The organism is Marinactinospora rubrisoli (assembly GCF_042664915.1).
In the GTDB taxonomy this organism is placed as follows: domain Bacteria; phylum Actinomycetota; class Actinomycetes; order Streptosporangiales; family Streptosporangiaceae; genus Marinitenerispora; species Marinitenerispora rubrisoli.
On sequence record NZ_JBHTBH010000001.1, the window covers coordinates 338,284 to 393,381 of the forward strand.

Annotated in this window: 52 protein-coding genes, 1 tRNA gene and 1 riboswitch (1 of these 54 only partly in view); of the genes, 30 read left to right on the plus strand and 23 right to left on the minus strand. The window is 72.6% G+C overall.

Going from position 1 to position 55,098, the window contains the following annotated elements:
• The 3 genes from ACFQRF_RS01580 to ACFQRF_RS01590 form a co-directional block, all read left to right on the plus strand.
• On the plus strand, positions 1-42 hold the 3' portion of the coding sequence (locus tag ACFQRF_RS01580; protein WP_379868183.1) for a neutral zinc metallopeptidase. Its footprint begins 804 nt before the window's first position; only the last 42 of its 846 coding nucleotides appear in the window; the start codon falls outside the window, past its left edge; its stop codon occupies positions 40-42.
• Between the two features lie 42 nt (positions 43-84).
• Positions 85-1,053, plus strand: coding sequence for a neutral zinc metallopeptidase (locus tag ACFQRF_RS01585; RefSeq protein ID WP_379868184.1), 969 nt, complete (start codon positions 85-87; stop codon positions 1,051-1,053).
• Positions 1,054-1,165: 112 nt separating this feature from the next.
• On the plus strand, positions 1,166-3,529 hold the full coding sequence (locus ACFQRF_RS01590) for a hypothetical protein (RefSeq protein WP_379868185.1): 2,364 nt from the start codon (positions 1,166-1,168) through the stop codon (positions 3,527-3,529).
• 12 nt (positions 3,530-3,541) lie between these two features.
• On the opposite strand, the gene ACFQRF_RS01595 is transcribed toward ACFQRF_RS01590, so the two are convergent.
• The 3 genes from ACFQRF_RS01595 to ACFQRF_RS01605 form a co-directional block, all read right to left on the minus strand.
• Positions 3,542-3,853 (minus strand): DUF2516 family protein, encoded by a 312-nt coding sequence (locus tag ACFQRF_RS01595; protein ID WP_379868994.1) that lies wholly within the window; start codon positions 3,851-3,853, stop codon positions 3,542-3,544.
• 474 nt (positions 3,854-4,327) lie between these two features.
• Positions 4,328-5,278: a M56 family metallopeptidase gene (locus ACFQRF_RS01600; protein ID WP_379868186.1), complete on the minus strand. Its 951-nt coding sequence runs from the start codon at positions 5,276-5,278 to the stop codon at positions 4,328-4,330.
• Positions 5,279-5,282: 4 nt separating this feature from the next.
• Entirely contained in the window at positions 5,283-5,645 is a 363-nt protein-coding gene (locus ACFQRF_RS01605) for a BlaI/MecI/CopY family transcriptional regulator (protein ID WP_379868187.1), read from the minus strand.
• A 185-nt stretch (positions 5,646-5,830) separates the two neighbouring features.
• On the opposite strand from ACFQRF_RS01605, the gene ACFQRF_RS01610 reads away from it, so the two are divergent.
• The 5 genes from ACFQRF_RS01610 (at position 5,831) to ACFQRF_RS01630 (ending at position 10,296) form a co-directional block, all read left to right on the plus strand.
• The gene (locus ACFQRF_RS01610; protein ID WP_379868188.1) at positions 5,831-6,361 is read left to right on the plus strand and encodes an O-acetyl-ADP-ribose deacetylase; all 531 of its coding nucleotides are present in this window, start codon (positions 5,831-5,833) and stop codon (positions 6,359-6,361) included.
• 16 nt (positions 6,362-6,377) lie between these two features.
• Entirely contained in the window at positions 6,378-7,376 is a 999-nt protein-coding gene (locus ACFQRF_RS01615) for an alpha/beta hydrolase (RefSeq protein ID WP_379868189.1), read from the plus strand.
• A gap of 186 nt (positions 7,377-7,562) precedes the next feature.
• The gene (gene mshA / locus ACFQRF_RS01620; RefSeq protein WP_379868190.1) at positions 7,563-8,882 is read left to right on the plus strand and encodes a D-inositol-3-phosphate glycosyltransferase; all 1,320 of its coding nucleotides are present in this window, start codon (positions 7,563-7,565) and stop codon (positions 8,880-8,882) included.
• Between the two features lie 62 nt (positions 8,883-8,944).
• Positions 8,945-9,466: a type III secretion system chaperone family protein gene (locus ACFQRF_RS01625; protein ID WP_379868191.1), complete on the plus strand. Its 522-nt coding sequence runs from the start codon at positions 8,945-8,947 to the stop codon at positions 9,464-9,466.
• An 83-nt stretch (positions 9,467-9,549) separates the two neighbouring features.
• The gene (locus ACFQRF_RS01630; RefSeq protein ID WP_379868192.1) at positions 9,550-10,296 is read left to right on the plus strand and encodes a phosphoglyceromutase; all 747 of its coding nucleotides are present in this window, start codon (positions 9,550-9,552) and stop codon (positions 10,294-10,296) included.
• Between the two features lie 144 nt (positions 10,297-10,440).
• Here ACFQRF_RS01630 and ACFQRF_RS01635 read toward each other — a convergent pair whose 3' ends face one another.
• From ACFQRF_RS01635 to ACFQRF_RS01655, 5 genes are all read right to left on the minus strand, one after another.
• On the minus strand, positions 10,441-10,755 hold the full coding sequence (locus tag ACFQRF_RS01635; RefSeq protein ID WP_379868193.1) for a VOC family protein: 315 nt from the start codon (positions 10,753-10,755) through the stop codon (positions 10,441-10,443).
• A gap of 124 nt (positions 10,756-10,879) precedes the next feature.
• Complete coding sequence (locus ACFQRF_RS01640) at positions 10,880-11,527, minus strand: hypothetical protein (protein WP_379868194.1); 648 nt, start codon at positions 11,525-11,527, stop codon at positions 10,880-10,882.
• A gap of 79 nt (positions 11,528-11,606) precedes the next feature.
• The gene (locus tag ACFQRF_RS01645) at positions 11,607-12,443 is read right to left on the minus strand and encodes a hypothetical protein (protein ID WP_379868195.1); all 837 of its coding nucleotides are present in this window, start codon (positions 12,441-12,443) and stop codon (positions 11,607-11,609) included.
• 115 nt (positions 12,444-12,558) lie between these two features.
• Complete coding sequence (locus ACFQRF_RS01650; protein ID WP_379868196.1) at positions 12,559-13,128, minus strand: hypothetical protein; 570 nt, start codon at positions 13,126-13,128, stop codon at positions 12,559-12,561.
• A 255-nt stretch (positions 13,129-13,383) separates the two neighbouring features.
• Positions 13,384-14,067, minus strand: coding sequence for a hypothetical protein (locus tag ACFQRF_RS01655; protein ID WP_379868198.1), 684 nt, complete (start codon positions 14,065-14,067; stop codon positions 13,384-13,386).
• Positions 14,068-14,157: 90 nt separating this feature from the next.
• On the opposite strand from ACFQRF_RS01655, the gene ACFQRF_RS01660 reads away from it, so the two are divergent.
• On the plus strand, positions 14,158-14,889 hold the full coding sequence (locus ACFQRF_RS01660; protein WP_379868199.1) for a type IV secretory system conjugative DNA transfer family protein: 732 nt from the start codon (positions 14,158-14,160) through the stop codon (positions 14,887-14,889).
• 96 nt (positions 14,890-14,985) lie between these two features.
• Here ACFQRF_RS01660 and ACFQRF_RS01665 read toward each other — a convergent pair whose 3' ends face one another.
• Positions 14,986-15,672, minus strand: coding sequence for a winged helix-turn-helix domain-containing protein (locus ACFQRF_RS01665; protein ID WP_379868200.1), 687 nt, complete (start codon positions 15,670-15,672; stop codon positions 14,986-14,988).
• Positions 15,669-16,847, minus strand: a complete 1,179-nt coding sequence (locus ACFQRF_RS01670; protein WP_379868202.1) for a sensor histidine kinase — start codon at positions 16,845-16,847, stop codon at positions 15,669-15,671. Before ACFQRF_RS01670 ends, ACFQRF_RS01665 begins: the two co-directional genes overlap by 4 nt.
• A gap of 123 nt (positions 16,848-16,970) precedes the next feature.
• Here ACFQRF_RS01670 and phoU point away from each other — a divergent pair, with 123 nt between their 5' ends.
• From phoU to ispF, 3 genes are all read left to right on the plus strand, one after another.
• Positions 16,971-17,633 (plus strand): phosphate signaling complex protein PhoU, encoded by a 663-nt coding sequence (gene phoU / locus ACFQRF_RS01675; RefSeq protein WP_379868996.1) that lies wholly within the window; start codon positions 16,971-16,973, stop codon positions 17,631-17,633.
• A gap of 396 nt (positions 17,634-18,029) precedes the next feature.
• On the plus strand, positions 18,030-18,512 hold the full coding sequence (locus ACFQRF_RS01680; protein ID WP_114396914.1) for a CarD family transcriptional regulator: 483 nt from the start codon (positions 18,030-18,032) through the stop codon (positions 18,510-18,512).
• A 24-nt stretch (positions 18,513-18,536) separates the two neighbouring features.
• Complete coding sequence (gene ispF, locus ACFQRF_RS01685) at positions 18,537-19,013, plus strand: 2-C-methyl-D-erythritol 2,4-cyclodiphosphate synthase (protein WP_379868997.1); 477 nt, start codon at positions 18,537-18,539, stop codon at positions 19,011-19,013.
• A gap of 73 nt (positions 19,014-19,086) precedes the next feature.
• Here ispF and ACFQRF_RS01690 read toward each other — a convergent pair whose 3' ends face one another.
• Positions 19,087-20,301 carry a DUF2637 domain-containing protein gene (locus ACFQRF_RS01690; protein WP_379868203.1) on the minus strand — a complete coding sequence of 405 codons (1,215 nt, stop codon included), beginning with the start codon at positions 20,299-20,301 and terminating at the stop codon, positions 19,087-19,089.
• A 211-nt stretch (positions 20,302-20,512) separates the two neighbouring features.
• Between ACFQRF_RS01690 and cysS the strand changes: the two genes are divergently transcribed.
• The 4 genes from cysS (at position 20,513) to ACFQRF_RS01710 (ending at position 24,891) form a co-directional block, all read left to right on the plus strand.
• Positions 20,513-21,919: a cysteine--tRNA ligase gene (gene cysS, locus ACFQRF_RS01695; protein WP_379868204.1), complete on the plus strand. Its 1,407-nt coding sequence runs from the start codon at positions 20,513-20,515 to the stop codon at positions 21,917-21,919.
• Positions 21,920-22,017: 98 nt separating this feature from the next.
• On the plus strand, positions 22,018-22,986 hold the full coding sequence (rlmB, locus tag ACFQRF_RS01700) for a 23S rRNA (guanosine(2251)-2'-O)-methyltransferase RlmB (protein WP_379868206.1): 969 nt from the start codon (positions 22,018-22,020) through the stop codon (positions 22,984-22,986).
• 32 nt (positions 22,987-23,018) lie between these two features.
• Positions 23,019-23,094 (plus strand) — tRNA-Thr (locus ACFQRF_RS01705).
• A 774-nt stretch (positions 23,095-23,868) separates the two neighbouring features.
• Entirely contained in the window at positions 23,869-24,891 is a 1,023-nt protein-coding gene (locus ACFQRF_RS01710; RefSeq protein WP_379868207.1) for a serine hydrolase domain-containing protein, read from the plus strand.
• 31 nt (positions 24,892-24,922) lie between these two features.
• Here the strand turns inward: ACFQRF_RS01710 and ACFQRF_RS01715 are convergent, their stop codons facing one another.
• Entirely contained in the window at positions 24,923-26,161 is a 1,239-nt protein-coding gene (locus ACFQRF_RS01715; protein ID WP_379868209.1) for a S8 family serine peptidase, read from the minus strand.
• A 389-nt stretch (positions 26,162-26,550) separates the two neighbouring features.
• On the opposite strand from ACFQRF_RS01715, the gene ACFQRF_RS01720 reads away from it, so the two are divergent.
• Positions 26,551-26,886, plus strand: a complete 336-nt coding sequence (locus ACFQRF_RS01720) for a DUF3263 domain-containing protein (protein ID WP_379868210.1) — start codon at positions 26,551-26,553, stop codon at positions 26,884-26,886.
• Between the two features lie 84 nt (positions 26,887-26,970).
• On the plus strand, positions 26,971-27,798 hold the full coding sequence (otsB, locus tag ACFQRF_RS01725) for a trehalose-phosphatase (protein ID WP_379868211.1): 828 nt from the start codon (positions 26,971-26,973) through the stop codon (positions 27,796-27,798).
• A gap of 99 nt (positions 27,799-27,897) precedes the next feature.
• Here the strand turns inward: otsB and ACFQRF_RS01730 are convergent, their stop codons facing one another.
• Positions 27,898-29,337 (minus strand): alpha,alpha-trehalose-phosphate synthase (UDP-forming), encoded by a 1,440-nt coding sequence (locus ACFQRF_RS01730; RefSeq protein ID WP_379868999.1) that lies wholly within the window; start codon positions 29,335-29,337, stop codon positions 27,898-27,900.
• Positions 29,338-29,612: 275 nt separating this feature from the next.
• Positions 29,613-29,752: riboswitch (SAM riboswitch) on the plus strand.
• Between the two features lie 12 nt (positions 29,753-29,764).
• On the opposite strand from ACFQRF_RS01730, the gene thrC reads away from it, so the two are divergent.
• The 3 genes from thrC (at position 29,765) to groL (ending at position 33,294) form a co-directional block, all read left to right on the plus strand.
• Complete coding sequence (gene thrC, locus ACFQRF_RS01735; RefSeq protein WP_379868213.1) at positions 29,765-31,030, plus strand: threonine synthase; 1,266 nt, start codon at positions 29,765-29,767, stop codon at positions 31,028-31,030.
• Positions 31,031-31,080: 50 nt separating this feature from the next.
• Entirely contained in the window at positions 31,081-31,359 is a 279-nt protein-coding gene (locus ACFQRF_RS01740; protein ID WP_379868214.1) for a MoaD/ThiS family protein, read from the plus strand.
• Positions 31,360-31,665: 306 nt separating this feature from the next.
• Positions 31,666-33,294 (plus strand): chaperonin GroEL, encoded by a 1,629-nt coding sequence (gene groL, locus ACFQRF_RS01745; RefSeq protein ID WP_379868215.1) that lies wholly within the window; start codon positions 31,666-31,668, stop codon positions 33,292-33,294.
• Positions 33,295-33,399: 105 nt separating this feature from the next.
• On the opposite strand, the gene ACFQRF_RS01750 is transcribed toward groL, so the two are convergent.
• The gene (locus ACFQRF_RS01750; RefSeq protein ID WP_379868216.1) at positions 33,400-33,855 is read right to left on the minus strand and encodes an NUDIX hydrolase; all 456 of its coding nucleotides are present in this window, start codon (positions 33,853-33,855) and stop codon (positions 33,400-33,402) included.
• 110 nt (positions 33,856-33,965) lie between these two features.
• Here ACFQRF_RS01750 and ACFQRF_RS01755 point away from each other — a divergent pair, with 110 nt between their 5' ends.
• Complete coding sequence (locus ACFQRF_RS01755) at positions 33,966-34,556, plus strand: LURP-one-related/scramblase family protein (protein ID WP_379868217.1); 591 nt, start codon at positions 33,966-33,968, stop codon at positions 34,554-34,556.
• A 13-nt stretch (positions 34,557-34,569) separates the two neighbouring features.
• Here ACFQRF_RS01755 and ACFQRF_RS01760 read toward each other — a convergent pair whose 3' ends face one another.
• Positions 34,570-35,565, minus strand: coding sequence for a R2-like ligand-binding oxidase (locus ACFQRF_RS01760; protein ID WP_379868219.1), 996 nt, complete (start codon positions 35,563-35,565; stop codon positions 34,570-34,572).
• A 176-nt stretch (positions 35,566-35,741) separates the two neighbouring features.
• Between ACFQRF_RS01760 and ACFQRF_RS01765 the strand changes: the two genes are divergently transcribed.
• Complete coding sequence (locus ACFQRF_RS01765; protein ID WP_379868220.1) at positions 35,742-36,107, plus strand: hypothetical protein; 366 nt, start codon at positions 35,742-35,744, stop codon at positions 36,105-36,107.
• A gap of 15 nt (positions 36,108-36,122) precedes the next feature.
• Here the strand turns inward: ACFQRF_RS01765 and ACFQRF_RS01770 are convergent, their stop codons facing one another.
• The 3 genes from ACFQRF_RS01770 to ACFQRF_RS01780 all read right to left on the minus strand — a co-directional run bounded on the left by ACFQRF_RS01770 (position 36,123) and on the right by ACFQRF_RS01780 (position 38,914).
• Positions 36,123-37,769, minus strand: a complete 1,647-nt coding sequence (locus ACFQRF_RS01770; RefSeq protein ID WP_379868221.1) for a DNA repair helicase XPB — start codon at positions 37,767-37,769, stop codon at positions 36,123-36,125.
• A 208-nt stretch (positions 37,770-37,977) separates the two neighbouring features.
• Positions 37,978-38,349, minus strand: a complete 372-nt coding sequence (locus ACFQRF_RS01775) for a hypothetical protein (RefSeq protein ID WP_379868223.1) — start codon at positions 38,347-38,349, stop codon at positions 37,978-37,980.
• A 136-nt stretch (positions 38,350-38,485) separates the two neighbouring features.
• Complete coding sequence (locus ACFQRF_RS01780; RefSeq protein WP_379868225.1) at positions 38,486-38,914, minus strand: CD225/dispanin family protein; 429 nt, start codon at positions 38,912-38,914, stop codon at positions 38,486-38,488.
• A gap of 172 nt (positions 38,915-39,086) precedes the next feature.
• On the opposite strand from ACFQRF_RS01780, the gene ACFQRF_RS01785 reads away from it, so the two are divergent.
• Positions 39,087-39,698 carry a class I SAM-dependent methyltransferase gene (locus ACFQRF_RS01785; RefSeq protein ID WP_379868226.1) on the plus strand — a complete coding sequence of 204 codons (612 nt, stop codon included), beginning with the start codon at positions 39,087-39,089 and terminating at the stop codon, positions 39,696-39,698.
• A 52-nt stretch (positions 39,699-39,750) separates the two neighbouring features.
• Here the strand turns inward: ACFQRF_RS01785 and ACFQRF_RS01790 are convergent, their stop codons facing one another.
• Together ACFQRF_RS01790 and ACFQRF_RS01795 are read right to left on the minus strand one after the other, a co-directional pair.
• Positions 39,751-42,246: a helicase-associated domain-containing protein gene (locus tag ACFQRF_RS01790; protein WP_379868228.1), complete on the minus strand. Its 2,496-nt coding sequence runs from the start codon at positions 42,244-42,246 to the stop codon at positions 39,751-39,753.
• 80 nt (positions 42,247-42,326) lie between these two features.
• The gene (locus tag ACFQRF_RS01795) at positions 42,327-42,650 is read right to left on the minus strand and encodes a hypothetical protein (protein ID WP_379868229.1); all 324 of its coding nucleotides are present in this window, start codon (positions 42,648-42,650) and stop codon (positions 42,327-42,329) included.
• Between the two features lie 815 nt (positions 42,651-43,465).
• Here ACFQRF_RS01795 and ACFQRF_RS01800 point away from each other — a divergent pair.
• Together ACFQRF_RS01800 and ACFQRF_RS01805 are read left to right on the plus strand one after the other, a co-directional pair.
• On the plus strand, positions 43,466-43,849 hold the full coding sequence (locus ACFQRF_RS01800; RefSeq protein ID WP_379868231.1) for a cold-shock protein: 384 nt from the start codon (positions 43,466-43,468) through the stop codon (positions 43,847-43,849).
• A 306-nt stretch (positions 43,850-44,155) separates the two neighbouring features.
• A complete protein-coding gene (locus ACFQRF_RS01805; protein WP_379868233.1) occupies positions 44,156-44,920 on the plus strand; it encodes a DUF3027 domain-containing protein in 765 nt (254 codons plus the stop codon).
• Between the two features lie 76 nt (positions 44,921-44,996).
• Here ACFQRF_RS01805 and ACFQRF_RS01810 read toward each other — a convergent pair whose 3' ends face one another.
• From ACFQRF_RS01810 to ACFQRF_RS01820, 3 genes are all read right to left on the minus strand, one after another.
• On the minus strand, positions 44,997-48,098 hold the full coding sequence (locus tag ACFQRF_RS01810; RefSeq protein WP_379868235.1) for a sacsin N-terminal ATP-binding-like domain-containing protein: 3,102 nt from the start codon (positions 48,096-48,098) through the stop codon (positions 44,997-44,999).
• A gap of 256 nt (positions 48,099-48,354) precedes the next feature.
• Positions 48,355-49,851 (minus strand): DUF7059 domain-containing protein, encoded by a 1,497-nt coding sequence (locus ACFQRF_RS01815; RefSeq protein WP_379868236.1) that lies wholly within the window; start codon positions 49,849-49,851, stop codon positions 48,355-48,357.
• A 36-nt stretch (positions 49,852-49,887) separates the two neighbouring features.
• Positions 49,888-50,226 carry a DUF2530 domain-containing protein gene (locus tag ACFQRF_RS01820; RefSeq protein ID WP_379868237.1) on the minus strand — a complete coding sequence of 113 codons (339 nt, stop codon included), beginning with the start codon at positions 50,224-50,226 and terminating at the stop codon, positions 49,888-49,890.
• A 185-nt stretch (positions 50,227-50,411) separates the two neighbouring features.
• Here ACFQRF_RS01820 and ACFQRF_RS01825 point away from each other — a divergent pair, with 185 nt between their 5' ends.
• The 4 genes from ACFQRF_RS01825 to thpR all read left to right on the plus strand — a co-directional run bounded on the left by ACFQRF_RS01825 (position 50,412) and on the right by thpR (position 54,654).
• A complete protein-coding gene (locus tag ACFQRF_RS01825; protein ID WP_379868239.1) occupies positions 50,412-51,923 on the plus strand; it encodes an NCS2 family permease in 1,512 nt (503 codons plus the stop codon).
• Between the two features lie 203 nt (positions 51,924-52,126).
• The gene (locus ACFQRF_RS01830) at positions 52,127-52,582 is read left to right on the plus strand and encodes a MarR family winged helix-turn-helix transcriptional regulator (RefSeq protein WP_379868240.1); all 456 of its coding nucleotides are present in this window, start codon (positions 52,127-52,129) and stop codon (positions 52,580-52,582) included.
• Between the two features lie 188 nt (positions 52,583-52,770).
• Complete coding sequence (locus ACFQRF_RS01835; protein ID WP_379869000.1) at positions 52,771-54,033, plus strand: MFS transporter; 1,263 nt, start codon at positions 52,771-52,773, stop codon at positions 54,031-54,033.
• A 66-nt stretch (positions 54,034-54,099) separates the two neighbouring features.
• Positions 54,100-54,654, plus strand: coding sequence for an RNA 2',3'-cyclic phosphodiesterase (gene thpR, locus ACFQRF_RS01840; RefSeq protein ID WP_379868241.1), 555 nt, complete (start codon positions 54,100-54,102; stop codon positions 54,652-54,654).
• Positions 54,655-55,098 lie beyond the last annotated feature (444 nt).

The following is a 55,098-nucleotide window of genomic DNA, read 5'->3' on the forward strand; positions in this document are numbered from 1 at the left end:
GCGTGCAACACCTGGCAGGCGCGGGAACACCTGGTGGAGTGACGGCCGTCCGGAGGCTGACCGAGGGGGATCTGGCGGGGAGCGGTGGGATCGGGCTACGGCGAATGCGAGCGGCGGGGCGGACTGCGCCCCGCGTCCCGCCGCGCGCGCCGCGGCCCCGGCGCGCTCTACTGGGCGATCGGGGCGGCCGCGCTCGCGCTGGCCGTCCTGGTCTGGAGCGTTCGTGCGGCCGACGAGGAGGAGTCCGGGGTCTCCGGGGTCGCCGCGCACTCCACCAGCGCGCCGGACCCGACCGCGTCCGGCGCCGACGCCGACGAGGCGCCGGTCCGTCCCTCAGGCGAGCACGCGCTGCTCGCCAACCCCCTCTACGAGACCGGGCGGCTCGCGCCGCTGCCGTGCCCGGCGCCCGAGCTGACGGCGAGCGACCCGGCGTCCATGGAGCGCTTCCTCAGCACCGTCGCCGACTGCCTGGACGAGGCGTGGCAGACCCAGTTCGACCGGGCCGGGATCCCCTTCGACCCGCCCAACCGGGTGTTCTGGTCCGAACCGGGCAGTAGCCCCTGCCGCGACTACCCGTCGACGGCCGGCGCCTTCTACTGCCGGGCCAGCAAGAGCATCTACATCGGCACCAGTGACGTGGTCGACAAGTGGAACGGCGCCGAGGACAGCGTCGTCTACGCCTCGCTGCTCGCCCATGAGTACGCGCACCACGTTCAGGGGGAGTCCGGCCTGCTGGACTACTACCACGACCAGCGCCGCCGCGAGCCGGACGTCCCCGCGCAGAACGCCTGGACCCGCCGGAGCGAGCTCCAGGCCAACTGCCTGGCCGGGGCGTTCCTCGGCGCGGTCGCCGTCAGCTACCCCGTCACCGAGTCCGACCGCCGGACCGTGCGGGAGGACGCGGCCGCCACCGCCGACCGCGAGGACAGCACCGACGCCGAGCGCACCCACGGCTCGGCGGCCAACAGCGTGCTGTGGATCGAGCACGGCATGGAGCGGCAGGACCCGGGGGCGTGCAACACGTGGGGCGCCGACGCCGAGCTCGTGCAGTGACCCGCGCGGCCGATCGCCGGGCTTTCGCCGCGGTTCCAAACCGGGGTTACGGTTCCGTACCGATGCGTCACCCTGGGTGTTCCGTCCGGCGGTGGCGGGGAGATCCCCCCACATGCCGGACGAGCGCCTTGTCGAGTTGCGGATCCACGGGGTGAACGGTGGGGCGGCGGACGAACTGCTCGACGTCGAGACGTGCGCCCGCGTCTCGGGCGATGATCTCGCCGGGTTCTTCCGCTGGCGCACCCAGCGGCACACCGAGACCGTGCCGGGCGTACCGCGCGAGGTCTTCGCGTGGGGAAACCTGACATCGGGCCAGTCGTCCCGGGCCCTGTGGCTGCTCCTGCTCCCGTTCATGCTGGTGAACGTCGCCTTCTGGATGCGGCCGCGACGCCCGACCGAGCCGGTCACGCGCGGGCAGCGGATCGCCGACCACTCCTACGGCATGCTGGTCCGGCTGCTCGCGCTGAGCCTCACCGCGCTGCTGACCATGGCGGCGGCCGGAATCGGCATGGACCTGATCGGCTGGCAGTGCGCGGGCTACGGCGCCGCCTGCGCCGAACTCCGGCCCTGGCTGGGTTTCCTGTCCGCTCCGGACGCGCCGCTGTCCACACCGGGCCGCGCCATCGCCATCGGCGCGCTGCTGCCGCTCGCCGTGGTGGCCATCCTGTGGCGGCTGTCCCGGCGCACCGGCATCGAGTACGTCGTCACCGCCAAGTCCGACGCCCGGCGCGGGGCGACCGCGCCGCTCAGCGATCCGGCCTTCTGGCGCAACGGCGTCGTCATGGGGCGGCTGCGCTCGGTCCACGTGGCCATCGCCGTCTCGGTGGTCACCGCGCTGCTGCTGCTCCCCCCGCTGCTGCGCGACCGTGACACCGGCGCCCCGCTTCCCGGCGCCGTGCTCGCCGGACTGCTCGCGCTCGTGGTGGTGCTCGGTGTCGTCGGCGCGCTGGTCCCCGACGAGAACCCGCACCGGAACGTGCGCACCGCGCACGTCTGCCGTGTGCTGCGCGATGCCGCGCTGCTGCTGTTCGTCCTCACCCTCGGCTACGCGCTGTGGCCGCGGCCCGGCTGGATCCCCACCGGGTCGCTGCCCGGGTACGCGGTCGGGCTCAACGCGCTGTTCGCCGTCCAGTGCGGGCTGGCCCTGCTGCTGGTGGCGGTGGCCGTGGTGCAGTACCGCGGCGGCCACGCCCACGCCGGCACCGCGATGGGCGGCATGGCGGGCCCGGCCACGGCGGCCATCGGCGTGCTGCTGGGCGGGGTGTTCTCGGCCGCCATCGTCTACCAGGTCGCGGGCCTGCTGGGCGGGTGCTACTACCCGGGCGCGGAGCGCGCCGGCTGTCTCAACCTGGACCCGCCGAGCGCCTACGCCTGGCTGCAGCTGGCGTTCACCCTGGAGGCCGCCATCGCCCTCGTCGGCGCCGGCGCGCTCTGGGTGGCGGCGCAGCACCGCAGCCGGGCCGCGGTTCCCCAGGTCGCCGCGGAGTACGACGCCGCCCCTGACGCGCGCCGGACCCGGGAGATCGCCAAGGCCCGCGCGCTCGGCTCCATGACCGAGTACCTGCCGGCCTTCCTCACGCTGCTGCTGCTCCCGGCGCTGGCGCTGGTGGCCCTGGTGCTGTACTCGCTGATGACCGACGGCGTGGCCGCCGCGGACGTCGGCGCCTCCGGCGTCGGGATCAGCCTGACGGTGATGACCGGGGCACCCACCACCTGGATGCAGAACGCCGTCTCGGTGATGGTGACGGTCGGCTCCTGGCTCGGCGGCACCCTGCTGGTGGTGCTCGTCTGGCTGGGCCGCAACGCCTATCGCAACCAGCCGACCCGCAAGGCGGTCGGGGTGCTGTGGGACGTCGGCACGTTCTGGCCGCGGGCGGCGCACCCGCTGGCTCCGCCCTGCTACGCCGAGCGCGCGGTGCCGCAACTGGCCGCGCGGGTCGGGGCGCTCACCGGGCACGGCCATGGCGTGGTGCTGTCCGGGCACTCCCAGGGCTCGGTGCTGGCGGCGGCGACCGTGTGGCAGCTGCCGAACCGATGCCGCGAACGCGTGGTGCTGCTCACCCACGGTTCACCGCTGTACCGGCTGTACGCACGGTACTTTCCCGCCTACTTCGGGACCGCCGCGCTCAGCGAGCTGCGGCGGCGGGTGACCGGCTGGTGCAACCTGTGGCGGGCCACCGACGCCATCGGCGGCCCTGTGCACCTGCCCAGCGGGACGGTGGCCCGCGCCGAGCCACTGCCCGACCCCCGGTACTACGACCACCAGGAGGGCGAGGCGCTCTACCCCGAGATCATGGGGCACAGCAGTTACACCGCCGACCCGGCCTACGCCGCGGCCGTCGCGGCGGCCACGGCGCAGCTCACCGCGGCGCTGGAGGAGGCGGCCGCCCGGGAGCGCACCGCCGAGGCGGCCGGCGGCGTGCCGCCGCAGGCGGATCCGGACGCGGATGGCATGGAACGCGACGCCCGGACCTGACCGGCCGGCGGACTACCAGGGGCCGTACGGGCCGTCGCCGGGCCGCCCGATGCCGCGCACGGCCGGGCGCACGTCCAGCAGGAAGATCAGCGCGGCGATGAGCGACAGGATGGTGAAGAACGCGAAGTACCCGAAGACCGCGCCCAGCGAGAGCACCGCGCCGACGCCGAGGATGCCCACCCACAGGCCCTTGGTCTGCTTGTCCATGGCCGGGAACGCCTGCGCGGGGGTGCGCGCGGCTTCCACGAGGGCGTACAGCGTCGTCACGAAGATCGCCAGGTAGATGGCTTTCCACAGCAGGGAGAAGAACGACAGGGCGACCACGACACGCACCGAACCTTTTACCTAGACGACCGGGCGGCGAACTGCGTACCGCCCCTGTGGACAAGAACGCGGCACCGCCGCGAATCGTGCCCGCCGCACGGCGCCGTCACACCTGTCGCGCCCGGTCCCACATCCGCACGGCGTGCGGAAAGGGGTTCTCTGGTCGCGCTCGCCGTCTCGTTTTCCTTCGCCGTGGACGCGGGTGGCCTTCGGCGGGGGGCGTCGACGGCTACGGGCACTCGGCGGCTCGCCGCTCTGTGCTTCTGGTCGCGCTCGCCGTCTCGTTTTCCTTCTCGTTTTCCTTCGCCGTCGATGCGGGGGCCTTCGGCGGGGGGCGTCGACGGCTACGGGCACTCGGCGGCTCGCCGCTCTGTGCTTCTGGTCGCGCTCGCCCCCTCGCTTTCCTTCGCCGTCGATGCGGGAGCCTTCGGCGGGGGGCGTCGACGGCTACGGGCACTCGGCGGCTCGCCGCTTTTATATCGGCAGGTGCCACAAAGCCAGTGTGGTGGTCATCAGCATGACCGCCGACACCAGGATCGTGGCGGTGAAGGGCCGGGACAGCTCCGCCACCGGGTTGAGCAGACGGGACACCCGGGTCACCACGTCGGGCTGGTCGACGTCGGCGGCGGCCGCGGCGAGGGCGCCCGCCGGCACCGGGGCGGACCCGGCGGTGCCGAACCGCAGCAGCGCCATGGCCAACTCGCGCGCCGAGCGTGCGCGGCTGGCCTGGTCGTCGGCGCACATCTCGATGAGCAGTGCCACCGCCCGGTAGCTGGTCTCGATGACTCCCAGGCGGGGGAACGCCCGCTTCAGGGAGGAGAAGGGGAGCAGCACGAGGTCGTGCCGCTGGCGCAGGTGGGCGTGCTCGTGGGCGAGGACCGCCGAGAGCTCGTGCCGGTCCAGCACCTGCAGCGCCCCCGCGCTGATGACGATCTGTGAGCGCAGCACACCCGGGAGGCAGTACGCGGCTGCGGCGGGGTGGTCGAGCACCCGCGCCCCGGGCACGTCCGGGTCGTCGCGGGCGACCAAGCGGAGCAGCTCGCGGTGCCGCCGGCGGGTCCGCAGCACGTGGAGGAAGGAGGTCGCCAGACCCCACAGCAGCAGGGAGAAGAGCATGACCGCGCCGACGATGGCGGCCACGCGGGTCGCGCCGAGCGGGGCGTCGCCCAGCGCCGAGAGGTAGAAGCCGTGCGCCAGCGCGTCATCGACCAGTGAGAGCAGGCCGCCGAACACGCCCTCGCCGTAGGGGGCGAGGCCGAACGCCAGCAGCGCGCCGATGGTGGAGATGCCCCACGCCAGGCCGAGCGCCTGCCAGGCGATGACGGCGACGTGCGGTCCCCGGATGGGCCAGTAGGCGCGACGCAGCCGTGCCGCCGCGAAAAGACAGCACACGGAGATCGTGGCGAGCAGTGCGGCACTGACCATACGGCTACGTCCTTGGCTGGTCGATTTCCGCGAGTGCGCGGCGAAGCGCTTCAGCCTCCATTCCGCTCATCGAACGGACGAAGGCGGCCAGCGCGGCGTCGCGGTCGCCCGTCTGGCCCAGCGCGTCGAACATCAGCTCGGAGACGTACTTCTCCCGGCTGGCGGCCGGGCGGTAACGCCACGCGCGGCCCTCACGGGTGCGGACCACGACCCCCTTCTTGGCTAGCCGGTCGAGAACCGTCATGACGGTCGTGTGCGCGAGATCGCGCTCGGCGAGCGCCTTTCCCACCTCACGAACCGTTAACGGCTCGACTCGTTCCCACAGTACATCCATCACCGCGCGTTCCAGATCCCCGAGCCGATTCATACCGGCTAGTCTACTTGCGGTAGTACTACACGGCGTCGCACCCCCGCCCGATGTCGCGCGGACTCGCCGGGCCCGGCCGTCCGGCCCCGCGCTGCGCCCGTGACCTCCCCGGGCGGTCGTCGCCCGTTCCACGGACCGCGGTGCGCGGCCGGTGCCGGCGCGGCGGTGGAGACGGGAGTGACGTCATGGGGATTCGGCTCGTGCTGGGGGACATCACCGAGCAGCACGTCGACGCGATCGTGAACGCGGCGAACTCCTCGCTGCTCGGCGGTGGCGGGGTGGACGGCGCGATCCACCGCCGCGGAGGCCCGGAGATCCTCGCCGAGTGCCGGGCGCTGCGCGCCGCGCGGTACGGGCGGGGGCTGCCCACCGGCCAGGCCGTGGCCACCACCGCCGGCCGGCTTCCGGCGCGCTGGGTGATCCACACCGTGGGGCCGGTGTACAGCGCCGCGCAGGACCGGCGGGACCTGCTCGCGTCCTGCTACCGGGAGTCGCTGCGGGTGGCCGATGAGCTGGGCGCGCGCTCTGTCGCGTTCCCGGCGGTGTCGACCGGGATCTACCGCTGGCCGGTGGACGACGCCGCGCGTGTCGCTGTCCGTACTGTCCGAGGTGTGGCGACTACAGTAAGTGACATCTGTTTTGTCCTGTTCAGTGAGGCGGTGTACGCGGCGTTCGCCCGTGCCGTCGCCGAGCCCCGGCCCGGGGAGCGGCCCTGATCCTGGAGGACCTGGGGTGTTCACGTCGTTTACCCGCCGGACCACCGCGGCCGCGCTCGCCTCACTCACCGTGGCGGTCGCGGCGGCGCTCGCCGCGCTGCGGACCGAGGACGGTGAGACCGGGACGGCCGACCCGGGGCAGGACGGCCGGCCGGTCGGTGCCGCGTCCGCCATGCTCGGCGCCGAGCGGCCGGGCGTCCTGCCCCGCCCGGGCGAGGTGGCCGTGTGCCGCCGGCCCGGCCGGGAGGAGATCATCCGCGTCCCCGACCCCGGCGCTCCCGAGGGCGGGCGGCCCATCTGGGTGCGGCGGCCGCCCGGGCCGGACAGCGCCGACCTGCCGGTCCTGTATCTGCTGCACGGCTCGACCGGCACCCACGAGTCGATCACCTCGGCCGGTGCCGGCCCGCTGCTCGACCGCGAGATGTGCCGAACCGGCGTGGAGTTCGTGGTCGCCGCACCCTACGGCCAGGAGGTCGGCGGCAGCGACACCGAGTGGGGCGACGCCGCCGACGGCGACTTCCGGATCGAGACGTTCGTCATCGAGAAGGCCGTGCGCGCCGTCGAAGGCGACCATCCCCGCCCCCGGCACCTGCGGGCGATCGGCGGGTTCTCCATGGGCGGCTACGGGGCGGCGGCGCTGTCGCTGCGCCACCCCGACCTGTACCGGCAGGCGATCAGCTGGGCCGGTTACTTCCGGGTGGACGATCCCAGCGGCACGTTCGGCGACGATCCGGATTCCCACGCGCCCGACCGGCTGCTCGACGACCCCGCCGTCCGCGACATCCGGTTCCTGCTGATCGAGGGCACCGAGGACCACACCCCGCTGCAGGTGGGCAGCATCCACGGTGAGGCCAAGCGGTTCGCCGCCCTGCTCGCCGAGCGCGACATGGCCGTCCAGACCCACTTCCCGCCCGGCGGCCACACCTACGACGTGTGGACGCCCACCTTCCCGGAGGCCGTCGACTTCCTGGTGGCCGGGTGGCGGCAGCCGGTGGCGGGCGTCGACCAGCGCTGATCCGACCGGTCGGCGGGCGCGCTCCGCGGCGCGCCCGCCCGCACCCCGTACCCGCGCCCGGAACCCAACTCCCACCCCGGTTCCCGCCCGTCCGTGGACCCCTGTCCATGATGGGAACAGCACGCTCCCCGGGACTGTTCACCGAAGGGGCGGCGGCACGTGGACACCGGGAAGGGGACGACAGCCGTGGTGCGAAACGCTCCGGGGCCGCGGGGCGCGGTGGCCGGGCGGGCGAGGCGGCCCGTTCCCCGTCGTGTCGCGACCATCAGCCTGCACACCTCCCCGCTCGAACAGCCGGGCAGCGGCGACGCCGGCGGCATGAACGTCTACATCGTCGAGGTCGCGAAGCGGCTGGCCGAGCGCGGTGTCGCCGTCGACGTCTTCACCCGGGCCACCCGGGTCGACCAGCCGCCCGAGGTGGAGATGGCGCCCGGCGTGACCGTGCGGCACATCGCGGCGGGGCCGTTCGGCGCTCTGGACAAGAACGCCCTGGCCCGCCACCTCTGCCCGTTCGTCTTCGGCGTCCTGCAGACCGAGGCCCGCCACGAGCCCGGCCACTACGACCTCGTGCACGGCCACTACTGGCTCTCCGGGCGGGCCGGCATGGCCGCGGCACAGCGGTGGGGCGTGCCGCTCGTGCAATCCATGCACACGCTCGCCCGAGTGAAGAACGCGGCGCTGGCGCAGGGCGACGTCCCCGAACCCGAAGCCCGGGTGCGCGGCGAGGACCAGCTGGTGCGCGCCGCCGATCACCTCGTCGCCAACACCGCGGAGGAGGCCCGCCAGCTCGTCCGCCACTACGACGCCGACCCCGGCCGGGTCAGCACCGTGCCGCCCGGAGTCGACCTGGACGTCTTCACCCCGGGGTCCCGGGCGGCGGCGCTGCGCCGGATCGGCCTGGCCGCCGACACCGAACTGCTGCTCTTCGTGGGACGGGTACAGCGGCTGAAGGCGCCCGACGTGCTGCTCCGCGCGACCGCCGCGCTGCTCCGCCGCGATCCGGAGCTGCGCGGCCGGCTCGCCGTCGCGGTGGTGGGCGGGCTGTCCGGCGGCGACGTGGCCGAGCCGCGCCGGCTGGCCGACCTCGCCCGCTCCCTGGGGATCGCCGACCTGGTCCGAATGGAGCCGCCCCGGTCGCGCGCCGAGCTGGCGTACTACTACCGGGCCGCCGCGGCGACGGTCGTGCCCTCGCACTCGGAGTCGTTCGGCCTGGTCGCGGTGGAGTCGCAGGCGTGCGGCACGCCCGTCGTCGCCGCGCGGGTCGGCGGGCTGCCCACCGCGGTCGCCGACGGAACCTCCGGCGTGCTGATCGACGGCCACGACCCCGAGGACTACGCGCGGGTCCTGCACCGGATGATCCGGCACCGGTCCTGGCGGGAGGCCCTGGGCGCCGCGGGGGTGCGGCACGCGGCCGGCCTCAGCTGGTCGGCCACCGTCGACGGGTTGCTGGACGTCTACCATGGGACCCTGTCCGGGCCGCGGCTGCCCATCGCCGCGAGCCAGTGACCCCGCCACCCGCCAAGGCCCCCACTCCGCCCCGGCCGCGCCGACCCTGGGAGACCGCCACCATGCCCGCCACCTCGGAGCAGCAGGCGAACGCGATCGCCGCGATCCGGACCGCACTGCGCGAGGCGGACCTCGAACACGAGCAGCCGCACCCCGAGGCGTTCCTCGTCACCCTGCCGGGCCGGCGCAAGCTGCGCACCCTCGTCCTGCTGCACGTCGGCCCGCACAGCCTGCTGGTGAAGACCTTCTTCTGCCGCCGCCCGGACGAGAACCACGCCGGGTTCTACCAGTGGCTGCTGCGCAAGAACACCGACATGTACGGCGTCGCCTTCACCACCGACGACGTCGGCGACGTCTACCTGACCGGCCGCACCGCCCTGGCGGGCGTCACCCCCGACGAGGTGGACCGGCTGCTCGGCTGCGTCCTCAGCTACTCCGACGACAACTTCAACGGCGCGCTGGAGCGCGGATTCGCCTCGGCCATCCGCCGCGAGTGGGAGTGGCGGACCGAGCGCGGCGAGAGCGTCCGCAACCTGGAAGCGTTCCGCCACCTGATCGGCCACCCGGCGGGCGACGCGGACTGAGCCCGCACCGCCCCGCGATTGGCGTAGACCAGTCGCGGGGACCGCCGCCGACCGCCCGGTCATGAGTCGCTAGGCTGGGCCCCATGGGGACTCTGGTTCTGCTGCGACACGGCGAAAGCGTCTGGAACGCCGAAGGACTGTTCACCGGCTGGGTGGACGTCGACCTCTCCGAGAAGGGCGAACAGGAGGCACGCCGCGGCGGTGAACTCCTGCTCGGCGCCGACCTGCGGCCCGACATCGTCCACACCTCCGTCCTGAAGCGCGCGATCCGCACCGCGAACATCGCGCTGGAGACCGCCGACCTGCACTGGCTGCCGGTCGAACGCTCCTGGCGCCTCAACGAACGCCACTACGGCGCCCTCCAGGGCAAGAACAAGGCCCAGACCCGCGCCGAGTTCGGCGACGAGCAGTTCATGGTCTGGCGCCGCTCCTACGACACCCCGCCGCCCCCGCTGCCCGACGACGACGAGTACTCCCAGGCCGACGACCGCCGCTACGCCGGCCTGCCCCCCGAACTCCTCCCCCGCACCGAGTGCCTGGCCGACGTCGTCGACCGCCTGCTGCCCTACTGGTACGACGCCATCGTCCCGGACCTGGCCGCCGGCCGGACGGTCCTGGTCGCCGCCCACGGCAACTCCCTGCGCGCCCTGGTCAAGCACCTGGACGGCATCGACGACGAGACCATCGCGGGCCTCAACATCCCGACCGGCATCCCGCTGGTGTACGACCTCAACGACGACTTCACCCCCCGCAAGACCGGCGGCGAGTACCTCGACCCGGAGGCGGCGAAGGAGGCCATCGAGGCCGTGAAGAACCAGGGGAAGAAGTAGCGGGCGTTCGTTCGCCGCACGATTCCCGAACACGGCCGGGTCCGGGGCTCGCCGAGCCCCGGACCCGGCCGTGTTGCCGTCGAGTGATCCGGCGGGCTGGGGATGCGCGTCGAGGACGAAAAGCCAGGGTCCGTCAGGCCGTCATCAGGCCGCGTGGACCTCGACCGCTCGGCCATCCGGATCGGTCAACACGTGCCGACCGGGTTTCAGCGGCGGCTGAACGGCCACGCCATCAACGGCGAACCCGAGCCTGAGCGCGCTGCTCGGCCGTCGCTCGGTGGCCGGATAGATCTCGAAGACCGTACCGTCGGAAAGCACCGCCGCGTGGTGCAGCGGGCCGTGCCGATGCTGCTCCACCACGAACTCAAGTCCCAGCCCGCGGTAGAACGCCACGCATTCCACCATCCGTTCGGTGTAGATGACCAGGAGCGCGACGCGGGTGCTCATCGTGGCCGGCATGGTGGGCCTCCTCAGCGGGGAACGGCGTGCGCGGAACAGCACGATGTTCGACCTTCAGAGGCGAGATCGCGACACCATGGCCGGTACCGGACCGGACAGTCGGAGAGATGCCGGCTCCGGCGGCTCACTTCCATGCCAGAGACCGGGTGGCGCCGGGCGGACCGTACCGTCCGGTCGCCGGGTCGTACACGGTGTCGTCCCGGAAGCAGTAGTAGAGGCGGTTCCAGGCGTGCCAGGCCCGGGCCCGGGCTGGGCGCCGGATGAGGAGCCAGATCCGCTGCGCGACGGTGACCACCAGCGTGGCCCAGCCGACCACGAACGCGACACCGCTCAGCCAGTCCGCCATGTCGGACAGGTCCACCCCTCGGACGAATACCGCCATCCAGAGGGTCAGTAGAACGCCCGTTCCCATGGCGATGCATCCGCCGCGGCCACGCCGTCCGAGGAGCCAGGATCCGAGCATGGCTCCACAGAAGAGACCGGCGATGGCGCCCAGGAATCCGCCGGCATCGCCGAAGTTCAGGACGAAGAACCCGAGCACCGCGTAGAGCCAGGGGATCGGCACATGGTCCGGGAAGGACAACGCTGATGCCAAGTGGTTCCGCGAAAACCCGCTGAAGGAATGCCGCGCCCTCATCGGTATGAAATAGCGGCCGGTGAAGGCCCAGCCCGAGGTCCGGCCGTGCGTTTGTGTGGTGTGGCTGCCATGCGCGACGATTGCGGATACCTTCTGCACCTGGTCGCGGGCACGGCAGATCGGGCAGATTTCCATGAAAGCCTGTTATCCAGAGAGTAAATGTCAAGGGTCGGCGACCGACCCGGGCCGCTCACGGTCTCGATCCGCCGTGTGGTCAGGAGTGGCTGCTCGACCCCGGCCGGTGAGTGTTATCAGACTGATGACTGCGGAGATGGCCGGGTGACTCAGCGTCCGCGTGGGCGTCCTTCGGGGCCACCTCCTTGCCGGGGGGCGTGGTGCCGCTGGCAGCGAGGAAGCCGGGGCGCCGGATCGGACTGCTCGTCCGTGCCTTCGTCTCCCGCGCATCGGTGGACCGACTGGCAGCCCGCAGGTGGGCCGTGGCGGCAGCGTATTCCTGCAGGTCGTCGGCCCGGCTGATCCGTGCGTTGTGCTTCTGGAGTGCCTCGCGGTCGGCACCAGGGCGGTGAATGATCCAGTCGGAGTCCTGGAAATGGGAAGAGAGTTGCCGGCCGATGAGGGTCGCGTCGAACGGTCCGCTCGATTCGAAGACGCCCAGGGACAGCGGCCGTCCCAAGTCCCGCTCCCAGTCCTTCGCCCACTCGGCCAAGCCTGGAAAAGCGCTCATCACCGTCTGCTTGTCGAGATACCCGTGTCCCCCCATGAAGTCGCCCGAGTAGCGGTCGGAGTGGTGCTCCTTCCAGTGCGCGCGTGCGGACCGGACAAGGGCGGTGCTGTTGATGTCCAGGTCCACGTCGCTCGGCTCCCGCTCCAGACCGAGGCGCCACATCGCGTCGTACGGACGCCGCAGTGGTCGTTCCTGTCTGTCGCCGAACCACTCGCGTAGGCGCCGTGCCGCCTCCGGATTCCCCGTCAGCTCCTCTTCGCGCGGCAGCCTCTTGTGGAGTCCACCGAAGAACTTGGAGCCGGTCCCCTTGAGTCTGACGTCCACCTCGGACGGTTCCACACCGTCGTGCCGAATCGCCTCCACCATTTCCGTGCCGAACCGCCGGTAGAACCAACCGGTCTGGGGGACAGGGGATCGGTGATCACCGCGCTGGTCTGATCCTCGCATCGGAGAGCGGCGCGACCAGGCCGCGACGGACGGGTCAGGTCCGGGTGAGAAATTCCTCGGCTTGGCGCTGGAGGGAGGGGTGAGCTTGGGCCCAAGAGGGATAGCTCATCACCTCACGCAGCTTGACCGCCTTCACCTTTCGCGGGGCGTCCTTGCGCAGGCGAAGGTGTAGCCACAAGTCGTCCAGGTCGACAAGGTCTGGATACGGCCAGTACGCGTCCATTGGCGATTCGGCATCGTCGGGCTGCGGGGGCATGACGGAGACCTCGTCGCCGGTCGCAGCGGGTTCGACTTGGATGAGAGTCAGTTCGAGCCGGTCAATAACGTCGCGGAACATCCTCCGGTGATGCTCAACAATGTTCTTTGACGGCGGTTCCCCGTCAAAGAACAGCCCGAGCGCCCAGATGTCATCGCCGATACGGGCGACGTCCACGACGAGACGGGTGCCCGAGTCACCGGCGAACGAGCGGTGCGCGATGCTGCCAGCCGCGCCTGGTCCCTCAGCGCGGGGCGTGTCTTCGAGTTGGAGCGTGGTCAGCAGCAACCGAGTCTGGTCGGGTGTCAATTCTCCATGGGAGTGCGCCACGAGCGCGGGCCAGAGCATGCCGAATGTTCCCTTCTTAGGGCCGTGGGCGCGGATTGGTTACGCGCTTGACGTGGCTGCCGCAATTCAGAGCTGCGAACGCCCAGGCGAGCTAATTGATTTCTCAGGAGTCAGAATTTCGGGCGAGCGTCGACCGGCGCTACTGGTCAGCCATGTGTACCGGAATCGATTCCGCCCCCACTGTGCGACAGTCGTACGCGTGATGTCGATGCCCGTGGCCCGATAGGCGGTCTCCGCCGCCGTACCGGTGCGGGTTCATCCGCCCACCGGCCGAGCGTGGGAGCGGATAGCGGCGTCGGTGTCATACAGCTCCAGCTCGATCGGGGTGAGCTGCAACTGCACCGGCACGCCTACTCGTTGTCCGAGCTTCACGAGGTACTTGCCGCGGCCAGGGTGGATGGACGTACCATCGGCGCCGGCGGTCGCCGGTGAGGACCAGGCCGCTACCAGTCCGCGCTCGCCGTCGGTCAGCGGGCGCTGGCGGGAAACGAGTTGCAGCTCGGAGTGCGGCATCGCCGCCAGGATGAGGGTGTCGCAGCGTTCCATGAGCCCGGCCGCCTTGGCCCGGTCCTCCTCGGTAGGGAGCGCTTCCAAGTCACGCAGCGAGTGCGTCACCATCATGGACACCTCCCCCTTGCTGCGGTTGAGACGGGTGATGGCGTCCAAAGCGTCGACCATGCCGGGGCCGGCGCGCAACGCCCGCCACAGCTCGTCGAGCGGCAGGATCAACGGCCGAGATGCATGCCCGAACGCGCGCGCGGTGTCCACGGCGGCGTAGGAGTAGGCCCAGGTGGCCAGCAGACCGGCCGCCACCACCGAGTCCTCCGCCGACAGCAGCGAGCGAAGGTCCACTGCGACCGCGGGGGCGTCCAGGTCGAGAGGTGTGGTGGTCGGCCCGTCGAAGAGCCCGGCCAGCGGCCCGTCGCACAGGTTCTCCAATGCCGCTCCTGCTCGCCGGGCGGCAGCGTGTGCAGCCGTCGGCCGAGCGGCCCAGAGTCCAGGGGGTTGATCCGGTCCAGGCCGCGGCCGGTGTCCTGCCTGCTTGATCCGGAGGTCCTCGCCTGGGTGACTCCGGACCCGGACGCGCTGGAGTTCCGGCCGGCCGAGTTCGTGCGCTCCTCCGACACCCTCTACCTTTTGTCCAAGGACGGTGGTGGCGGAGCGGCGGGAGTCATCGCGGCCGTCACCGACGCATGCCTGCGAGCCGGCGTTGCCGTCGCCGAAGCCAGCCCGGGCGGTCGGCTGGACCCGCCGATGGAGGCGATCCTGGACGAGGCGTGCAACGTCTGCAAGATCGAGGACCTGCCGGACCTCTACTCCCACCTGGGGTCGCGCGGCATCCTGCCGGTGACGGTGATGCAGTCCTACGAGCAGGGCGTACGCGTCTGGGGCAAGACCGGAATGGACGCGCTGTGGTCCGCCGCCACCATCAAATTGCTGGGATCAGGGTTGGACGATTCCGCGTTCGCCGACCGGATCTCCCGGCTGGTCGGTTCGCACTACGTCACTGAGGCGTCGGTCTCCGATGGCGGAGGGGGCCGGAGCGTCAGCCGCTCCCGCCGCCGTGAGCTGATCCTGGACGTCTCCGACGTCCGCGAGATCCGCAAGGGCACGGCGCTGCTCTTCGCCACCTCGACCCGGCCGGCGCTGCTCCGGCTCAAGCCGTGGTATCGCACCGGCGACGCCAGCAGGATCGCCACCGAGCAGCAGGCCGAGGAGGCGGCCATCGCCGACCGCGCCGCCCGGCGGCTCACATTGTGAGCCGCGCGGCGTTCCCGTGCACGTACCGAAGGCATGCGGCGGCGGGGCGTGCAGGCATGATCGCCGGCCCGGCTCTGCACCGGCGGACCGTCCCTGTCACCCCGCCGGCTCGAACTTGTACCCCAGCCCCCGCACCGTCACGATGTAGCGCGGGTTGCCCGGGTCCTCCTCGATCTTGGCGCGGAGGCGTTTGACGTGGACGTCCAGGGTCTTGGTGTCGCCCACGTAGTCGGCGCCCCACACGCGGTCGATGAGTTGCATCCGGGTCAGGACCCGGCCGGCGTTGCGGAGGAGGACCTCCAGGAGTTCGAACTCCTTCAGCGGGAGCTGCACGTTGTCGCCGCGGACGGTGACCACGTGGCGTTCGACGTCCATGCGGACCGGGCCGGCTTCCAAGGTGGTGGGGAGGAGGGCCTCGTCCTCGCCGCGGCGGCGGAGGACGGCGCGGATGCGGGCCACGAGTTCGCGGGAGGAGAAGGGCTTGGTGACGTAGTCGTCGGCGCCGAGTTCCAGGCCGACGACCTTGTCGATCTCGCTGTCCTTGGCGGTCAGCATGATCACGGGGACGTTGGACTTCTGGCGCAGGGTGCGGCAGACCTCGGTTCCGGACAGGCCCGGGAGCATCAGGTCCAGCAGGACCAGGTCCGCGCCGGTTCGGTCGAACGTCTCCAATGCCACCGTGCCGGTGGGCGCGACCGCGACCTCGAAGCCTTCCTTGCGCAGCAGGTAGGACAGGGCGTCGCTGTAGGACTCCTCGTCCTCCACGACGAGTACACGCGTCACTGTGGTGCCTCCCGATGGGTGATGTCAGCGGAACGCTTCCGCTCCGGCCGCTCCGGTCGGGGCAGACGCAGTGTGAACGTCGAGCCCGAACCTTCCTTGCTCCACACCGTCACTTCGCCACGGTGGTGGGTCATGATGTGCTTGACGATCGCCAGGCCGAGCCCCGTGCCGCCGGTGGCTCGGCTGCGCGCGGCGTCGACGCGGTAGAACCTCTCGAAGATGCGCTCCAGGTCCTGCTGGGGTATCCCGATACCCTGATCCGCGATGCTGATGTCAACGGTCCGTTCCGTCGCCTCGACGGTGACCGAGACCCGCGTGCGCTCGGGGCTGTAGGACACGGCGTTGGCGACCAGGTTGCGCATCGCGGTGACCAGCATGCCCTCGTCGCCCAGCACGACCGTGCCGGCCGCCCCGTCGGAGACGAGTTCGATCTCCTTGGCGTCCGCGGCCATCTGCACCGCGTCGAGCGCCTCGTCGACGACCGAGCCCAGGTCGACCTCGTCGGGCTCGGCGAGCGGTTCGGCGCCCTGGATGCGGGACAGCGTGATGAGGTCCTGGATGACGCTGGTGAGCCGGGCGGCCTCCTGCTGCATGCGTCCGGTGAAGCGGCGCACGGCCTCGGGGTCGTCGCTGGCGTCGGCGACCGTCTCGGCGAGCAGCGACAGCGCGCCCACCGGGGTCTTCAGCTCGTGGCTGATGTTGGCGACGAAGTCGCGTCGCACCGCCTCGACCCGCCGACGTTCGGTCTGGTCCTCGGCGAGGACCAGGACCAGGCCGGTACCGCCGAGCGGCGCGACCCGCACCGCGAACGACGTGGAGTCGGGGCCGAACTTGCGGACGGCGACCTCGATCTCCGTTTCGCGGATGATGCCGTCCCGCCGGACCTGGCGGGCGAGTGCCAGCAGGTCGTAGATGACCAGCTCGTCGCCCCGCACGATCCCGAACGCGCGGGCGGCGGAGCTGGCCCGCAGTACGCGGTCGGCGGGGTCGAGCACCACGGCGGAGGAGGGCAGCGCGGCCAGAACCTCGGCGATTCCCGCGGGCAGGTCGGATTGCGGGGCAGGCGTGGGGGTACGACCACGGCCCGCCTCGCTGATCCTGAACGCCAGACCGGCCGCGACACCCGTCACGAGTCCGACGAGCCCGGCGAGGGCGGCGAGCAACTCCCCTTGCACAGTCCGATCGTAAGCGGGCCGAGACGCCCGTTACCCGGCTGACCATGTGTTAGAACCGGGGTTCGCGGAGAATTCACCATTGCGTACGAAATGCTTCAGTTATCACCTGGGACGATGACCACCATGCGCGACACCTACCACGAGGACCTCGACGCCCTCAGCGAACGCCTCATCGAGATGACGAGACTGGCTCGCCACGCGATCGCGCGCGCCACGACCGCCCTCCTGGACGCCGATCTCGGCGCCGCCCAGGAGGTGATCTCCGGGGACGAGGAACTCAACCGGATGAACGAGGAGATCGAGCAGAGCACGTTCGATCTCATGGCCCGCCAGCAGCCGGTGGCCAAGGACCTCCGGACCATCATCACCGCGCTGCACATGGCCGGCGACCTGGAGCGCATGGGCGACCACGCCGTCCACATCGCGAAGATCGCCCGGCGCCGGCACCCCGACTCCGCGATCCCGACGGAGCTGCGGTCCACCGTCCTGGAGATGGGGCACCAGGCCGAGCTGCTCGTCATCAAGGCGGGGGAGGTCATCGCCCAGCGCGACGCCGACACCGCGCTTGAGCTCGACAAGGACGACGACCGGATGGACCGGCTCCGCCGCAGGCTGCTGAGCCGCATCCTCGCACCGGGGTGGGAGCACGGGGTGGAGGCCACGATGGACGTCACCCTGGCCGGCCGGTTCTACGAGCGGTTCGGCGACCATGCCGTTCACCTGGGGGACAACATCGTCTACATGGTCACCGGCACCAAGCCGAAGGACTACGAGCCCGAGGCGTAGCCGGGCGGCCGCCGGCCCGGCCGGTGGCGCCTCCGGATGATCGGCGGCCGGCGTGGACCGACCGCCGTGGGGTGTGGCGAAGATCACGGTAAAGACTTCCGGTGAGCGCGGGAACGCGCCGGAAACCGCGACGTGGCGGGGCTGAGACGGACGTCTCGGCCCCGTTCGCGTGTCCACCCCCACCCCGTCGTCACTCTCCGTGTTGGCGGCCGGGTACAGTGGACAAGGTCCTGAAACCGCCGGAGGGAACGGATTGCGCGCCGGGTGACAAGCACCTCGACTGTGCTTTGTCAAGACCCGAAATGCGGTGTTGACCTGCGCGTTCGTAAACCGAATAGGTACGTTAAGTCACAGATTCGTGGTACCCTTGTCGTTAGCGGAAGGGGTACTTGTCACATGACTTTCAAGGTCGGCGACACCGTTGTCTACCCCCATCATGGGGCTGCTCGTATTGAGGCTATCGAGACTCGCACCATTAAAGGTGTGGATAAGACCTACCTGGTTCTGAAGGTCGACAAGGGCGATCTGACGGTACGTGTGCCCGCAGACAACGCCCAGGACGTCGGCGTCCGGGACGTGGTCGGCCAGGAGGGTCTGGACCGGGTCTTCGAGGTGCTGCGCGCGCCGCACACCGAGGAGCCCACGAACTGGTCACGGCGCTACAAGGCCAACCTGGAGAAGCTCGCCTCGGGCGACGTCAACAAGGTGGCGGAGGTCGTGCGCGACCTGTGGCGGCGCGACAAGGAACGCGGGCTTTCCGCCGGTGAAAAGCGAATGCTCGCGAAAGCCCGGCAGATTCTGGTGAGCGAACTCGCTCTCGCCGAAAAGACCAATGAGGACAAGGCCGAGGCTCTTCTCGACGAAGTTCTCACCAACTAAGAACAAATTCATTCGATGCGTGATATGCCGCGGGTGGGCGTCGGAACGGACGTCCACCCATTCGCTTCCGGGCGTCCGCTATTCCTCGCCGGGCTGGAATGGCCGGGGGAGGAGGGCGTCAGCGGACACTCTGACGGCGACGTCGCGGCGCATGCCGCGTGCGACGCCCTGCTGTCGGCCTGCGGGCTGGGTGATCTGGGGGCCCAGTTCGGCACGTCCGATCCCGCCTGGCACGGGGCGTCCGGGGCGGCGCTGCTCGCCGAGACGGCGGCCCGGGTGCGATCGGCGGGCTTCGAGATCGGCAACGTCGCCGTGCAGATCATCAGTAACCGGCCCAAGTTCGCCCCCCGGCGGGCCGAGGCGGAGAAGGTGCTCTCCGAGGCCGTGGGGGCGCCGGTGACGGTGTCGGCCACGACCACCGACGGGCTGGGGCTCACCGGTCGGGGAGAGGGCATCGCCGCGGTCGCCACGGCGCTGTGCGTGCCGGTGGCTCCGGTGTAGCGGCGAAAGAACGGAAGAACGGCGATCGGCGCCCACCCTCCGGAGGGTGGGCGCCGATCGCCGTTCAGGCCGGTCAGTCGTCCTGCGGGGGCAGCGGCTCGCTGCGGACCCGCCAGGACGGCGGTTCCGGCGGCACGGTCTTCCCGGAGGCCGGGTCCGCCCGGTTGTGGCGTGGCTTGCGGACCATGGGGCGCTTGCGGGGCAGGACGAAGGGGCGCTGCGGCTCCGTGGGCACGTCGGCGGGGCCGGTCTCGGCCGGGACGGTCTCCGCGGCGTCCTCCTCGGGACCGGCGGGCGCGTCGTTCCCGGTGGCCGCGCCGGTGGTGGAGCCAGGCGCCACGGACGCGTCCTCCGGCCCCGCCATCGCGGCCCGCTTGATCGGGTTGGCCGGCCCGGTGGGGACGCGCCGCGGAAGTTCCGGAGCGCGGTCCGAGTTCTCGGGGCCCGTCGTCGCGGGCTCGGCCGGTTCGCCGGCCGACGTGGACCCGGGCGCGATCGCGGCGTGGGCGGCCGGGGGCTCTGGCCCGGACGCGGCCGGCCGGAACAGCGGGCCGGTCACCCGCGAGGGGCCGTCGTCGTCCGGGCGCGGAGCCGGCGGCCCGGGGGCCGGGCGGTCCGGCTCCGGGGACGGCTCCCGGGAGGCGGCCGGAGCAGGCTCCTCCTGCTCGTCGTCCTTGGCCGGTACGGCGGCGGTCCGGCCGGACTCGACCGGGGCCGCGGACCGGTCGGAGACGCCGGTCGCGCCGTCGTCCTCGCCGTCGCCGGGCGGGGCGCCGTTCGCGGGCTCGGCCTTCTCCCGGCCACGCGACCGGGGCCGGGGCGCGCGCTCACCGCGCAGGTGCACGATGACCCACAGCCAGATGCGGAAGGCCACGAGCAGCGCCGCCCACGGCGCCAGCGCCACCACGACCACGGCCGCCGTCTCGACGAGCCGGTAGCCCAGGGCGTGCAGAGTGCTCGCCCCCGCGGAGAGCAGGATGAGGCCGAGGATCAGGACGTCCACCCAGATCCGCCGCCGGCGCGGCGCGTCGCGCAGCAGGTAGGTGGTCCAGAACGCCAGGAGCAGCAGCAGCGTGAAGACGCCGGGGTACAGGTGGGCGGCGCGCGGGTCGACGTTCCCCTGCAGCGCGGTCTGGTAGATGCCGTTGTAGGAGAGCAGGATCGCGCACGCCGCGATCACCAGCACGCCGAGGCCGGTCAGCGCGATGGCGACCGCCCGGGAGCCGGTCCGCGGCTTCCGGGGGGCGGGGCGCGCACCGGGTCGTGTCGGGGAGGTGTGAGGGGCCATCGTGCGCAGCAGGGTAGCCGAGCGAACCGTGCGAACACGAGGATGTGCCGAAAACCCGGATATCCCACCGCGGTCCACGCCTTCCGCCCGGGACCGGGTCCGGCCAGGTCAGCCGTGGTCCGTCACCCGGCCGTACGGACCCGGCCGGTGCGGTGCCGCCGCTATCGGGTTTTCACCCCGTGGCGGGAGTCATAACGGCTACCCTGGCACTGTGAGTCTGCGCTTCTACGACACCCGAGCCCGCACGGTCCGCGACTTCACGCCCCTGCACGAGGGGCGCGTCTCGCTGTACCTGTGTGGTGCCACGGTTCAGGCGCCGCCGCACATAGGGCACATCCGCTCGGGGGTGAACTTCGACATCCTGCGGCGCTGGCTCACCTACAAGGGGTTCCGGGTCACCCTCTGCCGCAACGTCACCGACATCGACGACAAGATCATCAACGTCGCGCGGGCCGAGGGCGTGCCCTGGTGGGAGGTCAGCGAGCGCAACCAGCGCGCCTTCACCTGGGCCTACGACACGCTCGGCTGCCTGCCGCCCACCGTCGAACCCAGGGCCACCGGCCACGTGCCCGAGATGGTGGAGCTGATGGCCCGGCTGATCGACCGTGGCCACGCCTACGCCGCCGCCGATGGTTCCGGCGACGTCTACTTCGATGTCCGCTCGTTCCCCGAGTACGGGGAGCTGTCCAACCAGCGCCTGGACCAGATGCGCGGCGCCGCCGACACCGACGACGAGCGCGGCAAGCGCGACCCGCGGGACTTCGCCCTCTGGAAGGGCGCCCGCCCGGGAGAGCCGAGCTGGCCCACTCCGTGGGGCGCGGGCCGTCCCGGATGGCACCTGGAGTGCTCGGCCATGGCCACCAAGTACCTGGGGGCCACGTTCGACATTCACGGCGGCGGCCTGGACCTGGTGTTCCCGCACCACGAGAACGAGACCGCGCAGTCCCGGGCGGCCGGTGACGGGTTCGCCCGCTACTGGCTGCACAACGGGCTGCTCACCATGGGCGGCGAGAAGATGAGCAAGTCGCTCGGCAACTCGCTGCTCATCCCCGAGATGGTGCGCAAGGTACGGCCGGTCGAACTGCGCTACTACCTCGGGCAGGCGCACTACCGGTCGGTCATCGACTACTCCGACGACGCGCTCCTGGAGGCGGCCGCCGCCTACCAGCGCATCGAGGGTTTCCTGGTCCGCGCCGGCGAGGTGGTCGGCGAGGTGGCGCCCGCGGCCGAGGTGCCGGCGGAGTTCGCCGCCGCGCTCGACGACGACCTCGGGGTCTCCTCGGCGCTCGCGGTCGTGCACGGCCACGTGCGCGAGGGCAACTCCGCGCTGGCCGAGGGGCGCAAGGAACGCGCCGCCGACCTCGCCGGGCAGTTGCGCGCCATGCTCTCCGTCCTCGGCCTCGACCCGCTGTCCGAGCAGTGGGCCGGCACGGACGACGCCGCCGGCCTGCGCGACGTCGTCGACGCGTTGGTGTCGGTGGCTCTGGAACAGCGCCAGGCCGCGCGGGCGCGCAAGGACTACGCGGCCGCCGATCTCATCCGCGACCGGCTCGGCGCGGCCGGGATCGTGGTGGAGGACACTCCGCACGGTCCCCGCTGGGAACTCCGGCGCTCCTAGGGCGGCGCCCTCCATAGACTGGGGAACACGGGCCGCGGCCGTCATCGGTCGCGGCTCTGCGGCGTGCACGCGCGCGACTCTACGGAAGGACGACGGCCATGCCGGCGAAGAAGAGCAAGAAGGGCCCGACCAAGGGCAGCGGCGGCAAGGGACGGCGCGCGTTGGAGGGCAAGAAGGGGACGCTGCCCGCGGAGCAGCGGCACTGGTACGCCGACAAGCAGCGGGCCCGGGAGAAGGAGCGCGAGGACCGGCGCCGTGCCGCGCCCGCCGGTGCCGCCGCATCGCGCCGCCCGGGCCGCGGCGGCCTGGAGCTGCTGATCGGCCGCAACCCGGTGGTGGAGGCGCTGCGCGCCGGCGTGCCCGCGACCCGGCTGTTCCTGGTCAACAGCCTCGACAAGGACGAACGCGTCTCCGAGGCGGCCAAGCTCGCCGGTGCCGCGGGGATCGAGATCCACGAGGTGACCCGGCCCGAACTCGACCGGCGCTGCGACAGCAGCGGCCAGCCGGACGCGGTCCACCAGGGCATCGCGCTGCAGGTACCGCCTTACCGGTACTGGGACGCCGACGACCTGCGCGAATCGGCCACGGAAGCCGGGCAGCCCGCGCTGATCGTCGCCCTGGACGGGGTGACCGACCCGCACAACCTGGGCGCGGTCGCCCGATCCGCGGCCGCGTTCGGGGCGCACGGCCTGCTGATCCCGGAACGCCGCTCGGCGGGCGTGACCATGGCGGCGTGGAAGACGTCGGCCGGCACCCTGGCCCGCCTGCCGGTGGCCCAGGCCACCAACCTGACGCGGACACTGGAGGCGTACAAGAAGGCGGGGATCTTCGTCGTCGGCCTCGACGCCGGTGGGGACACCGCGCTGGACGACCTGCCGTTCGCGACCGACCCGCTGGTGGTCGTGGTCGGCTCGGAAGGCCGGGGGCTGTCCCGGCTGGTGCGCGAGACCTGCGACGCGGTGGCGAGCATCCCGATCAGCGGAGCGGAGTCCCTCAACGCCTCCGTGGCCGCGGGCGTCGCCCTGTACGAGGTGGCACGCCGCCGCTCGTCCGGTCAAGGGCGGTGAGCCGGTAGCATTCCCCTGGGTGTCGGACACCGGCCGGCGTAGCTCAATTGGCAGAGCAGCCGCCTTGTAAGCGGCAGGTTAGGGGTTCAAGTCCCCTCGTCGGCTCCAACCCCCGTCATCTGGGCGGATACGCGAGCGTCAGCGATTCTCCGCTGGCCGCACCGCTGTCTGGGCAGCCGCTCATGCCCGACCTCACCGGGTTCGGCTCCGCCGCGTCCGGGCCCGGGCCGCGCCCGGCTCCGCCTCCATCGATTCACCACCCGCTGCACGCCCTCCAGCCGGTCGGCGTGACCGTCCAGGTCGAGCGGGAGGCGAACCACCGGTTCGCCGTCGGCCACCTCCTGACCGGGGGTCTCCAGCGATGGCACGGTCCAGCCGGCCCGGTCGCCGACCGGCCGTCGGTGGCCGGGGCACCGCATTCCGCCTCCTCGTCGGTTCCGGCCTCGCCGTTCCGGACGAACGGCGTGCGGATCGGCGGGGTTTCGCCGCGTCGGCGGCTTCTGACGACTGACCGCAGGTGTGCTGCTGTCGCCGGGCCTTCGCTCCCGCCCCCGGGGCGCGGCGGCCTTTCCGCGGTTTTTCCGGACCTGAATGCCCTGAGCGCTGTCTCGTGGGGATTGCGGGCGATGTTCGCGTTTCGTGTGTCGGTTGTCACATGCCTGGTGGTTGGCGGGATTTCGCGACCGGTTTCCTTTCTCACGGTATAAGGGACGGCACCGTCCGTTGCTGAATCGCTTTTCGAACCGCCTGACCCACCGCGGGTTCGGTATTTCGGTCCCCGGTTTCGGTCCCGGAGAGTTTCCGCAGGACCGGTCCACGGGTGACGATTGTGCTCCGGACGGGTATCGGCCGAACGGGGGTAGCGCCAGCGAGGAGGGGCACGTGCGGGATGGTGACTGGGTCGCGCAGACCGGAACGGAGATCCGTGGCGTCCTGAAGGTGATGGTGGACGCCGAGTGGCTGCCCGGGGGCGTCGCGGTCGTGGGCACCGGGAGCATGTGGGAGTTCGTCGCCGTCGGTGGGATCACCACGCTGTGCGGCGACGCGCCGGCCGCCCCGGACGTGCGCTACGACGCCGCGAGCCTGACCAAGGTGATGGCCACCTGGCCGCTCGTCGGCCGGGCGGTGGCCGAGGGCATCCTCGACCTCGACGCGCCGCTCTCGCGGTACTTCTCCGGCGGACCGTACGCCGGAGGGTCGGTGACGGTCCGGCAGATCCTCACCCACACCTCCCGGCTGAACCCGGTGACCTGGCTGGAGCGCTACGTCGGCACCGAGCAGGACCTCGCCGAGGCGATCCTGTCCGAACCCCTCGACGAGGAGGGCTACCGCTACATCGATCGCGGCTTCATCCTGCTGGGCCTGCTGCTGGAGCGGCTGCTCGGCGACCCGCTGGACCGGCTCGCCGCGGAACTGTGGCGGGGAACCGGGATGGCGGCCACGACCTACGGCCCGCTGCCCCGGGGCGCCGGCGTGGCCCCGACCGAGCGGCGCGTTCCCGGGGCGGCACCGGCCTGGGGTGTGGTGCACGACGAGGCCGCCGCGCTGATGGGCGGTGTCGCGGGGCACGCGGGGGTGTTCACCACCGCCACGGACCTGGGGTGCTACGCGCGCGAACTGCTCCGCGTGTACTCCGGTGAGCAGGGGCCCCGGGAGTTCGCGCGGTTCGTCCGGCAGAGCTGGCAGCCGTACGTGGTGGTCGAGGACGGGCTGTGGCGCGGGCTGGGCTGGCTCGTCAACGCCGACGGTCTCGTCTACCACAACGGCTACACCGGAACGAGCCTGTTCCTGCACCCCGAGACCGGGCGGTACGTCGGGCTGCTCACGAACGCGGTGCACCACGGCCGTCGCCGCACCGGCCTGTTCGACCTGCGGGCCGCCGTGCGCGCCGCGTTCACCGACTGAGCCGAGGCGAATCCGCGCGGCGGCGCCGGCGTTACTTCCGGGACCGGGCGGCCCGGTGCGCACCGCGCCGGGGCGCCTCGGACTCGGGCACCGGGACCTCCTCGCGCGGCGGGAGACCGTACGGGTTCGCCATTTGGCGGCGCAGCACCAGCACGCCGGCCACCAGCAGCGCCAGCACCAGTACGCCGCCGCCCGCCCACAGCGTCCAGGCGGGGATCGGCAGACCACCGTCGTCCTCGGCGAGGTCGGGATCGAAGGGCGGCACGTCCTCGGCCACGCCTTCGGCCGCCGCGAGCGCACCGGGTGCATTGAGCAGGCCCGCGCCGTGACCGGGCTGGCCCTGGGCGCCGCCGACCGACTGCGCTCCGGACACGATCGCCTCCGTGACCTGCTGCGGCCGTAGCTGCGGGAACTCGGCCCGGACGAGCGCGGCCGTGCCGGCGGCGAACGCGGCGGCCGCGGCGGTGCCGTCGGCTTCGGTGTAGCCGCCGCCCGCCGCGATGGTCGGAACCGCCGCACCGGGCGCGGTCACCGCGATGTTCTCCTGGCGGCTGGAAGTGGCGGCCAGTTGCCGGGTCTCGTCCACCGCTCCGACGGCCAGCACCCCCTCGTACCCGCCCGGGTACTCGGGCTCGGTGCTCCCGCCGTCGCCGCCCGGGGCGACGACCACGACGCCGTGCCGCACCGCATAACTGATGGCCTGCTGTTCGGCCTCGCTGGCCGGGCCACCGTCGCCGGCCGGCAGCGCGATGACCTGAACGCCCTGGTTGACGGCGTGGCGTACTCCCTGGGCGACGGCGTCGGCGCGGGCGGTGGCGGCACCCGCCGCCGGGTCGTCGGCCTCAGGGGTGACCCGGACCGACAGGATCTCCGCGGCGGGCGCGACCCCCATGATTCCGCCGGTGTGCTCCTGCCCGTGCCCGTTGGCGGCGATGATCCCGGCCAGCATGGTGCCGTTCGCGCCGTAGTACTCATCGCCCGGCGCGAGGTCCTGCCCGGTGTAGTCACCGCCGATCTCCACCTTGTCGGACAGGTCGGGGTGGGTGTCGTCGACACCGGTGTTCAGGACCGCCACGGTGACGCCGGCCCCTTCGGTGCGCTCCCACGCCTCGGCGGCGCCGATCGCCTCCAAGCTCCACTGTTCGGCACGCAGGTCCTGCTGGGCGGTGTCCGCCAGGACCGGCGGCGCGAGCAGGCCGAGCAGGCCGAGGCCGCCGATCGCCGCACAGCTTCCCAACGCGACGGACGTGCCGGGCGTCCTCGTGTGCATGGCGATGGTTCCCTCCCGCGTTGCGCCGATCCCGCCCCGGTGTGTCGCCGGGCCGTCTTCGCCCCCGGCCACGTAGACCGTGCTATCCGTTCCCGGCCACGAAGGCGTGTGGGCGGTGGTCATTCTGCCACGCGTGCGGGGCCCTCTCTCGGGGAAGCCCGGAGCCGGCGCCCGGGGAGACGGGCGGTCGCGCGGGTAGGCTCGATCGCCGGAGTGGCGGGGAGTCGCGGTGCGCCGGTCCAGTCCAGCGTCGGAGGTTCCGCGGTCCGCCACCCGGCGGAAGGGAGAGGCATCTGTCACCCGGATGCTCGATCGCCCGAGCGCGTCTCCTCAGGCGATGCCGCGAGTCGCTACGATAAGTCGCGCCAATCCGGACGAGGAGGCGCCCAATGTCAGATGTCGGGCCATACGTGAAAGAACCGTCCGATTCCCCGGCGGACGGGGCGTCCGCCGACGAGAACGGACCGTCCGTCCCCGAGCTCGCCGAACGCGAGCAGCGCATTCTCGCCTTCGAACGCCAGTGGTGGAAGCTCGAAGGCTCCAAGGAACAGGCGATCCGCGCCGAGTTCGGCTTCTCCGCCACCCGCTACTACCAGCTCCTCAACGGCCTCATCGAGAACCCTGCCGCGCTGGCGCACGACCCGATGACCATCAAGCGGCTCCGTCGGCTGCGCGCCAACCGCCGCCGTCAGCGCACCGCCCGTATGCTGGGCATCCAGCTCTAGAGGACCCGTCCACGGCCGCCCACCCTGCGCCGCAGCGGGCTTCGGTGCCCGGCGGCGTGACAGGCGACGAGAAGGTAGCGCTGGATGACTCTGCCCCGACCGCGTACCGCCGAGGGAGCGGCAGCCCTGGACCGGCTGCTCGCCGACCCGTCCGGTGCGGTGCTCGCCTTCGACTTCGACGGCACCCTCGCGCCGATCGTGCCCGACCCCCGGGACGCCCGGGCCCACCCTGATGTGCCGGCCGTCCTTTCCCGGCTGTCCCCGCTGGTGCGGGCGCTCGTCATCGTCACCGGCCGCCCGGCGGCGGTCGCGGTGGAGTACGGCGGGTTCGCCGGAGCCGACGGCCTCTCCGGCCTCACCGTGCTCGGCCAGTACGGCCGGGAGCGCTGGGCCGACGGCCGGCTGACCGTGCCGGAGCCGCCGCCCGGCGTCGCCGTGGCGCGGGCCGAGCTGCCGGGGCTGCTGGAGCGGCTGGCCGTGCCCGCGGGGACCTGGATCGAGGACAAGCAGCACGCGCTCGCCGTCCACACCCGCCGCACGAGCGACCCTGACGGCGCGCTGGAACTGGTGCGCGGCCCGCTCACCGACCTCGCCGCCCGTACCGGTCTCACCGTGGAACCGGGCCGCATGGTCGTCGAGCTCCGCCCGCCCGGCATGGACAAGGGCGTCGCCCTGACCGGCTTCGTGGCGGAGCACGGGGCGACGTCCCTGCTGTACGCGGGCGACGACCTCGGCGACCTCGCCGCGTTCGACGCGGTGCGCGACCTCCGCGGCCGTGGTGTCGCGGGGCTCACCGTGTGCAGCGGCTCGGACGAGGTGCCGGAGCTCGCCGGGCGCGCCGACCTCGTCGTCGACGGTCCGGCCGGTGTGGTCGGCCTGCTCGCCGGACTCGCCGCCGCCCTGGAGGGCTGACCCGGCCCGCGCCCTCGCGCCACCGCACCGCCGTGACGGTGCCGCGACGCGAGGGCCGTGGCGGGACGGGTGATGCCCCTGGAGAACGAGGGACGCCGCTCAGCCGAGCGCGCGGAGCTGGTCGGTGAACCAGCGCTGCGGCGGCAGGGCGGCCGCCCGCTCCGCCAGCCGCTCGCAGCGTGCGCGGCGTTCCCCGGCCGGCAGGGACAGCGCGGTGTGCAGCGTCTCGGCCGTCTCGGAGACGTCGTAGGGGTTGACCAGCAGCGCGTCCTCGCCCAGGTCGTCCGCCGCGCCGGCCTCGGTGGACAGCACGAGGGCGCAGCCCTCCTCGGAGAGCACCGGCCCCTCCTTGGCCACCAGGTTCATGCCGTCGCGGATCGGATTGACGAGCAGCACGTCGGCGAGCTGGAACGACGCCAGCGACCGTGGGTAGTCGTCGTTGACCTCCAGGATCAGCGGGGTCCAGTCCGGCGTGCCGAACTCCTCGTTGATCTCCTTGGCGATCCGCTGCACGGACTCGGTGTACTCGCGGTACTCGGGCACGTCGCCGCGGCTCGGATAGGCGAACGCCAGGTGGGTCACCCGGCCGCGCCACTCCGGGCGGCGGGCCAGCAGCTCGCGGTAGGCGGCCAGGCCGCGCACGATGTTCTTGGACAGCTCGGTGCGGTCGACCCGCACGATCAGCCGGCGGTCGCCGACCAGCTCGCGCAGTGCCGCGCGGCGCTCGGCCACGTCGTCCGCGGCGGCCCGCGCGCGCAGCCCCTCGGCGTCCGCGCCCAGGGCGTGCACGCCGACCCGGACGATCCGGCCGCCGAAGTCGACCGTGCGGGTGGCCCAGTTCACCTCGGCGCGCAGGAACGTCTCACAGCAGCGCAGGAACGCGTCCGCCCAGCGGAGACTGAGGAACCCGACGTGGTCGGCGCCGAGCATGCCCTCCAGCAGTTCTCGCGCGATGTCACGGGGCAGCATCCGGAAGTACTCCGGCGGCGCCCACGGGGTGTGGGAGAAGTGCGCGATGCGCAGGTCCGGCCGCCGGCCGCGGATCATGCGCGGCACGAGCGCGAGGTGGTAGTCCTGCACGGCCACCCGGGCGCCCTCGGCGGCGCCGGTGACCAGTGCCTCGGCGAACGCGCCGTTGTACTCCCGGTAGTCGTCCCACCGGGCACGGAAGTCCGCGTCGAAGTGCGGCTTGTTCGGGGTGTCGTAGAGCATGTGGTGGACGAACCACAGGGTGGAGTTGGCCACCGACGTGTAGGCGTTGGCGAAGGTCCGCGGCGGGATGTCGAGCATGCGCACCCGCGCGCCGCCGAGGTCGAAACCGGCCTGGTCGAGCCGGCCGCCCGGCGCGGTGCCGGCCGCCTTGCGGTCGGCGTCGGAGAGTGCCGCGCACACCCACAGCGTGTCGATCTCCCCTGCGACGGAACTCAGCCCGGAGACCAGCCCGCCTCCGCCGCGCCGGAAGGCGAGGGAGCCGTCATCGGCGACGGAGAAGGACACCGGGCCTCTGTTGGAAGCGACGAGGATCTGCGCCTTGTCCACCTGATCGTCCACCTCTCCACCGGGTTGTCAGGAACCCCTACTTAACTACACGGCCACCCGCCGATCACAGGCGGGTCACCGGGTCCGGACGCGCAGTGTCACCGTGCCGCGTGCTGGGTTACTGACCCTCTGTGCAGGCCGCAAACCCGCCGCGCCGTGGGCGGGTCCGCGAGATCGGTCACCCCGGATGGCCGATCCGGCGACGCGTCGGTTACAGTGACGCACGGATCAGGTGGTCCGCCCGAGCGGACGCACCGTCCACCAGAACTTCATATTGCTCATCCAGAGGGGTGGAGGGACCGGCCCGGCGAAGCCCCGGCAACCATCCCGGTGAACGCTTCGCGTCTGGTGCGAGGCGGCCGGGACAGGTGCCAACTCCGGCCTGGGGTCAGAGCGGCTCCAGGAAAGATGAGGGGAGACGCCTCGCATGGCGGTAACCGCCACGGAAACCAGCACGCCCACCACCCCCTCCTTCGGCCCCGCCGCCGCCCTCTCCTGTCGCGAATGCGGCCGGCGGTACGACCTCGGCCCCCGCTTCGCCTGCGAGTTCTGCTTCGGCCCGCTCGAAGTCGCCTACGAGTTCGGGCCGGTCAGCCGCGAGTCCATCGAACGCGGCCCCAAGAACATCTGGCGGTACGCCGGGCTGCTGCCCGTGCCGGAGAACGTGCGCGACCTGCCGAACATGAACCCCGGACTCACCCCGCTGGTCCGCGCCGACCGGCTGGCCGCCGAACTGGGCCTGCGCTCGCTGCACGTCAAGGACGACTCCGGCAACCCCACCCACTCGTTCAAGGACCGCGTGGTCGCCATGGCGGTCGAGGCGGCCCGCAACTTCGGGTTCCGCACCCTCTCCTGCTCCTCCACCGGCAACCTGGCCGGTGCGGTCGGCGCGGCCGCCGCGCGCGCCGGGTTCGAGTCGTGCGTCTTCATCCCGGCCGGCCTGGAGGAGGCCAAGGTGCGCATGGCCGCCGTCTACGGCGGCAAGGTGGTGGCGATCGACGGCAACTACGACGACGTCAACCGGTTCTGCTCCGAGCTCATCGGCGACCCCGCCGGCGAGGACTGGGGCTTCGTCAACGTCAACCTGCGCCCGTACTACGGCGAGGGGTCCAAGACCCTCGCCTATGAGATCGCCGAGCAGCTGGGCTGGCGGCTGCCCGAGCAGATCATCGTCCCCATCGCCTCCGGCTCGCAGCTCACCAAGATCGACAAGGGCTTCCGTGAGCTGGTGCGGCTCGGCCTGGTCGAGGATCGGCCCTACCGGATCTTCGGCGCGCAGGCCACCGGCTGCGCGCCGGTCGCCCGCGCCTGGGAGCAGGGCCACGACGTCATCCAGCCGGTCAAGCCGGACACCATCGTCAAGTCGCTGGCGATCGGCAACCCGGCCGACGGCCCCTACGTCCTGGACATCTGCCGGCGTACCGGCGGTGCCGTGGCGCACGTCGACGACGCCGCGGTGGTCGACTCCATCGCGCTGCTCGCCCGCACGGAGGGCATCTTCGCCGAGACGGCCGGCGGCGTCACGACCGGCGTGCTGCGCAAGCTGCTCGCCGACGGGGTGCTCGACCCCGAGGCCGAGACCGTGGTGCTGAACACCGGAGACGGGCTCAAGACCCTCAACGTCGCCAGTGCCGGTGTCACGGCCACCATCCCGCCCTCCCTGGCCGCCTTCAAGGACGCCGGGCTCGCCTGAGCCCGGCCGCGCGCTCCCGTATTCCCACCACCGCAAGGAGTTCCACAGTCATGAGCGTCAGCGTGCGCGTCCCGACCATCCTGCGCAGCTACACCTCGGACGCGGCGGAGGTCTCCGCCGAGGGCAGCACCCTCAGCGAGGTGCTCGCCGACCTGGAGGCCAACCACCCCGGCATCCGGGCCCGGATCCTCGACGACGACGGGCGGATCCGCCGCTTCGTCAACGTCTACGTCGGCGACGAGGACGTCCGGTTCGCCCAGGGCCTGGACACCGCCGTCCCCAGCGGCGGGCAGGTGTCGATCATCCCGGCGGTCGCCGGCGGCTCTTGATCGATCCGCCCGCCACAGTGCCTTTCCGGCCCGCGCCCGCACCCGGCGGTCGCGGGCCGGACGTTTTCCCGGGGCTGACCTGCGGGTAACCGCATGGCGAAATCCGGCCAGGGCGTTTGCACTCGCCTGTGGAGAGTGCTAGAAAAGGGATCGTTAGCACTCCCCCATGGTGAGTGCTAACCCAGGTTCGAGGCGATGAGGCCGCGGTCCTCCGGCAGACGGGTTGCCGGGAGCGCCATGGTCGTCCGTCGCGGGCGTCGGCTCGTACCTTCGCGTATCAGCCCGGTCTCGGGAGGACAGAACTCTATGGCAGCCAAACTGATCGCGTTCGACGAGGAGGCCCGGCGCGGCCTCGAACGCGGCATGAACCAGCTTGCGGACGCCGTCAAGGTGACGCTCGGCCCCAAGGGCCGCAACGTCGTCCTTGAGAAGAAGTGGGGCGCGCCCACCATCACCAACGACGGTGTCTCGATCGCCAAGGAGATCGAGCTCGAAGACCCGTGGGAGAAGATCGGGGCCGAGCTCGTCAAGGAGGTCGCCAAGAAGACCGACGACGTCGCGGGTGACGGCACCACCACCGCCACCGTCCTGGCCCAGGCGCTGGTGCGCGAGGGTCTGCGCAACGTCGCCGCCGGCGCCAACCCGGTCGGGCTGAAGAAGGGCATCGAGGCCGCGGTCGCCCGCATCAGCGAGGAGCTGGCCAACCTCTCCAAGGACATCGAGACCAAGGAGCAGATCGCCTCCACGGCCTCCATCTCCGCCGGCGACACCCAGATCGGCGAGATCATCGCCGAGGCCATGGACAAGGTCGGCAAGGAAGGCGTCATCACCGTCGAGGAGGGGCAGACCTTCGGGCTGGAGCTGGAGCTCGCCGAGGGTATGCGCTTCGACAAGGGCTACATCTCGCCGTACTTCGCCACCGACCTGGAGCGCATGGAGACGGTCCTGGAGGACCCGTACATCCTGATCGCGAACCAGAAGATCTCCAACAACAACGAGTTCCTGCCGATCGTTGAGAAGGTCCTGCAGGCCGGCCGTCCGCTCGTCGTCATCGCCGAGGACGTCGAGGGCGGCGCGCTGCAGACCCTGGTGGTCAACAAGATCCGCGGTGCCTTCAAGTCCGTCGCCGTCAAGGCCCCGGGCTTCGGTGACCGCCGCAAGGCCCAGCTCGGCGACATCGCCGTGCTGACCGGCGGCCAGGTCATCACCGAGGAGGTCGGCCTCAAGCTGGAGAACACCGAGCTTGAGCTGCTCGGCCGCGCCCGCAAGGTCGTCGTCACCAAGGACGAGACCACCATCGTGGACGGCGTGGGCGACGCCACCGCGATCGCCGGCCGGGTCAACGAGATCCGTGCCGAGATCGAGCGCACCGACTCCGACTACGACCGCGAGAAGCTGCAGGAGCGCCTGGCCCGCCTGGCCGGCGGTGTGGCGGTCATCAAGGCCGGCGCCGCCACCGAGGTGGAGCTCAAGGAGCGCAAGCACCGCATCGAGGACGCCGTCCGCAACGCCAAGGCCGCCGTCGAGGAGGGCATCCTGCCCGGTGGTGGCGTGGCGCTGCTGCAGGCCAGCGTCCCGGCCTTCGAGAAGCTGGAGCTGGAGGGCGACGAGGCCATCGGCGCCGACATCGTCCGCCGCGCCGTCGAGGAGCCGCTGAAGCAGATCGCGATCAACGCCGGCCTTGAGGGCGGCGTCGTCGCGGAGAAGGTGAAGAACCTGGAGGCGGGCGTCGGCCTGAACGCCGCCACGGGCGAGTACACCGACCTGTTCAAGGACGGCGTCATCGACCCGACCAAGGTCACCCGGTCCGCGCTGCAGAACGCGGCGTCCATCGCCGGTCTGTTCCTGACCACCGAGGCCGTCATCGCCGAGAAGCCGGAGAAGGCCGCTGCGGCCCCGGCGGGCGGCGGCGACATGGGCGGCATGGACTTCTAGTCCACCGTCGCGGTACACCGCTCGAAGGGCGGTCCCCACCGGGGGCCGCCCTTTCCGCTGTGCGTGTGCGGCCGGGGACACCCGCGGCCGGCCCGGCGGGCCGCCCTAGCCGAGCAGGCCGCGCTCGCGGAGCACCTCCAGGACGCGGCGGCCGGCCGGTGCGCACCGTTCGGCCGCCGCGCCGTCCACCCAGGCCAGCTCCCGGATCTCCGCGCTCGGAGTGGGCTCGCCCTCGTGCTCGGCCGTGTAACAGAGCAGCCGGACCCGGGTGCCGTCGGGATAGCCGTGCGCGTCCGCGTCGACCACCGCGAACAGCCGCGCCGTCTCCGGGCGCAATCGGACCGCCAGCTCCTCGCGGACCTCCCGTACCAGGACCTCGACGTCGCTCTCGCCCGGTTCGCGCTTGCCGCCGGGCAGGTACAGCGCGTCCTTGCCCGCGGAGCGCACGTTGAGCAGCCGGCCGTCGCGGACGTGCACCCAGGCGACCGCGTCGACCACCCCGGGCGGTACGTCGGTCACCGGGGGAAGGGGAGCGGAGGACGCGGAACGGTCTGTGGACATGCGTCCACCGTACGCTCCGGGCCCGGCGCCGGTGTCCGCGGATCGGTGAGCAGCACCGATACCGCCGGCCGCCCGGGAACCGTGGACGGCCCCGCGGAGTCCGATCACACGTGACCGATCTTTTCACCAGCCCCGTGCTGCTGGTCGAGCAGCCGCGGCGCTACTTCATCGACGAGTCCGAGTACCACGTGCACGACCCGCAGGGCCGGCCGCTGGCACACGTCGGCGAGCTCAACCTCAACGCCGGGCGGCGGGTGCTGCGGTTCGTGGCCAAGGACACGAGCAACTTCCGCCGTACCCTCCAGGTCCGCGCCCCCGACGGGCGGCCGCTTCTCATCATCGACAAGCAGTTCGGGTTCGTCACGCCGCGCACGCTCATCAACCTGCCCGACGGCCGCCCGATCGGGCGGATCGACCAGGAGTTCACGCTCCTGAAGCCCAAGTTCCGGCTGCTGGACGCCCACGAGCGCCCCATCGGGGAGATCACCGGGGACTTCACCGGCTGGGACTTCGTCATCAACGACGGGCACGGCACCGAGGTCGGCCGGGTCACCAAGCGGTTCGCCGGCCTGGCCAGCGAACTGCTGACCGAGGCCGACCGTTACGCCGTGGAGTTCCGCTTCCAGCTCCCGGATCCGCTGCGCACCCTCGTCGTCGCCTCCGGCATCGCCCTGGACGCCGTCCTGCGCGAGGGCAAGTGAACCCGGCCGACGGCTAGCTCCGCCCGTCCGGACCGGCGGCCAGGATGCCGAGGGAAGCCGCGTCCTCCGCCCCGAACTCCTCCTCCAGCAGTTCCGGAGCGGCGTCCACATCGATCCGGTCAACGGGCACCCCGCGTGCGGACTCGATCGCGCCCAGCCGCCGCAGCGCCCGGTCGGTGGCGTACTTCAGCAGCGTGTCGCCCAGTTCATAGCCTTCGCCGGCGTCCGTCCCGTCGTCGGTGCTCCCCACGGTGGCCAGGACGTGCGGAAGCAGTTCGTGCAGCCGTTCGTGGACGATCGCCCAGTTGGCGTCGTCGGCGGCCACGTGCCGGCGGCAGGTGAACGTCCCCCAGGCCATGTGCCGGCGCTCGTCGTCGCCGATGCGCCGGATGATCTCCCGCATCCCCGGAAAGATGCCGCGTGCGGTGCAGACGTGGTTCCACGCGTAGTAGCCGGTGAGGGCGAGCGACCCCTCGATGATGTGGTTGTACGTCACCGAGGCGCGCACCTGGTTGCCCGGGCTGGGGTCGGCGTCGAGCGCGTGCAGCGCGGCCGGGAGCTCCTCGTAGAACAGGACCCGGTAGCCGGGATTGGACCGGACGTGCTCGTGGAGGTCGGTGTCCACGCCGACCGCGTCCAGCCACATCCGGAACACCTGGACGTGCTTGGCCTCCTCGAAGGCGAACTGGGTGAGGTACATCTCGTCGGCCATGCGGCCCTCGGCGCTCATGGCGCGCAGGAACGGCAGGATGTCCTCGGTGACGGCCTCCTCCCCGGCCACGAACTGGGCGCACAGCCGGGCGACCCGGTCCCGGGTGCGCTCCGGCAGGGACCGCCAGTCCTCCGCGTCACGGCTCAGGTCGATGTCGGCCGGGTTCCAGAAGCGGGCGTTGCCCTTCGCGAACAACCTGAGCGGAAGCGACTCCCAGTTGAGTCCACCGGCGCGCAGCGAGTGAAAGCCGGTGCGTGAGTGGACGGTGTCGGGATCGGACATAGCCGGATGAGCCATGAGGCGCACACCTTCCGTGTTGTTTCCTCCCCCATGATTCACGGCGAAGGGCGCCCGGTAACGGGGCGGAAGACTCTTGCGTCACCCCCGCCGCACGGTCCAGTGGAAACCCACAGGTCACACCCGTACCGGCGCGCGAGCGCGCGGGGGGAGGCCGGAACCGGTACCGTCATGAGGTGTCATCCACGCGAGGGCGGCCGGGGCGGTGGCGAGCCCCGTTCGCACTGCCCACCGGGGCGCTGGCGCTCGCCGCCGCGTCGGCGGTCGCGTACGCGTGGTTCGTGTTCGGAGATTCGGGAGACAAGGTGTTCTGTGGCGACCCGCTCGCCTCCGGCTACTCGGCGTGCGTCGACCAGATGGCCCTGTTCGCCATCGCATCGCTGATCCCCGCCATGCTGGCGTTCATCCTCATGGTGGCCGCGTTCGTCACGCCCCGCCTCCGGGAGCGCCCGTCGCTGCGGGTGCAGACGCTCGGGTACTCGCTGGCGGCCTGGGCGATCGCCGGGTTCACGTTCGTCCTCGGCGGGCTGCCCTCCGTCTGAGGCGCCCGGCCCCGGCTACAGCTCCTCGCCGGTGAGGACGTCGTCGGCGTCGACGATGCGGTAGCCGTACCCCTGTTCGGCGAGGAAGCGCTGGCGGTGCGCGGCGTACTCCTGGTCGAGGGTGTCCCGCGCGACCACCGCGTAGAACCGCGCCGTGCGCCCGTCGGACTTGGGGCGCAGTACCCGGCCCAGGCGCTGGGCCTCTTCCTGGCGGGAGCCGAACGACCCGGAGACCTGGATCGCCACCCCCGCCTCGGGCAGGTCGATCGAGAAGTTCGCTACCTTCGACACCACGAGGGTGCGCAGTTCGCCGGCGCGGAACGCCGCGAACAGCCGTTCCCGCTCGCGCACCCGCGTCTCGCCCTTGAGTACGGGCGCGTCCAGCGCGGCGCCGAGTTCGTCCAGCTGGTCGATGTAGGAGCCGATCACCAGGACCTGCTCGCCGTCGTGCCGCTGCACCAGCTCACGCACCACGGCGGTCTTGGTCGGCGTGGAGGCGCAGAACCGGTACCGGTCCTCCGGCTCCGCGGTGGCGTAGGCGAGCCGCTCGGCGTCGGTGAGGGTCACCCGGACCTCCACGCAGTCGGCCGGGGCGATCCAGCCCTGGTTCTCCATCTCCTTCCACGGCGCGTCGTAGCGCTTCGGGCCGATCAGCGAGAAGACGTCGCCCTCGCGGCCGTCCTCGCGCACCAGCGTCGCGGTGAGTCCCAGGCGCCGCCGGGCCTGCAGGTCGGCCGTCATCCGGAAGATCGGCGCCGGCAGCAGGTGCACCTCGTCGTAGATGATCAGGCCCCAGTCGCGGGCGTCGAACAGCTCCAGATGCTGGTAGGCGCCCTTGCGGCGGGACGCCATGACCTGGTAGGTGGCGATGGTCACCGGCCGGATCTCCTTGCGGGTGCCGGAGTACTCGCCGATCTCGTCCTCGGTGAGCGAAGTCCGCCGGAGCAGCTCGGCGCGCCACTGGTGGACCGAGACGGTGTTGGTGACCAGGATCAGCGTGGTGGCACGGGCCCGGGCCATGGCCGCCGCTCCGACGATCGTCTTTCCGGCGCCACAGGGCAGCACCACCACGCCGGAGCCGCCGGCGTGGAAGCCGTCGGCGGCCTCGCGCTGGTATTCGCGGAGCTGCCAGCCCTCCTCGTGGAGGTCGATCGGATGCGCCTCGCCGTCGACGTACCCGGCCAGGTCCTCGGCCGGCCAGCCCAGCTTGAGCAGCGCCTGCTTGAGGTTGCCGCGCTCGCTGGGGTGCACGGCCACGGTGTCGGGCTCCACCCGCTCGCCGAGCATCGGCCGCACCCGGCGGGAGCGGACCACTTCCTCCAGCACCGCCCGGTCCACGGCCTGGAGCACCAGCCCGTGCGCGGGGTGGGCGAGCAGCCGCAACCGGCCGAAGCGGTCCATGGTCTCGGCGACGTCCACGAGCAGCGCGTGCGGCACCGGGTAGCGCGAGTAGGTCAGGAGGGCGTCGACGACCTGCTCGGCGTCGTGTCCGGCCGCGCGGGCGTTCCACAGCGCAAGCGGGGTGACCCGGTAGGTGTGGACGTGCTCCGGGGCGCGTTCGAGCTCCGCGAACGGCGCGATGGCGCGGCGGCACTCGTCGGCCAGTTCGTGGTCGACCTCCAGCAGCAGCGTCTTGTCGGACTGCACGATCAGGCAGGACACGCATGCCTCCGTGGGTAGGTTCCTCTGGTGCCCAGTGAAGCACCTGCCGCGTCCGTGGCGGGGCGCGACCGCCCGCCCGGGTCCGGACGGGGCTGCGGCCACCGGGGAGGCGCGCCGGCCACCGCCGGTACCGCGACACCGACGAGGGTACGTCCCCGGGGCGTCGCCGCGCCGCCGGCCGTGGCCCGCCGTGTGCGGCCGGGACGCGTCACAGCTCGCCGGCGACGCCCATCACGATCAGGGCGGAGATCAGCAGCACGAGCAGCGCGACGTGGACGATGTTGGACGTCCACGCCCAGCGGGTCAGCTGCTCGGCCCGCTCCGGGTCGCGCTCGCCGAGCGCCATGGCGGCGAAGATGATGCCCAGGATGTTCGTCGTGCAGCAGGCGACCGTCGTGATGATCGCGACGACCATCGCCGTGATGGTGCTGCCCCGCGACGGCGGCGGGCCGTACGGCGGAGGAACGGGCGGGTAGCCGCCGGGCGGGTGCTGCCACTCGTTCCCGTAGCCGGGGTGGCCGTCGGGCTGCCGCCCGGACCCGCTCCAGTAGTCGGAGGGGCCGGGCCAGTGGTTGCTCATGCGTCTCCTGTCCGGGTCGGGCCGCCACCCGCGCGCTGGCACCAGCGGGGTGCGGGGACGGGCCCTGGCAAGGGGTCGGGGGATGCCGGAGAGGGCCGCCGGGGCGTCGCGGACGCGGATTCGGCCGGCAGGCCGGTCAGTAGTTCGTCACCGGCGCGATGGTCTCGACCCAGGAGCCGGCCTGGGTGAGCAGCACGCCGAAGAGGATCGCCATGACGGCGAACATGACCCCCGCCGCGCCCAGGCAGTACCAGGAGTAGCGGGTGAGGGTCTCGGCCTGAGCGTACTGGCCGCGGTCCCGCCGGTGTGCGGCGCGGATCGCGAACGTGATCCCGAGCACGCCGAAGAGCCAGTTTCCGCAGCACAGGAAGGTGAGGGCGTGCAGGATGAGAGCCATCGTGGAGCTGCTGGCGCCCCCGGAACCGGACGCGGCCCCGTCCTCCCGCCCGCGCCGCCTCTCCTCGGCCCGGTCGTGGCCGGGATCGGACGAACCGCGTTCCCGCCCCCGGCCGGACTGCTCATCCCGGGGGGCGGACGCGCCGGGCGGTAGCGACGGGTTGCTCATGGGTGTTCGCTGTCCCTCTCCGCGAGATCCGTTCACCGACTGGCACCATCTCACCAGAATCGCGGATCTGCTAGGGCCCGGGACCAGGGGGCGGGAAGGCGAACGGACCGGGGACCGGAGGGGACGCGCCACGACAGCGGGCCGCCGTCACGACGGTGGCTACGATGGCGCAATGCCCCCGACCGCACCGTACTGGAACACCAACGTGGCCCGGCACCCGGACATCCTCCGCGAGGTGCCCAAGGGATGCGGCGACGCGCTGGACGTGGGGTGCGGCGACGGGCTGCTGGCCCGGAAACTGGCCGCACGGGCGCGGACCGTGACCGGGATCGACATCTCGCCGGAGATGATCGCCCTGGCCCGCGCGTCCGCCGCCGGCCATCCGGGACTCACCTTCATCGAGGGCGACTTCCGCACCGCCGGGCTACCCACCGGTGGGTACGACTTCGTCTGTTCCGTCGCCACGATCCACCACATGGACTTCGAGGCCGCGCTCACCCGCATGCGCGAGCTGCTGCGCCCCGGCGGCACGCTGGTCGTGGTCGGGCTGGCCCGCCCGGCGACGCCGGGGGAATGGGCGGCGGAGATCGCGGCCACGCCGGTGGTCAGTGTCGCCAAGACGCTGCGCCGCGCACATGGACCGGACGGCATGCCGACCAGCGATCCGCGCATGAGCTATGGGCAGGTACGGGCAGCGGGGCGGCGGATTCTTCCGGGCGTGCGCTACCGCTGGCATGTGCTCCGCCGGTACTCGCTCGTGTGGCGGAGACCGGCCGACCACTGACCGGCCGGCCGCCACCGGGATCCGCCGCGTACGGGGGCCGGCGCGCGTGGGCTCAGCCGGACGGCTCCGCCGTGCCGATCTCGGCCACGCCCGTGATGCGGTGCACCGCGAACCGGCGCACCGCCGCTCCGGTGGCGTCGTAGGCGGTCAGGTAACCGCCGTCCACCCGGGCCGGTTCCACGATGCGGCTGGTGGCGCGGCCCTCGGCGTCGAGGTAGCCGATCCACACCCGCCGGCCCTCCGCCACGGCCGCGTTGAGAGCGGCCAGGGTCGCGGCGGTGGGGGAGCGGGGCGGTTCCGTGCTCGGCGCGGCCAGCGGGCGGCGGACGGCGGTGGCCGCCTCGTCGCCGGCGCGGATCGCGCGGACCGCGGCCGCGCGCAGCTCGGGGCCGGGCGGTGCCGGTTCGGCGAACTCGCCGCCGACCGGATGCCGCCCGGCGCGGCGGGACTCCGGACGGCTGAGCTGGAGGGAGCCGTCGACCGCCTCGGAGACCGGGTGGTAGCCGAGGTCGGTGAGCCGCTCCAGCAGGATCGGGCGCGTGGCGCGGCTGGCCACCACCGTCGGGGCGAGCCGGAACAGCAGCAGGTCCGCGGTCCGCCGGTCGTTGATCAGCTCGTCGAGCACGGCCGGTTCGTCGCAGCGCAGGTAACTGGACGCGGTGCCGATCCGCAGCCGTCCGTGCCGGCGGGCGACGTCGGCGACGAGGTAGCGCAGCGGCTGCGGGAGCGGGGTGCTGGAGTGCCGCTCCAGCAGGTCGAGGAGTTCGGCGCCCCCACGGCCGGCGTCGAGGGCGCGGCGGATCGAGGCGTCCGTGAACCGGTAGACCGTGGCGGCGCCGGTCGACTCGACGTCGGCGGCCAGCGCCAGTTCCTTCGCCAGCTCGGGCACGAGCGGCCCTGGCGCGACGGCGGTGAGATCGCCCTGGATCAGGACGCGGTCCACGGGGCGGGGGAGTTCGGGGGCGAGAACCGCGGCGGCGGCCGAGCCGGTCCGCTCCGTGAGGAGGTCCGGCGGCTCCCCGCCGCCGGTACCGGCGGCCGCGCGGTCGCCGATCTCGTCGAGGAGCGCACGGGCGTGGGGGGCGAGTGCGCCCAGCCCGGTCAGTCCGAGCACGGCGGCCTCCGCCAGCGTGGCGTGCACCAGGGCGGTGAAGGCCGGTCCCTGGCGGCGGGGCCGCAGCCACGCGAGCCGGGCGGCGATCGAAGCTTCGGTGGGGGCCGTCCCCTCCGGTGCGGCGGCGAGCGTGCGCAGAACGTCCAGCCGCACCTCTGGGGCCGAGCGCCGGTCCAGACCCTCGCCCAGCACGTTGCGCGAGCGACCGCGGGCGTCCTTCGTCCCGCCGAGCCCGGCCACCCGGGTGGAGGCCAGCCACGCCTCGGCGAGCCGCAGCCAGCGCTCGGCCGGTTCCATCGCGGCCCACAGGTCGAAGGCCGGGGTGGGCAGCCACTCGCCGTCCACCTCGGAACCGGCGGCGACGAGCTCGGCGGCGTACGCCGTCTCCACCAGCACCGCCGTGCCCGCCTCGTCGGTGTCCAGGGCCTGGGCGGTGCGGCGCAGGTCGCGCACGCCCAGGCCACCGTTGCGCAGGACGCCCGGCGGATCGTCCGCCCACGATTCCAGCAGCTCCGCCGTCGCGCGGATCGCGGTGAACGCCTGACCGGCCGCGGCGCGGGTGACCCGCTCCGCGGGGTGTCCGGGCCCTTCCAGGGGCGGCGGTTCCGCGTCGACCCGCTGGAAGAGCCGTCCGCCGCGCAGGTACAGGGCGATCTCGCGCGGCAGCGTCACCGTGTGCTCGTCGGTGGCGACCAGCAGCCCGCGGGCGAGCAGCCGGTCGATCGGCGACGTCGCCGACGCCCGGTCCACGTCGCGGTCGGCGTCGGACACGCTGCCGTGCGGCGGCCCCCACGCCAGGCGGTCGAGCACCTGCCGCGCGGCGTCGCCCGCCTCGGCGATGAGCCGGTCCACGGTGTCCGGCCGGGTGAACTCCGCGGCGATGCGGTCGGCGGGTGCGCCGTTCTCGTACCCGGTGGGCAGACCGAGACCGGCGGCCAGCCGGTTCAGCCACTCGGCCGGGCGGCCGGCGACCAGCGCGCGCAACGGCGGGCCGAGCCCGGCGGGCTGCGGGAGGATGTCGCGCAGCACGGCGACCGGGCGCAACCGGCCGCCGTCCTCCCAGACGATGCCGATCGCGCGCAGCCGGCGCAGCGCAGCGCCGAGCACGGGGCCGGGGGCGGGCAGCGCCGTCGCGAGCCGGTCCGCCTCGACGCCGGGCGTACCGGAGCCGAGGCGGTCGTCGGCGAGGGCGAGCAGGCCCTCCAGCACCTGGAGGCAGAAGCGGTCGAGCTGGTCCAGCACGCGCAGAACGGCGGGCCGTGCCGTCGCCCGGGCGGCGAGTGCCGCCATGTCCGCCGGAACCGGGGCGATCAGGTCCGGGCGTGCGGCGAACAGCGCGGCCAGGTCGCCGTCGGAGAGACCGCGCAGCCACGACGTGTAGGTGAGAGGACGCCCTGCGGCTGGGACCGCCGCCGGCTCCGCGTCGTCGATCATCGTTCTTCACGCTATGCCATCGCGGCGCGGTGCCGGCGGCGTGGGCGGCCGTCGCGGGCCGTGGACGCCCGGCCGCTCGGTCAGTCCTCGAAGGCGACCTCGACCGACCGCACGCGCTGCAATGGGGGGATCCACTGCGTGGCGTCCCGGCCGGAGCCGAGCACCATGCCCGTGCAGTCCCGTCCGCTGTAGAAGCGGTAGGTCGCCACCGGGGTGGAGTCGGCGTAGGAGATCAGGCGCTCCGAGAAGTTGTGGCAGCCGTCGCCTTCGAGAACGTGGTAGTTCAGCCCGGGGGCGGAGTAGAGCTCCATCTGTTTGGTGGCGGCGTCGGCGGGGGCGGTGGTGAACAGGGCCGCCAGCGCGAGGGCGGCTCCGGCGAGGGACGTGGTGGTACGTGAACGCATCAGTGCTCCGCGGTTCGGTTCGGTGTCGACGAGCGGGCCCGCGGGGACCGGGGGAACGGGGACGCCGGTGCCGCCGGCCGCACCCTCCCATCCTTGCAGTACGGAGCGTGTGCATGTGACGACTCGACGTGATGATCGCGTGGCGAGTCGGTGCGTTCGTCTCGGGTCATCAACCGGCAAACCCTCAGAAATATCGTCCTTGACCTGCGGTTTCGCGGGAGTGTTCCTTCCTGTCGATGGGTAATGATGTGCATGCGTTCCGTTCCGCTCTTAACTCACATATGGAACGTGGTGGCCACCCGGGTCCGGCGCAGCCCGCGCTGGGCCGGCCGGATCCGATCGATCCGGGCCGCCTAAGAGGACGGCATTCCCAGACCGCCGGGTCCCGTCCCACAACTCCGCAACCAGCGGTGATGGGGGTGCCGCCGAGAGAGGCCCGGAGATCCGCGTCCGGGCCTCTCGTCTGAGTTGGGCCGGTCGGCGCTTTCCCCCGGCCGCGGCGTGCTCGCGCCGGGCCGCGATGACCGGAACCGGCCGGGTTCCGCCCCCTGTTCGGACGATTCCGTGGGACGATCCATCGCCTCCCGCGACCGCCGCGCACTAGCCTGAAATCACCCTTCTGAGAGGATGGGGCAGGGAGTGTTCTCCGGAGGCGCCGGGTCGCCGGGCCGGGCCACCGGACGCGTGCGGAGAACACCGCCCTGGGGTGCCCCGGCGCGCGTACCGTGTCTTCGTTTCCCAGTCGCGAGGACCACGTTGCGAGTCGCAGGTGGCCCGCCCATCACTGTCCGACAGCGAGAGCGATGAGGTCACACGTGCCCACCGGCAAGGTCAAGTGGTACGACGGCGACAAGGGTTTCGGTTTTCTCACCCGGGACGATGGCGGGGAGATCTTCGTGCACTCCTCCGCGCTGCCCGCGGGCGTGGCGAGCCTGCGCCCCGGCCAGCGGGTGGAGTTCGGCGTGGCCGAAGGACGGAAGGGTGCGCAGGCGCTGCAGGTCAAGCTGCTGGAGGCGCCGCGCTCGGTCGCCAAGTCGCTCCGCAAGAAGCCCGAGGAGATGGTGATCCTCGTCGAGGACCTCATCAAGCTGCTGGACGGCGTCTCGACCGCATATCGTAGGAACAAGCATCCCGATCGGCGGGAGGCGGCCAAGATCGCGCAGGTGTTGCGCGCCGTCGCCGACGATCTCGAAGCCTAGGGGGATTTCAGGCCGGCGGTGCGCGCCGGGACGGGGACGTAGCGCGCGCCGGTGCGCGTCCGGAACCGCCGACGCCCGGTGGCGAAGCCCGGCCGGGCCGGCGGCGGAGGGGAGCGAGCCGGTGGGCGTCGCTGGCGGCCTCGATCCCTGCGGTGTGCGACCGGCCGGGCCGCCGCGTCGGGGTGCTCCGCCGGACCACGTAACGGTCGGCTATCGATCGCCCTCGTGGTCAAGTCAGTGCCCGTTATCAGCGAAAATGGAAACGTGAGCCGTAGCCGTCGTTCTCCCACACCAGACAAGGCATGTATGGAGGCGGTCGACCTGGCCCGTGCCTCGGCCGCCGAAATCGGGCGTCCGGAGTGGGTAGGCGAACACCTCTCCGCGCGGGTCGAGGGCGACCGCCTCGTCACGCACCTTTTCGGGTGCCTGCATCCCGCCTACCCGGGCTGGCGGTACGCCGTCACCGTGGTGCGCGCTTCGCGCGCCAAGTACGTCACGGTGAACGAGGCCGTCCTGATCCCCGGGCCCGAGGCCATGCTCGCGCCGGAGTGGCTGCCCTGGAAGGAGCGGCTGCGCCCCGGCGACCTCGGTGTGGGCGACATTCTGCCCAGTTCCGCCGACGACGAGCGCCTGATGCCCGGGTACGCGCAGGTCGCCGAAGACGAGATGGCCGAGGAGGGGACCGACCGCCAGATGGTCTGGGAGCTCGGTCTGGGCCGTTCACGGGTGCTGTCCGAGGTCGGCCGTGAGGCCGCCGCCGAGCGCTGGTACCACGGGCAGGCCGGCCCCGACAGTCCCATCGCCGCCGCCGCGCCGGGCAAGTGCGCCACCTGCGGCTTCATGACCCCGCTGGCCGGAGAGTTCCGCCAGTTGTTCGGGGTGTGCGCCAACGAGTACGCGCCGGACGACGGCAGAGTCGTCTCGATGGACCACGGCTGTGGTGCCCACTCCGAGGCGGCGCCGCCCGCGCCGCACTCCGAGCCGCTCACCCCGGTCGTCGACGAGATGGGCTACGACCACATCGTCTTCGACGACACCACGGAACTGGAGCTCGTCTCCTCCGACAGCTAGCCGCCGGGCGCCGGGCCCGCGCGACCGCGAGCCCGCCGGCCCCGCGTGGTGCGTGCGGTACCGGCCCGCACGGCGGTCAGTCCGTTTCGGGCGGTATGGCGGCCCCGGTCTCCGGCTCCAGGTCGGTCTCCGCGAGCAGCGTCGCCACCGCGTGCGGATCGCGCAGCACCGCCGCCACCACGTGGCGGCGGGACCACCGGCCGGCCGCCCACGCCAGGGCGCGGGCCAGGCCGTCGGGGGTGCTGGCGTGCACGGCGGTGCCGTTGCACCACCACTCCACCTCCGTGCCGTCCACCGTCAGCGGGTCGTGGTGGACGTACGTCAGCGCGGCGGTGTCCAGGAAGACCCGTACCTCGTCCGGCACCGGACGCACCTGCCCCGCCGAGGTCACCCGGCCCGCCAGTTCCTCGCTGGCGAGGGCGACGTCCACGATGTCGGCGAGCGCGGCGGCGCACTCGGCCGGGACCAGCAGCGCGGGACGGTCGGCGAGCAGCGGCAGCAGCGCGGGAGAGTCGACCACCACGGTGTCCTCCGCGTCGGCGACCACGATCGCGCCACCGCGCACCGCGCGCACGGTCTCGGGCGGGGTGACGCGCTCGGCGTCCACCGCCGCCACGGCCGTCCAGATCCGCCGCAGGGCGTCCCGGGAGACGCGCCGCTCCGGATCGCCGAGGCGGTCGAGCAGCTCATCGGGGCCGTCCGGCTCGGCCAGCAGGTCGGCCAGCGTGCCGCGCACCCCGAGGGCGCGCGCCAGGACCGGGTCCAGGCCGGCCGGAGCCTCGTCGTACAGCCCGGCCAGGGCCGGGTCGGCGTCGGCGGCGCGCAGTTCCACCGGCGGACGGCCGTCCAGGAGCGCGCCGGTCCGCAGCCACCACGCGGTGTACGAGGGCACGTCGACCGACCGGCCGTCCGGCCCCAGGACGCGAACCGGGTCGACGATCGCGGAGCGGGTACGCCCGCCCGCGAGCAGGGCGAGCGCCTCCGTCCAGCGGTCCTCGCGGACGAACTCCAGGTCGCGGACGCCCACCAGCTCCGGCACCACCGGGGGCAGGTCGGGGTCCCCGAGCCGTTCGACGACCTCGGCGGCCCACTCGTCCACACCATCGGGCTCCAGCTCGTCCAGGCTTTCGGCCAGCGCCGCGCCCAGCGTGACGTCCGACGCCCGGAACAGGCTGAAGGCCCGCTGCACGCCCACGGCCTCCAGGGTCTCGGCGCCGTACCGCTCCACCAGGTCGTCCGCCACTACGCCGAACGGGGCGTCCTCGACGAAGATCTCGCGGAGCGGGCTGTCGGGGAGCAGCAGCTCGCCGGACAGTGAGTAGCCGCCCTCGTCGTCGCGTAGTGCCAGCTCGGCCAGCCAAGGAGCGTCGTCCACCGTCGTCCCGGAGGCGGCCACCAGCTCCAGAACCGCGGTGGCGATCGCGTCGGGATCGTCGGAGTCGAGGGAGTGCTCCACCGCCGTGCGGGTCATGGGGTCGGTGAGGACGGCGCGCTCGTCGGCCTCCACCGCGCCCAGCCGCAGCAGCAGGGGGTCGGCCGCCTCGGGATGCGCGATCCGCAGGCCCAGTGGGGCCAGCGCGTCGAGCGCCTCGGGCGAGAGGCCCGCCCCGGCGGGCAGCAGCAGACCCCGTGGGCCGCGTACCAGCCGCCCGTCGGCGAGCGGGACCGGGAGGGCACCGAGCTCTCCGAGGTCGGCGCCCCGCCCGCCGGCCGCGCGCAGCGCCGCGTACAGGCCCGCCCACCATCCGGGCTCCCGGTCCAGATCGGCGAGCAGGTCGGCCAGCTCCGCGAGCGGGAGCCGGTGCAGCCGCAGGTGGGCGAGGCCGGGGTGCCGGAGGTTCCAGTCGCCGGGCAGCAGGCTCGGGAGCACATCGGCGAGGGCGCCCACCGTCTCTGGGCCGGCGTCCAGCGCGACGGCGTCGACCGGCCGCACCCGTTCGCCGCGCGCGGTCTCCAGGAACGGCGTCTCGCGCAGCAGCTCGGCGGCCCGGGCGCGGAACCGCGCGTCGAACTCGCCCCCCGCGCCCAGCAGGGGCACGGGGACCAGGTCCAGGGTGCTGCGCGGCGGCAGCCCGCGGAGGAGGTCGGCGTAGGCGGTGGCGGCGGCCTCGATCACGACGTCCGCCGCCGGGCCGAACGCGATGTGCCGGCGGTCGGGGGTGAGCGGCAGGGCGGCGACGAGCAGCGCGGGCAGCCGCAGCTCGGCGTCGCTGGGGGTCGGGGCGTGCACGACACGCGGCACGTCGGCCGGCAGACCGACGGCGTGCCCGGCCTCGTCCACCGCGACGGCCCACGTGACGGACCAGTCCGGCCGCGCGCGTTCCTCGGTCGGGCGGTCGGCGAGCTGGTCCGGTGTGAAGCGGCCGGTCCGGGTGACGGTGCGCCAGCGGGTGGTGCGCTCGCCCGACTCGTCGCGCACGTGGGTGACCAGGCCGGCACCGGCCGGCCGCTCCGAGCGGAGCACGCGGGTGGCGCCGTCCACGTCGATCTCCACCTCGGCGAGGTCGGGCAGCGCGAGCAGCAGCGCCTGGCCGGTCTCCCGCAGCAGGCCGGCCAGCCGGAGCCGGGCGTCGTCGTCGCGCACCTCCAGGACGACGGCGGTGTCGAACCCCTCGGGGGCGCGGGCGCCGGACTCGAACGGCAGCCGCAGCAGCGGGACGTGCCCGGCCCGCCGCTCCAGTTCGGCGGCCAGCTCCGGGCGCGCACGGCCGGTGACGAGGAGCTCCTCGTGGATGACGGCCCGGGCCCGCTCCAGGCTCCACCGCACCGCGCCGTCCCGCGACGCGACGGTGACATCGTCGCTGACGGCGACGACCGCGGAGAACCCGACCCCGAACCTCCCGACGACCCCTTCGTCGCCCGCGTCGCGCTTGGCCGAAGCCCGCAGCGCGGCGAGCGACTCGACCCCCTCCCGGGTCAGTGGCGCCCCCGTGTTGGCGGCGGTGAACCGGTCCCCGGCCAGCGTCAACCGCAGCCGCCCGCGCTCACCGGCCCGCCGCGCGGCGTCGGCGGCGTTCTGGGCGAGCTCCACGACGACCCGGTCGCGGTAGCCGCCGAGCGCGTAGTCCTCCTCGGTGTTGGCATCCTCCCTGAACCGGACGGGGGCGTCGGCCCACGCGTCCAGCACACGTCGTCGCAGCTCGGCCGTGCCGAACGGGTCGACCATCGCCTGGACCATACGGACTCCTCCCGAGGTGGTGCGGCACTACGGTACGCGACGGGGCGCCGCTTCTCGGCCCGGTTTTCCAGACCCGTGGCCCCGGGTTCACACGGAACCCCTGCCCCGTTTCCGGGCACGGCGGGCCCCGCCCGGGCCACCTGCGCCACGGCGGCGGCGCGGCCGGTGCGGGCGGCCGTCTGGCCGGGTGCGGTGCCGTGGCAGGAGCCGGATCGCCGTTGGCGAGCCGGGGAGCGCGACCAGAAGTTCGGCGGAGCTATCGCGCCACGCGGAAGAACCCTTCGGCGATCAGGGCGCGCAGCACGTCCGGGGTGCGTTCGCGCAGGGCCGCCGGGTCCTGGCCGGTGAGTTCGGCGATGGCGTCCAGCAGCGGGCCCACCGGCATCGTGCCGTCGCAGACGCCGGCCAGCGCCGCCTCCACCGTGCCGACCTGGGCGGCGCGGCGCAGGCCGTCGCGCTGGCGGAGCACGATGCGCTCCGGGTCGGGCGCCCCGGGACGGCCGATCCGTTCCTCGACCACCCCCGGCGCCAGGGCCACGTGCGCGGACAGCAGGGCCGCGTCGGTGAGCCGGTGCGCGGTCATCGCTCCGTCGACCACGTCGGGCAGGTACCGGCCGACCGGCTGCTCGATCTCGTGCCGCAGCTCCTCCACCCGGACGGCGGCGTCCTGGGCGGCGTCGTTGCGCAGGCAGATCCACCCGAACCCGATGCCCTTGATGCCCTCTCGCTCGAAGTAGTCCAGCCAGGCGTCGTAGCGGCGGGTGTACTCCGGACCGCCCTGTTCGCAGGAGTCGCGCAGCCACAGTTCCACGTACTCGGCCGGGTCCTGGACGTCACGCTGCACCACCCAGCCGGAGCAGCCGGTGCCGGTCACCCAGGAGCCGACCCGGTCGCGCCAGTCCTCGCCGCCCACGTGCAGCCAGTTGGCGAGCAACTGGCACCAGCCGCCGTCGGTGAGGTGGGCGGGCGCCTGCCGGACGATCTCCGCGCAGACCGAGTCTCCGGCGAGGCCGGACTCACGGTAGGTGTAGCGCGCCGCGTCGGGCGTGATGACGAAGGGCGGGTTGGAGACGACGAGGTCGAACCGTTCTCCCTCGACGGGCGCGTACAGCGACCCTTCGCGGGTGTGGACGTTATCGATCCCGGACAGCGCGAAGCTCAGTTCGGCCAGCCGCAGCGCCCGGGGGTTGACGTCGGTGGCGCAGACGTCGCCGGCCCGTTCCGCGAGGTGCAGCGCCTGGACGCCAGAGCCCGTGCCCAGGTCCAGGGCGCGCTCCACCGGGCCGTCCACGATCAGCCGGGAGAGCGTCCCCGACGCGCCACCGGCTCCCACGACGTGGTCCGGGCGGGGGCGGCCGTGGCCCGGGCGGACGGTGGGGTCCGACACCACATACCCGGGGCGGCCGTCGGACAGCTCCCACGGGCCGAGGTGGACGAGCGCCCGTACCGTGTCGCCCTCGACGGCCAGCAGCCCGGCCGCCGCGAGGTCGGCCACCGGCAGGATGGCGCGGGTGGCCGCCAGCGCGACCGGCTCCTGGAGCCACCACAGCCGCAGCAGCAGGCCCAGTTGCTCCTCGCCGCCGGTGGCGCGCAGCGCGGGCACCAGTTGCTCACGGGCGAGCGCGCGGGCCGCGGTGTCGCCGAGCCGGTCCCGCACGCCGGACACCGTGTAGTCCGCCTCGATGAGGATGCGACGGAGCCGTTCGCCGAGCTGGCGCGGAAGGGGGCGAAACGAATCAGGCACGGGCTCCATTATCACGGCGGTGCTGACGGGACCGGTGCCCGCCCGCTATCCCCGCTCTCCGCGGGTTTCCCGGCCGCGCCGCGCTTCCGGGGCCTCCCGGGCCTCCTGCTCACCGTGGTCGCCGTCCTGGGCGTGGTGCGCGGTGTGGCGGGCCTCGGCCTCGGCGCGCTTGCGCAGCAGCCGCGGGATGTAGAGGTAGGCGAAGACACCGAGCGCGATGCCCACCACGCACACCCACATCCACCATCGGTCGGCGGCGGGCAGCCGGTCCCCCATGGCGACGAGCACGACCAGGGCGACCGCCCATGCCACGGACCCGGCGGCGGTCGGGACGCGGTAGTCGGTCTCCATGACGTCGGGAGCCGGGCGGCGGGGTTTGCGCACGCCTTCAGGCTACGGGATGGAGCCGCGGCGGGCGGTACCGGCGGGGAGGCGCGGCGCAGCCTCGCGAGCCGCCATCGCGGTCCGGCGGGAATCCGGCAACCACGCAGGTCACAGGCGCCATCTTTGTCCAGATATGCAACTAACCTGACCTAGGACCGTAATTCGGACATGTCAGGCTCAAGCGAGTGAAAGAAACTCCCAACTCCCCACAAAGCGCGGCGGCACCCTCCGGCTCCGGCTTCAAGGCCCGGGTGGACCGGTACTTCCACATCTCGGCGCGCCGGTCGAACTTCGCACGCGAGATCCGCGGCGGACTGGCCATGTTCTTCGCCATGGCCTACATCGTCGTCCTCAACCCCCTGATCATCGGCACGGCCGAGGACATGGACGGCCGGCTGCCCGGTGGCGGCGCCGACCCGGCGGCGGCGATCCCCATGGTCGCGGCCGCGACCGCCCTGGTCGCCGGTGTGATGACCATCGTCATGGGGGTCGTCGGCCGGTACCCGTTCGGCCTGGCCGCCGGCATGGGGCTGAACGCGGTCGTGGCGGTCACGCTGGCGCCCCAGATGACGTGGGCCGACGCCATGGGCCTGGTGGTGCTGGAGGGCGTCATCCTGCTGCTCCTGGTGCTCACCGGTTTCCGCACCGCGGTGTTCCGCGCCATCCCGGCCGGACTCAAGACGGCGATCGCCGTCGGACTCGGCCTGTTCCTCACCCTGGTCGGCTTCGTCAACGCCGGGTTCATCCGCCGGGTGCCCGACGCCGCCGGCAGCACCGTCCCCGTCCAGCTGGGCGACGGTCACCTGAGCGGATGGCCGATCCTGGTCTTCGTCATCGGGCTGGCGCTGACGATCGTGCTCACGGTCCGCGGCGTCCGGGGCGCGCTGCTGATCGGGATCATCGGCACCACCGCGCTCGCCGTCGTGGTGGAGGCGGCGGTCGGGGTGGGGCCGATGGTCGACGACGCCGGCAACGTCAACCCGCAGGGCTGGTCGCTGACGGTCCCCACGCTGTCCGGTTCGCTGGTCGGGATACCGGACTTCGGCCTGGTCGGCCAGTTCAACCTGTTCGGCAGCCTGGAGCACGTCGGCGTCATCGCCGTCATCCTGCTGGTCTTCACCCTCCTCCTCGCCGACTTCTTCGACACCATGGGGACGATGGTCGGCGTCGCCGGGCAGGCCGACCTCCTCGACGAGAAGGGCGACCTGCCGGGTGCACGCAACGTGCTGGTGGTGGACTCGCTGGCCGCCGTCGCCGGGGGCGCCGCGTCGTCCTCCTCGGCCACCGTCTACGCGGAGTCGGCCGCCGCGACCGGAGAGGGCGCGCGCACCGGGTTCGCGTCGGTGGTCGCCGGGGCGATGTTCCTGCTGGTGACGCTGTTCGCCCCGCTGGTCAACCTGGTGCCCTTCGAGGCGGCCACGCCGGTGCTCGTCGTGGTGGGCTTCCTGATGATGACCCAGGTGCGCCGGATCGACTTCACCGACTACGGCATCGGCATCCCCGCGTTCCTCACCATCGTGATCATGCCGTTCTCGTACTCCATCGCCGACGGCATCGGCGCCGGCTTCGTCAGCTACACGCTCATCCGTGCCGCCCAGGGCCGGTTCCGCGACATCCACCCGCTCATGTGGGTCATCGCGGTGGTGTTCGTGGTCTACTTCGCCCTCGGCCCGATCCAGGCGGCGCTCGGGGTCTGACGCCCGGTTTCGGGCCGTCCCCGGCAGGTCCGCGGCACGGTCGGCCCGGGTACCCTCGGCGCATCCGTAGTGCCCCGTTCCGCGGAACGGGGCACTACGCGTATGACCGCAGGGTAAAAGGGCTGTGATCAAAACCATGGACCGGTTTGACGAAGCAGGTGAAATGCGATGATCCGCGATATCGTTAGCAAGAGTAATGAGTCATGCTAATGAAGCATCCCAACGTATCCCAGCAGACCAGGACCGACGCCGGGCTGGCCGCGGTACTGCGCGTGGCCGTGGGACGGCTGGCGCGCCGACTCCGTGCTCAGCGCCCCGACGCCTCGCTCTCCCTGGGGCAGGGGGCGGTGCTGTTCGCGCTCGCACGGCACGGCCAGCTGACCCCCGGTGCGCTGGCCGACCACGAGAAGGTGCAGCCCCCCTCGATGACCCGGATCATCGCCGCGCTGGAGGAGCGCGGGCTGGTGCGCCGGATGAAGCACCCGGACGACCGGCGCCAGCAACTGGTGGAGCTCACCGAGGAGGGGGTCCAGCTGGTGCGGGCCGACCGGCGGCGCCGCGAGGCGTGGCTGACCCAGCGACTGCGGGAGCTGACGCCCGAGGAGAAGGCGACCCTGCGCAAGGCCGCCGAGATCCTGGAACGGATCAGCCAGTCCTAGCCGCGGGGACATGTGGGGTGCCGTCGACCGAGGAGGCGACCACGGCCACCGTCACACCACCCCAGCCGTCCACCAACGCGATGTCCGGCACCGGCCGAGCCCCCGAGCCGGCCGGATCCGCCGAACCCGAGTCCACCGGCACCGCCCCCGATGCGGCCCGGCCCGCGCCGCGCCGCCGCGCGCCCGCCATGTTCCGCTCGCTGACCGTCCGCAACTACCGCCTCTTCGCCATGGGGCAGGTGGTCTCCAACACCGGCACCTGGATGCAGCGCATCGCCCAGGACTGGCTGGTCCTCCAGCTCAGCGGCGGCAGCGGCATGGCGCTCGGCGTCACCACCGCCTTGCAGTTCCTCCCCATGCTGCTGTTCGGCCTGCTCGGCGGCACCATGGTGGACCGGATGAACAAGCGCCGGCTGCTCATCGTCACCCAGGCCACGATGGGCCTGCTCGCGCTGGCACTGGGCGTCCTCGCCACGGCCGGACTCGCCCAGGTCTGGCACGTCTACCTGTTCGCGTTCGCTCTCGGCCTGGTCACGGTCCTCGACAACCCGGCTCGCCAGACCTTCGTGGTCGAGATGGTGGGCCCGCGCGACCTGCCGAACGCCATCGCGCTGAACAGCGCGAGTTTCCAGCTCGGGCGCGTCACCGGACCGGCGGTGGCCGGCCTGCTCATCGCCGGGTTCGGCAGCGGACCGGTCTTCCTCGTCAACGCGCTGTCCTTCGTCGCCGTGCTGACCGGGCTGTGGCTGATGCGGCCCGCCGAACTGCAGGTCACCGAGCCCGCGCCGCGCGCCAAGGGCCAGACCATGGAGGGGCTGCGCTACATCCTCGGTCGGCACGACCTCACGCTGCTGCTGGTGATGACCGCGTTCCTCCAGCTCTTCGGCGCCAACGTGCAGAACCAGATCGCACTCATGACCAACAACGTGTTCCGCGCCGGCGCGGACGCGTTCGGAGTCGCCGCCGCGGCCATCGCCGTCGGCGCCCTCGCCGGCGCGCTGCTGGCCGCGCGCCGCGACCGGCCGCGGCTCTCCGTGGTGCTGGCCGGCGCCATCGCCTTCGGCGTGCTGGAGATCGCCGCCGCCCTGACGACGGGGTACCTGTCGTTCGTGCTGGTACTGGTCCCGATGGGACTGGCGTTCCTCACCTTCAACACCACCATGAACGCCGTCTTCCAGACCAGCGTCGACCCGCAGATGCGCGGACGCGTCATGAGCATGTACATGCTGTTCTTCCTCGGCCCGGCGCCGCTCGGCGCGCCCCTGGTCGGCTACCTCGCCGACCGCTTCGGCCCGCAGGTCAGCCTCGCCGTCGGCGGTGTGGTCACCGTGACGGTGAGCCTCGTGGTCGCCGTGCTGCTCGCCCGCCGACTCGGCGTGGCGGTCCGCGTCACGCCGACCCGCAGACCGTTCCTGGCGGTCACCCGGCGGCCGCTCACCGAGGCCGGCTGACGGTCGGCGGCGCGGCACGCCGATCGGGGCATACTGAGGGCCGCACCCCGGAACGGAGGGATCCGCATGCGGCTGTTCGTCGCGCTGACCCCGTCGGCCGCCGCGCTGGACCGGCTGCACCGCGCGGTCGCGCCGGTTCGTGCCCGCGCGGGCGGGCGCGCCCTCCGGTGGATGCCGCGCGAGGAATGGCACATCACGCTGCTCTTCCTCGGCCAAGTGCCCGACCCGGAGGTGCCCGGCCTCCGCGACCTGCTCGGCCGGGAGGTGGCCGGCCGCCGCGCCATGCGGCTGGCGCTGCGCGGGGCCGGCACCTTCCCGGCCGATGCGGCCCGGGGACGGGTGCTGTGGGCCGGGCTCGACGGCGACCTCGAACCACTGGCCGACCTCGCCGACGCCCTGCGCTCCGCCGCCGAGGCGCACGGCGTCCCGATCGAGGCGCGGCCCTTCGTGCCGCACCTCACCCTGGCCCGCAGCCGCGGGCCGCACGACCTGACCGGTCCCCGAGACGAGCTGGCCGCGATGACCGGATCCCCGTGGCGGGCGGGCGAGGTGGAGCTGGTGTGCAGCCGGGCCGGCGACGGTCCCCGCTACCGGACCCTCGCCACCTGGCGGTTAACCTGACAGAGGGAGACCGGAGCCGGAGGGCGCCGGACGGCCGAGAGAACGAGGCACCGAGATGAGCATGCTCACCAACAACCGCAAGCAGCGCTGGCTGCTGCCCACGGTCCTCGGTGCCATCATGCTCATCGTCGTCATCGGAGCACTCGTCGGCTGATGCCCTGCGGAGCGCGAGCCGGTGAGCGTCCGGAGGCGTCGACACCTCGGGCGGAGCCGCTCTGTGTCGGCGGTGGAGGGGAGCGAGGCGGTGAGCGCGACCAGGGAGCAGCGAAGCGCGAGCCGGTGAGCGTCCGGAGGCGTCGACACCTCGGGCGTAGCCCCTCTGTGTCGGCGGTGGAGGGGAGCGAGGCGGTGAGCGCGACCAGGGAGCAGCGAAGCGCGAGCCGGTGAGCGTCCGGAGGCGTCGACACCTCGGGCGTAGCCCCTCTGTGTCGGCGGTGGAGGGGA

Bases quoted from the DNA above. Each gene is read 5' to 3' on its own strand.
- ACFQRF_RS01715 (WP_379868209.1), bottom strand. From the start codon at position 26,161: ATGCACACGAGGACGCCCGGCACGTCCGTCGCGTTGGGAAGCTGTGCG.
- ACFQRF_RS01590 (WP_379868185.1), top strand. From the start codon at position 1,166: ATGCCGGACGAGCGCCTTGTCGAGTTGCGGATCCACGGGGTGAACGGT.
- rlmB (WP_379868206.1), top strand. From the start codon at position 22,018: ATGCCGGCGAAGAAGAGCAAGAAGGGCCCGACCAAGGGCAGCGGCGGC.
- ACFQRF_RS01635 (WP_379868193.1), bottom strand. From the start codon at position 10,755: ATGCCGGCCACGATGAGCACCCGCGTCGCGCTCCTGGTCATCTACACC.
- ACFQRF_RS01780 (WP_379868225.1), bottom strand. From the start codon at position 38,914: ATGAGCAACCCGTCGCTACCGCCCGGCGCGTCCGCCCCCCGGGATGAG.
- ACFQRF_RS01605 (WP_379868187.1), bottom strand. From the start codon at position 5,645: ATGAATCGGCTCGGGGATCTGGAACGCGCGGTGATGGATGTACTGTGG.
- ACFQRF_RS01775 (WP_379868223.1), bottom strand. From the start codon at position 38,349: ATGAGCAACCACTGGCCCGGCCCCTCCGACTACTGGAGCGGGTCCGGG.
- otsB (WP_379868211.1), top strand. From the start codon at position 26,971: ATGACTCTGCCCCGACCGCGTACCGCCGAGGGAGCGGCAGCCCTGGAC.
- ACFQRF_RS01640 (WP_379868194.1), bottom strand. From the start codon at position 11,527: ATGGAAATCTGCCCGATCTGCCGTGCCCGCGACCAGGTGCAGAAGGTA.
- phoU (WP_379868996.1), top strand. From the start codon at position 16,971: ATGCGCGACACCTACCACGAGGACCTCGACGCCCTCAGCGAACGCCTC.
- ACFQRF_RS01760 (WP_379868219.1), bottom strand. From the start codon at position 35,565: ATGGCTCATCCGGCTATGTCCGATCCCGACACCGTCCACTCACGCACC.
- ACFQRF_RS01625 (WP_379868191.1), top strand. From the start codon at position 8,945: ATGCCCGCCACCTCGGAGCAGCAGGCGAACGCGATCGCCGCGATCCGG.
- ACFQRF_RS01680 (WP_114396914.1), top strand. From the start codon at position 18,030: ATGACTTTCAAGGTCGGCGACACCGTTGTCTACCCCCATCATGGGGCT.
- ACFQRF_RS01740 (WP_379868214.1), top strand. From the start codon at position 31,081: ATGAGCGTCAGCGTGCGCGTCCCGACCATCCTGCGCAGCTACACCTCG.
- ACFQRF_RS01650 (WP_379868196.1), bottom strand. From the start codon at position 13,128: ATGCTCTGGCCCGCGCTCGTGGCGCACTCCCATGGAGAATTGACACCC.
- ACFQRF_RS01785 (WP_379868226.1), top strand. From the start codon at position 39,087: ATGCCCCCGACCGCACCGTACTGGAACACCAACGTGGCCCGGCACCCG.
- thrC (WP_379868213.1), top strand. From the start codon at position 29,765: ATGGCGGTAACCGCCACGGAAACCAGCACGCCCACCACCCCCTCCTTC.
- ACFQRF_RS01610 (WP_379868188.1), top strand. From the start codon at position 5,831: ATGGGGATTCGGCTCGTGCTGGGGGACATCACCGAGCAGCACGTCGAC.
- ACFQRF_RS01630 (WP_379868192.1), top strand. From the start codon at position 9,550: ATGGGGACTCTGGTTCTGCTGCGACACGGCGAAAGCGTCTGGAACGCC.
- ACFQRF_RS01790 (WP_379868228.1), bottom strand. From the start codon at position 42,246: ATGATCGACGACGCGGAGCCGGCGGCGGTCCCAGCCGCAGGGCGTCCT.
- ACFQRF_RS01690 (WP_379868203.1), bottom strand. From the start codon at position 20,301: ATGGCCCCTCACACCTCCCCGACACGACCCGGTGCGCGCCCCGCCCCC.
- ACFQRF_RS01835 (WP_379869000.1), top strand. From the start codon at position 52,771: ATGTTCCGCTCGCTGACCGTCCGCAACTACCGCCTCTTCGCCATGGGG.
- groL (WP_379868215.1), top strand. From the start codon at position 31,666: ATGGCAGCCAAACTGATCGCGTTCGACGAGGAGGCCCGGCGCGGCCTC.
- ACFQRF_RS01750 (WP_379868216.1), bottom strand. From the start codon at position 33,855: ATGTCCACAGACCGTTCCGCGTCCTCCGCTCCCCTTCCCCCGGTGACC.
- ACFQRF_RS01810 (WP_379868235.1), bottom strand. From the start codon at position 48,098: ATGGTCCAGGCGATGGTCGACCCGTTCGGCACGGCCGAGCTGCGACGA.
- ACFQRF_RS01830 (WP_379868240.1), top strand. From the start codon at position 52,127: ATGCTAATGAAGCATCCCAACGTATCCCAGCAGACCAGGACCGACGCC.
- thpR (WP_379868241.1), top strand. From the start codon at position 54,100: ATGCGGCTGTTCGTCGCGCTGACCCCGTCGGCCGCCGCGCTGGACCGG.
- ACFQRF_RS01805 (WP_379868233.1), top strand. From the start codon at position 44,156: ATGGAGGCGGTCGACCTGGCCCGTGCCTCGGCCGCCGAAATCGGGCGT.
- ACFQRF_RS01815 (WP_379868236.1), bottom strand. From the start codon at position 49,851: ATGGAGCCCGTGCCTGATTCGTTTCGCCCCCTTCCGCGCCAGCTCGGC.
- ACFQRF_RS01600 (WP_379868186.1), bottom strand. From the start codon at position 5,278: ATGGTCAGTGCCGCACTGCTCGCCACGATCTCCGTGTGCTGTCTTTTC.
- ispF (WP_379868997.1), top strand. From the start codon at position 18,537: ATGCCGCGGGTGGGCGTCGGAACGGACGTCCACCCATTCGCTTCCGGG.
- ACFQRF_RS01645 (WP_379868195.1), bottom strand. From the start codon at position 12,443: ATGGTGGAGGCGATTCGGCACGACGGTGTGGAACCGTCCGAGGTGGAC.
- ACFQRF_RS01795 (WP_379868229.1), bottom strand. From the start codon at position 42,650: ATGCGTTCACGTACCACCACGTCCCTCGCCGGAGCCGCCCTCGCGCTG.
- ACFQRF_RS01720 (WP_379868210.1), top strand. From the start codon at position 26,551: ATGTCAGATGTCGGGCCATACGTGAAAGAACCGTCCGATTCCCCGGCG.